The following is a 57,671-nucleotide window of genomic DNA, read 5'->3' on the forward strand; positions in this document are numbered from 1 at the left end:
AATTTCATAACAATTGTCGAGAAATTCTTCAACAAGAAGCATGATAACACCCTCTTTTTAAGAACCTTTTCAGAAATCAGTAGTACATGAAAAGGTATGTCCAAATGCCGCTGTTCTGAAATCTTATTTTCTTTCTCGCCTTACCAAAGAGCTTTTCAAAATCTTTGTCGGCATGGAGTAGATAAAAATTTCCATTTGGGAACTTCTCTCTCAATATCTTCACACCTTCTATTACATTCTTGTCATCCAAACGTTCACCGTACGGAAGGTTCGAAATTATCCAAGCCTTTCCATTGAAAGTAGCCAAATCTCTAAAATCAGTACAAGAAAATTTAATCGGTAGCTTTGTTTGAAAGATTTGAGAAGCTCGCTTCATGTTTTCCTGTGCCACTTTTATAGCTTGGCAATCGATGTCGCTCCCGTGGATAAAAGCTTGTGTGAGCTTCTTGGAAAGTTGCTTGAGCTCTCCAAGTGATCGTTTTTTTACTTTTTCCCAGTGCTCTTTTAGGATTTTCCATTCCTCGGAAATATATCTTCTGCTTATGTTTGGCAAGTTGAGTGTAGCAGCTTCTATTGGAATTGTACCACTGCCACAGAAGGTATCAAAAAGAGGAGCACTGCTTTCAAAATCCCAGCGTGAAAGAACAACAATTGCCGCAGCTATTGTCTCTCTTAGTGGTGCTTTACTTGTCTTCAGTCGATAGCCACGTTTCGATAGAGCATCTCCCGAAGTATCAAGAAGCAAGAATGCTTCGTCATCTTTCAAAACAAGTACAAAGCTGTAAACAGGACCACTTTCGTTAGTTCCTCCCAAATTCTCTACGATGGCTTTTTTCAAAACCGAAGCAACCGCTCCGGTAGCACTGAGTTTTGAATTCGTTATCTTCAACTTATCTACTACAATTTTTGCGTTCTTTTCCACCAGCTCACTTAAATTCGAACTTTTAACGTTATCGAAAAGTTCATCGAAGGTCTCAGCTTTGAATCTCTTAATCAGCAATGATATTCTATCGGCCGTCTTCATGTACAAGTTTAAGAAAGGTATATCTTCCACCCTTGCTTTAAAAAATATCCTCCCGGAGGAGGAATAATAGACCTTATATCCGAACTTCTTAAGCTCTAACGCCACCGCACCTTCCAACCCCGAAGAACAGAACGCAACGAAATCAAAAAGTCCATTATTGCTAACATTGTTCAATTCATTCAGCAACACGAGTTCCCCCACTTTGTAAAGTTTTAAACCAAGTTACTAAAATCAAGCATTTCCAATTACTGCTCACTTTGTTTTTTGCGGTTCTTGTAAGTACCTTCCTTTTTGTTTGAAAATATAAGATTCTCATCAAGAACGACTACACCGGTCCCTTCAAAAATGACTCCTTCATCGACATTTGCGGAAAAAAGCATACGATTCACGGTGTTGTTGTATACAATATGACCAAAGACGTTTATCTTTGAAACCTGGGCACCTATCCACATCTGGGATTTTCTGTAAAAAAACTTAGACGGATAACTTGTCCGCTCGAAACATATGAACAGGTGTGGAGGATGCTTGACGTAGTTTTCGATTATGCCTATTTCGTTACCTATGAGAATGCGAAAAACCAAGTTATCGAATTTCACATTGACCTTTTTCTCGATGGTATGTTTAAGTAATGCGTATTGATAGATGTAGACCTTATTCCCGTCGAAATAAAAGGTATACGGAACGTTGAATTTGTATCCGTTGATGCTGGTGGTTATGAATATATCCACATCGTACTCACTTGTCACCAGAGCGTTCCCTGAAACGATAGTCAACTTCCACCATCTCTCCACAGTTGAAATTATCCATTCGCCATCTCGCGTCTGAGCACTTCATACACGATAATACCTGCACTGACGGATACGTTCAGCGAATCAATAGCTGTTTTCATTGGAATTGAGACCAACTCGTCGCATGATTGTTTTACAAGCTGCCGAATCCCACTACCTTCGTTGCCAAGAACGATGGCAAGAGGTCTTTTTAAGTCCGCTTCCCAGATAGGTTTGCCTCTCATATCCGCTCCGAAAACCCAGACACCGTTTTCTTTGAGCTTTTCAATATACCTCGACAGATTCACGGTTATGGCTATCGGTATTCTAAAGACCGTTCCTGCAGATGCTTTAACTGCTCCGGGTGTAACATGGGCACTGTTATCCTTTGTCAGCACGACCATATCAACGCCTGCCGCAACACAAGTTCTTACAATAGCGCCGAGATTTTGCGGGTCTTGAATTTGGTCAAGAAGAACAAGAAACGGATTATCTGGTAAATCGTTCTCGTCTGCATATTCAAATTCGCCGATATCTATAACAACGCCTTGGTTTTTCTCCTCGCCGCACAATTTTTTCAAAACATTTTTAGGCGCTATAGAGTATGGTATCTTCCTTTTCTTGACTTCCTCTACAAGGCCTTCTAATTCCTTATCACCACTATCGGAAAAGTACACCATCTTTATCGGTTGTTTGCTTTGGAAGAGTTCTTTTAAAACATTCCTGCCGTACACGATCATTTTTCTTTCACTTCCTCGTGTACCTCTGGATGTTTGTACTCTGTCGCTTTTACTTTATTCCAATATTCATCCATCTCAGAAACGGTCATATTCTCTAACTTCTTCCCATCTTTTTCTATTTCCTTTTCCATTTTTTCGAACCTTGTGATGAATTTTTCTGTAGCTTTTCTAATTGCGCTCTCTGGGTCTACGTTTAAAAACCTTGCCAGATTTACTATCGCAAAGAGTAAATCACCCATCTCTTCTTCTATCTCTTCTTCATTCTTCGCTTTTTTCAGTTCTCTTATCTCCTCTTCCACCTTGTTCCAAACATCTTCGATTTCAGTCCAGTCAAATCCAACGTCAGCGGCGTTTTCTTGGACCCTTCTGGCTAACGAAAGTCCTGGCAGTGCGTGGTTCACATCACCTATGCTTGAGCGTTTCTTCTGACCTTTTTCTTTAGCCTTTATCTCTTCCCAACGCGCATAAGAATAACCCTGTGCATCACCAAACACATGTGGATGACGCCTGATAAGTTTGTCAGAAAGTGTCCTTATGACATCTTCTATAGTAAACGCTCCACGTTCCGCAGCAATTTGCGAATGAAAAACCACTTGCAAGAGCACATCTCCGAGTTCTTCTTTCAGTTCTTCATCATCTTGATTGTCAATTGCATTAAGTACTTCGTATGCTTCTTCTATCAGGTACGGTTTCAAGCTTTCGTGTGTCTGTGCTTTATCCCACTCGCAACCGTTTTCACCACGTAACTGAGCCATGATTTCAACTAATTTTTCAAATTCTTTTCCAACCATCTTCTTACTTCCTCCATCTCGACCTTAAGTGACCTGGTCATTAAAGATTTTATAGAATCAATCGGTGACTTTTTGTTGTAGACGACCTCGTAGACCTCTTTGATGATAGGTAAATCGTACCTATCGCCGTAATTCTCGACAACGGCTTTACACGTAAACGCACCCTCAACGATCTCCTTGCTGGCTTCAAGTAAATAGATAGGGTCAAAACCTTTTGCGATCATTTCGCCGTAACGCCTGTTCCGGCTGTGCTTACTTCCACATGTAACCACCAAATCCCCTATTCCGGCGAGTCCCATAAACGTTAGTGGATTGGCTCCAAATTCTATAGAGAACTTCGCAATTTCGTACAATCCACGCGTAACCAACGCAGCCTTTGCGTTGTCCCACCCACCAAGTCCGTCGACAATTCCAGCAGCTATCGCAATAACATTTTTGAGGGCACCAGCCAGTTCGATACCAACAACATCGTCGTGAACGTAGACCCTGAAATATTCGTTCGAGAACTCCTTTTGAAATTCTGGTGCCATCGCTCCTGCTACAACAACGGCTGTTGGCAACTTCAGAGCAACCTCTTCAGCATGAGAAGGTCCTGATAGAACTGCGTACTCGCTCCCTAGAATCTCTTGAACGATCTCGGATACTCTCTTACCGGTACTTATCTCAATTCCCTTGGACAGATTGAGCACTACGTGGACATCATAATCGATTTTTTGCAAAACACCCCTGATGTACTGAACAGGAACAGCAAGAACCAAGACGTCGAAATTTCTTCCTACCGATATATCAGATGTCACCGAAACATCCAAATTCACATCCGGAAGATGGGGCATCTTTTTCCTTGTGTTCAACAACTGCGCGTGTTCTTCGCTATGCGCCCACAGTAGAACCTCGTGCCCATTTTCCTTGAGCATTTGTGCAATTGTACAACCCCAGCTCCCTGCCCCGAGGACAAAGTATCTCATATTGAAAACACCTCTATTTTCTTTGTCATTCTTGTGCTAAGAACTCAGCCAAAACTTGGACAGACCATTTTACCGCAGGTGTCCTGTAAGGATTTGAAGCACTATCCAGTTTTATTATCCATTCTCTGCTTCCGGGCTCTTCCGGGTAAGCAACCAAATAGTAATGCTGTTGAAATTCACCATCTGTTGAAATTACTTTTATAACGTAGGCATCGTTATGAGTCGATTTGTAAACACCTTTCACAACTATTACTTTTTTACCTTCCTTGAAAATCTTGTTGTTTAGTAGTGATATTTTTTCCTCGATAACAACGCTTCTCGCATGAGGCATTTCGTGCCTACCTCCTATTAATCTTTCGACTTCTAAATGTTTAACCTTCCTTATCAAAAGCGAATATATGTTTCTACCGTACTTAATCCACTTCTGCTCGTAGCGTGTTTTGATCTCCCTGTCAGGGTTTTCCAAAAACTCAACGACTTCAAACCCCATCTCTTTAGCTGTTTCCATCGTTTGTTTTGCGTACCACTCAACGTCCGTCGCCAGTTCAAACGTCCCATCGTCTACGAGAACATTTGATAATGTTTCAAAAAACTCTGGTACGATAACACGTCGTCTTTCATGCGATTTCTTATCCCATGGAATGGGGAAGTTCATGACAACTTTTTCAACACTCTTAGGTCCAAAGAACTCTCTGAGTCCGAATCTCGCATCGGTTATTACCAATCTCACGTTATCAAGGTTTTCTATCCTTTTATGGGCCTTTTTCATAGAGGTAATTGATACTTCAAAACCTACGAAATTCTTCTCTGGATGTTTAACTGCATATGACTGCAAATATTCCCCACTTCCAAAGCCAATTTCGACGATAACACCGTTGTTGTTACCGAAGATGTTAGACCAATCTATCGGTAGGTAATCAAAAAGCGAAGGTTTCACTTCTCTGGAAAAGAGAACACTGTTTGTCTTCTCCATTTCTTGCATACACTCACACCTCATCCGTCTGTTTGCATATTTTTAATCATTTAAAATAAGTACTAAGTTCCCTAACGTACTGTCCAGCCGGGTAGAGCTTTTTGTATACTTCGTATTTTTTCACTGCCTCGTCCCTTTTTCCAAGCCCAAGATAGCTGAGAATTCCGTAGTAGTAAACATCTTCTTTGAAATAAACGTCAATATCCTCGATACGTGGTTCTATGTACGAGAAAATGGCCACAGCATTTTCGTACTGTCCGTCGACGTAGAACTTCAAACCAACGAGGAACAGTTCCCTCAAGTCTTTTGTTTGATTGAGAATTTGCTCAACAACCTCGCTTCGCTGATTTGTACTTACAACCTTTTGTTCGACAACTTGCTGAGTCTGAATCGCGGAATTGGTCGATGTATAAGTGGGGATAAAAGCGGAGGAAGAACTTTGTTCCAAACTATTCGAGCTATTTTTCGATTTTTCGACCTTCGACAAATCTTCTGTTTTCTTATCCACAGATGATGAGTCATCTGGAATTTTTTGAGTGTTCAAATTTAGAGAATTCAACATCTCCAATATCTTAGACACGCTTGATTTCAAAGTTTCTATATCATTTCGCAAGTCAGCGACCTGCTTTGAAACGCTTTCGGTATAGCCTTTTACAGTAGTTGTTTCCTTGCTTAAATTCGAAACCTTGTCTTCTATATTACCAAGGCTAATTCGCTGGGAATCAGCCTTGTTTGAAAGCCCGCGTATCAAAGTCAGAACTTCTTCGAGCTTTTGTTCTAAAGCTAAGATTCTTTCAGCGGAAGTTGAGCCAACTTCTTGCTGTATTATCGTCGATTCAACAGGTTGCGACTTAAGCGATGAAACTTCCGCATACATGATTCCTACAGACTGAGTTAGAATGTCAAGTCGTTTCCGAATTTCCTCAAGCTCAAGTGAGAGCTTAGAATCTATTTGTGAAGACTTTGCTGAATTTGATGACGATTGGCTTAGCTGAGAAATCTGAGATGAGATTTCATTTAATTTTGTTGCAATATTTTTCATATTCTCGCTGATATTAGCTTTTGCTATCTCAACTACGTTGTTTTCTATTCGGTTCAAACGGGCCTTGACGTTATCAAGCTCCGAGTAAATCTTTTCAAAATCATCCGAAGAAGAGCCCGCAGCAACGGATGAAGACGTCTTTACGCTTTCCAATCTGCTTTCAAGGGAAACTATTTTCTCTTTTAGCTGCTTTACCTGAGAACTGAGTTCTTTTAATGTGGCATCGTCGTACTTAACAACCGTCGTCTGAACGCCAGAAGTAGTAGTTGGATTTGCTCTGGTATTAACATCTTTTGCGAGTTTGCTCAGCTCGTTCTCAACAATTGATAACTTTTCGTTTATTAAAGACAGTTGGTCTGAGAGGGGTTTTGCCAACACGTCATTTGATGTTTGAACGGGGTTTTCAAGCTTTTTGTCTATGTAATCAAGACTGGTCTTTACAAGTTCCAATGTCTTGGACAGTTCCTCGTACTTCTTCGACATGTCAGTCGTATACCCTTCTACTTTCCCTTGGAGACTTGCGATACTTCTTTCCAGTTTATCAAATTCAAGACTTCCAGATTTCGTAAAGTTTGTCACAGAAATGACTAGGTTTACCAAAACAACGACAAAAATGGCCAATGTAACTGCTGGTAGGAGAAAACCGCTCATAGATTTTTGCTTTTTGACCTGTGTAAGGACAGGATGAGTTTTGTCGAGCTGGCGAAGAATTTCCGATAGCAGTTCTATCTTCTTCTTATCTGAGCGTTTAAGCGCTGTTAGAAGTTCCATCGCGATGATTTCTACTATTTGAGGAAACTCCTTCTTTATCCTCTGAACCTCGGCTATTACTATTGGATAATTCTCTTCGTTGAATTCCTTAAGAATCTTTTCAAGTGCCTCAGACACAGTGCTTGCATCTTTTTCTATGGTTTCAACAACATGTATGTAAAGCTCTTGCTTTTCCCTGGGCATAAAATTGAAAATCTCGACAGCCCTGGTGTAATTTCCTGCCTTCACTTCCAGTTCGAATAGTAAGTGACTGTACTTTTTGCCGAGAGCTTCCAATATATTTCTGGCAAGCGATAGCTCGTTGTTTGATATTAAGAACCTTATAAATCTCTCAACAGCATCTGAACTCTTATCAAAATTGAATTCTGAACCTATAAAATCCACACCTTATCACCCCGGTTTCAAAAAGTATAGAAGACTCTATCTTCTTTCTTTAAGTGCTTTAAAGGCTTCTGAGATATAATTTAGCACATCAAACGCGCTGTTCATACCTTCTACTGGTAACAGTTCTCCTGCTAAGCCAAAAAGATACACACCTGTCTTGACTGCCTCAGTGGGTTCAAGGTGCTGGGAAAGAAGTCCGGCAATTACACCAGAAAGGATATCACCGCTTCCAGCCTTCGAAAGTGTTGTGTTCCCAGTAATGTTAAAGTATATCTTCTTTTCGTCTGCGATTATGGAAGTTGCATCTTTCAGAACCGTTATAACCCCGTATTTCCTTGAGAACTCGAACAACAATTCGTAATTTTGCTTAACCTCTTCGATAGGCCTTTTGACTAACCTGGAGAACTCCCCTGGGTGCGGAGTCAAAATAACCGTCTTCATAGGGTTTTTCTCTTTTAGAACTTCGACATTCTGGGCCAAAACGTTGAGACCGTCCGCGTCTATTATAACGTCATTAGGTGATTGTAAAACTTTTTTAATTATCCTGAGTTTTTCTTCTGCATTCTCCGTATCCCAACCAGGACCAAGAACAAAAACCACATCTTTGCTAATGTTTGAAATAAATTCTTCAATTCTTTCCACATTAAAACCGTCACCGACGTCAAAACATATCAAAGACGGGTCGTGACTCAGTGCACATTGACAAACTTTGGAAATGGAAATCAACTTCACCATACTTGCTCCACTTTTCAACGCCGAAAGAGCACTCAAAATTGGTGCACCTATGTATTTACTTGAACCACCCAATACTAATACCTGCAAATAAGTTCCTTTGTTTGACCAGCGCGGTCTGTTTGGTAGGTACAATGCTTCGGCTGTTATAAGTTCTTTATTGGTATCATAAGTTAGCATCTCTAAACTGGGAATACCTATCTTCGCTATTTTGAGCTTTCCACACAATTCACGGCCCGGGAACAAGAAGTGCCCTACTTTTGGGAAGCCAAAAGTTACCGTTAAGTCTGCCTGAACTGCGCATCCCATGATTTTTCCGTTGTCTGCAGAGACACCGGATGGTATGTCCACAGAAACAATCCGTTTGGAGTATAGGTTCATAACTTCAATCAATCTGACCAAATTATCGTCGGTAATCTCTCTACTCAAACCCGTTCCAAACAACGCATCAACAACGATATCCGCTTCGGAAATGATCCTTGAGGCTTTCTCTAATCCGAGGTCTTGGTAGATGTAGACAATTCCTCCGTGCTTTAAATACCTTTCGTAATTTTTCTTCGCCACCTCTGAATTGGGCTGTGCTACGGCGATAACCCTTACCGCTTCCGTATAATTAAGAAGGTCCCTTGCAACAACATATCCATCTCCACCGTTGTTACCAGAACCGCAAACAACAACAAAACTCTTGTTCGACAATTCGCCGTACTCATTCCAAATCGCTTGGACTACGGAAATCCCAGCCCGTTCCATAAGTATTTCTTCGTTAATATCAAAATCATTTATAGTTCTTTTTTCTAGTTCTCTCATCTCTTGGCTCGTTATTACAGTCATACTCTCATCTCCTGTAAAGGAAGCGATAAATCCTGTAAAAGGTCAACACCTTTCTGACATAACGTCCGCCAGCATCTGTCTTAATGTCATCTGAAGCGTATGGGCCTGTATTGTAATGAACTAAAGCCGTTCTGAGGTCACCATCTTTTTCCATCAGGTAGTTCAAATACTTACATCCGAGCGCTATGTTTCCTTCTACTGTTGTATAGTCAAAGTTTGTTTTGAATTTTCTGTTTATCCATTCTGCTGTCTCTGGCATAAGTTGCATAAGTCCATAAGCTCCGACATTCGATTTTGCACTTGTTCTAAAACTACTTTCCGCACGTATCACACTTATCACTAAAAGTGGATCCAAATCTCCAGCGTACTGGACAACAATATCGTAGTACTTCAGTGGGAAAAGGTCCACTAAAATCAGCAATGAGAAGATGATAGCTAAGAAAACTACAGTCAAAAGTACACGCACGGCTAAGTCTCCTCCTAAGAACATAAGAATCGCTATATTTATTCAAAACACAAAATTTATTCAAAACACAAAAAATCCCAGGTTGTTCTGGGAACAAAAGAACATATCTGAAATTATTATAGCACAAAGCTCAATTTAAACAACATTGTTAAACAGGGAGTTCAAACGTATAAGAATACTCTTAAGAAGAGAAGCAAGTAACCAAAAAATATTATAAATGGCCCGAACGGTATCAGGCGGTCTTTCCGTAAGAGTGAATAAACTATACCTCCTAAAGAAGAGCCAAGCAAAAGAAAAGGCATGAAAGTTATGCCAACCGCGAAGGCATAAACGGGGAGCAAGAACAAATCCCCCTCACCTATACCATCTTTGTACCTGAGTTTCAGCACAAATAGTATTCCAAGTGAAATCAGTGCACCAAGAGCATCCAAAAGTATAAGAGCCTTGAAATGAAAGAGGTTTATTAAAAATGAAGAAATCAGTACAGTTATCCACGTGTAATCAGGTAAGAGCATGAGCTTGAAATCTGTGAACAGAGCTGGAACCGAAGCTACGAAAATTGCATCCATTGCTAAAGCTATATCCGTAGGAAAGAGTAAGTGGTTAACAAGGAAAGAGAGTCCAAAGGACAATTCAACAAGCGGATACCTTAAAGAAATCTTCCCACCGCAATGTCTACATTTGCCGCGAAGGAGAATAAAACTGATTATTGGGATATTATCATACCAAGCAATACGTCTTCGACAGTGCGGGCAAACTGAAAAACGGGGCTCTGTTAACTTGAGCCCCGCGATTGGTCTGTATATTAGCACGTTTGCAAAACTACCAAAAATTGTTCCTAAAGCAAACCAAAACAACAAACTTACTTTATTCCACATAATTCCTTCTCAGACTGCGTGAGGAGTTCATCAAAGAATTCGCGCTTTCCGTAAAGGTACCAGAAATTATCCTCTCTCAATTCCTCTACAATTTTCCTTGCCTTCTCGTACTGGTTTGTCTTAGCGTATGCAACAGCCAGAACAAGGTTCAAATGCCTTGCCTCCGGATTGGTTCTCACAACGTTCTCGATAACTTGGATCACTTTATCGTAATTGCCTTTTTTCAGATGTACCTTAGCCCATATATCTATACCGTTGGGATCGTTCCTTGGGTCGATTTCCATAATCAAACTTTCGTATTCTTTCGCCTTTTCTTCGTTTCCAAGCTTTCTGTAAAGCTCGGCCAGTTCAAAGAGCGCGATTATACTGTTCTCTGAAGATTCCCTGAATTTCTCCAGTACCTCTATTGCCTTCTCTACCTTTCCCATCTTTGAATAGGCGTCTGCAAGCATGAAGTAGGTAAACGTATTTGTTGGAGAAAGTCTTAATTCTTTTTCCCAGTACTCAACCGCCTTTTCGTAATCTCCTATATTGTAATACGCTTCACCAATCATAGAGTAAGACTGAACAAGCCACGGGTCAAGTTCAATAGACCTTGTAAGATATTTAATAGCCCCTTCGACATCGTTTTCTTCAAGTAACAGCGAACCGTAGAATTCGTACGCAGGGGCGTAATTCTTGTCGAGCTTCATTGCAAACTTTAAGATATCTTTAGCAACCTCTATCTGGTTCTTATCGGCGTATTCTACTGCCAATTCGTACAATCCATCAGCAGTTGCATGGAGAAATTTCTCCGGCGTCATTCCGTACTGTTCTAAAAATTCCACAACCTCGCTCCATACTATCGGTTCGTATATAATTTCATTAAGAGAAACTACCTTCTCTTCCAACAGTTCGAGTTTCTTAATCTCGTCGCAAAGTTCTTTACGATCTTCAAAATCCTTTCTCATGTTGTACCAATCACCAGAATAGAAAAGGTCGCGTAAAATAACGAGCATTGGCGTTTCATCTGTGATATCCACAGTCAGTGGATTTTCTCTGCCTAAGATAAGTCTGATAACCATTAACAACACCTCCTGGTTTGTAACGTTGCATTTACATTTTACCATATTTCTTCACAAAAGTAAATACTGCGCTTTCTTTCCAAATTAAGCAAAACAAGAAACTCTACAGAGAAAAACTCGTTTAAATCCCTCAGACTAGCATCTCCTTTCGGTATTCTCTTTCACTACGGAGTTATTCCTTTTAAGGAAAATTTAAGCTTAGGTATGCTATAATTCTATTGGTCTTAGCTGAAGAAAGATTTATAAACAAAAAATCGAAAGAGGAGGTGTTCGATATGAAGGCTATTCAAAACACAAAGAAGTTTTTTGTTGGTCTTTTGGTAATTTTCGCTGCTGTTTCTTTTGCCATTGTAAACGCGGATTACCAGAGCCCCATAGTCAACGTTGTAAAAGTAGCAGCTCCGGCGGTAGTGAAGATAGATGTGGTCGTTCAGACAGAAGTTTACATTGATCCATTTATCAGAGAGTTCTACAGGCAGTTTTTTGGGGATATTCCTAGACAGTTCGAGGAGTCGAACAGCGTTGGTTCTGGATTCATCATCAGTAAAGAGGGATACATCGTTACGAACTACCATGTTGTCAAAGGTGCTAAAAAGATCACCGTTACCATGCTAAACGGCGATATATACGATGCACAGTATATCGGAGGAGATGAGGAACTCGATATAGCAGTTATAAAGATTAAACCAACAAAGGATTTGCCTGTTCTTGAAATGGGCGACTCGGACAAACTCCAGATAGGTGAATGGGCGATAGCGATTGGAAATCCCCTTGGCTTCCAACACACAGTAACCGTTGGCGTTATTTCGGCTACAGGCAGAAAGATACCAAAGCCGGACGGTTCTGGTTACTACACAAACCTTATTCAAACCGATGCTGCAATCAACCCAGGTAACAGCGGTGGTCCACTGCTAAACATCTACGGTCAGGTCATTGGAATTAATACTGCGATTATAAATCCAACACAAGCGATGAATATCGGTTTTGCAATACCAATTAACGTAGCCAAGAGGTTCATAAACCAGATTATTGCAACAGGAAAGGTCGAAAAGGCGTACCTTGGAGTTTACGTCCAAACCGTTACAGAAGAGCTTGCTAAGAGTTTAGGTCTTAAAGTCACAAAAGGTGTGTATGTGTTTCAGGTCGAGAAGGACTCACCAGCTGCAAAGGCAGGTATCAAAGAGGGAGATGTTATTGTAAAATTCAACGGTCAGGTAGTTGAAAGTGCCGAGGAACTAACTTCACTTGTCCGAAATTACACTCCTGGGACGAAAGTTAAAGTGACACTCAACAGGGCAGGTAAAGAGATGACAGTAGAAGTGGCTCTCGGAACACTACCAAGCCAGAACGGTTCTGCGACATCCACTTCAAAAGAATTCTACGGACTTAAAGTTGCAAACTTAACAGCGGATGACAGGTCCACATACAGAATACCAGCAGGTTTGGAAGGTGTAATCGTCAAAGAATCCAAAAATTCTTACATTAGAGTAGGTGCTGTGATCTACCGAATCTCTGTGAATGGATACTCCTACAACATAAGAAATGTGAACGACTGGAACAAGGTTGTAGACAACATCAAGAAAGGCGACTACATTGGGATTTTCTACTACTACAACGGTGTTAACTCCGTCTTCTCATTCAGGTACAATTAATTAGAAAGACATCAGTTAATTGAAAAATTTTCAACCCCCGCTGTTCAAAAGCGGGGGTTTTCGGTATAATTGAGGGATGAAGTTTAACAAAAGGAGGAATCTCATAAGTGAAATGTAAAAAGTGTTCTAATCAAGCTGTGATTCACCTAAGAGCACACAACATAGCACTTTGCAAAGAACATTTCATAGAATTCTTCGAAAGCAGAGTTCAGAAAGGCATCACGCATTTTAAAATGTTCACAAAGAAGGACAAGATACTGGTAGCCGTCTCGAGTGGAAAAGATAGTGCAGCTGTGCTGTACGCTCTAAAAAGACTTGGTTACGATGTTGAAGGTCTGTTCTTAAAAATGGGACGACATACTAACGCCGCTGAACGCGTTGTAAAACAACTGGAGGAAGCCACAGGTGCAAAAGTAAACGTACACGATGTTACACAATACTTCGGTGGACTCGGAACAGGTGAGATTGCAAAGATTGTGAAAAGACCTGTTTGCAGTATCTGTGGTATCGTACGGCGACACTGGATGAACAGGTACGCAGTAGAGAATGGCTTCACAGTTCTGGTGACAGGACATAACATGGACGACGAGGCAACGTTCTTATTTGGGAACATAATGAACTGGCAAACAGAATACATGGTACGACAATGGCCAGTGCTTGAAAAAACGCACGAAAAATTCGTGAGGAAAGCCAAACCTTTGATTTACGTTTCGGAAAAGGAAACTTATGCGTACGTCTTTTTAAATAGCATTCCATTCATGGAACAAAAGTGTCCATTCTCAAAAGGTGCCACCAGTTCTATGTATAAAAAACACCTGAACCTATTAGAATACGAGCAACCGGGTGTAAAACACCGGTTTCTATTCGGATACTTTGAAAAGTTCAAAGACCAACTGTCCAAGAACCACGAGGTAGAATTAAGAGCTTGTTCTAAGTGCGGTTATCCAACAACTGAAGAAAAGTGCCAGTATTGTAAACTCGAAGAAAGAATCAACTTGTACCTTGTATCTCAACAAGATAACGCACTGGAAGATAAAATCCCAGAGCGCAACCACTAAAAACTTTAAGGTGGTGGAATATCTGAAATACAAGTCCAACCTCTTCAAAATCAAAGAGAACGAATTCTCATTGCTCGATTACTTACTAATCATTGTTGTTATAATACTTATGATTCTTGGTCTTCTCACATTAAGAAGCGTGGTCAAAGACACTTCACAGCAGTCGCGATTTATCAAACAACTTGTATGGGACATCGTTGGTATCGCCGCAATGATTTACATAATATTTGAAAAAGAGGCAAGAATAAAAGCATATGCAAAATATCTTTACGCCATCTCTGTGGTATTATTGGTACTGGTGCTTATCTTTGGAAAAACGGTGTATGGTGCACGTCGTTGGATAGACATAGGCGCATTCGATCTACAACCCTCTGAGATATTCAAATTTGCTGTGGTTTTGATGATGGCAACTATATTTTCACAGTATCACAAAACAAAGGCGCTTATTTTATCCGTTATGACTTTACTTCCAGCTGGACTCATATTCTTGGAGCCAGACTTGGGCATGACCTTACTGATGGCGTTTATATGGTTTTCAATGCTCCTTGCAAGTGACGTGGAAAAGAAATACATACTCGTCATCATCGTTCTTGGTTTGGTTTCAATACCTTTTGCTTTTTTCTTCCTGCTGGAAGACTATCAACGCGTTCGCATACTTGCGCTCTTTAATCCTGAGGAACACTTCCAAGAAGGCGCATATAATGTTATTATGTCAAGGTCTGTGATAGCTAACGGTGGTGTTTACGGGACTGGTTACGGACTTGGAACAGGCACGAACATGCATATTGTCCCAATGCAGCACACCGATTTCATCTTTTCCGCTTTCGCAGAACAGTTCGGTCTAATTGGCAGTCTTATCTTAGTGGGGTTGTATGGTATAATACTCTTAGCAGGTTTGCTTCAAATAGGACGGTATAAGGACGACTTCTGGGAATTTGTTGTAATTGGAGTAAGTTCTATCTTTGCCTTTCACGTATTTGAAAACGTGGGGATGAATCTGGGGATACTACCTGTTACCGGAATTCCTCTGCCGTTTATAAGCTATGGAGGAACTTCAACAGTTGTCTTCTCCGCGCTTATAGGACTGCTGATCAAGGCACGAGCCGTGTCAAAAAAAGCACGACAAGTTATGTGAAGTTTATAAAGAAACCTTTTTTCCTTTGGGAGTGATAAGAGGTGCCTGTGACTAAAAAGAAAAGAGCAAGAGATTTTTCTTCTTTTTTCGGCATGTTGTTCTTCTTAATTGTTGTTGTTTCGGTGATTCTCTCGGTTGGAAACTTCATACGCTACACACAGATCCTAAAAAAATACGATGAGCTAAAAAGTTACGTGGATGCAAAGGTTACTGAAATGAAATCGGAAAATGAAAGAATCAAAGAACTCCTTGCACCAAATTCTTTAGTTGATAAATATATCGCTGCGGCAAACTACTTGCGAGAGTTCGGTTACGATTTCGAAAAGGTACTCGTATCGATAAACGACGATCCCACAACTGGTTATTTCATGGTTTTTGTAACAGGCAACGAAAGTAGCTGGTTTTCAATAAAGGATAGCCAAAAAACGTACTTCAGTGGTGAGCTAAAACCTGGACTTTCAAATTACAGGTTCTTCTACTTCAAAGAACCGAGGATAAAAACGAATTACGATATAATCGTTCCTCCAAATGCTACGATAACAGTAGGAAAGGCAGGTAAGGTTTACCTACTCGTCTTCGGTGTTGGATTGAGATTCCATCCAACAAAGGTTGTTCAATTAACTGAAACTACGTATGTCAACTTCGCAGAAAAATTCTCGTTGTACATTCCAGGAAGTCAGAATTAAAAGAGCAAAGCTTAGCTTTTAGCTTTTAAAATCAGGTGAATGTGCTTACCAAACTCCATTTAACCAAAAAAATAAAAACCGGGCACTTCTTGTGCCCGGTTCTTTTCTGGTAGCGGGGGTGGGATTTGAACCCACGACCTTTGGGTTATGAGCCCAACGAGCTGCCAGACTGCTCTACCCCGCGACGTCTATCTATATTAGCCTTCATTTGATTACTCCCACCTGGTGCCGGGGATCGGAGTCGAACCGACACGGGAGTCTAACTCCCAGCGGATTTTAAGTCCGCTGCGTCTGCCAATTCCGCCACCCCGGCTCCGTGGGATATTATACCACCACGGTTAATAATCTGTCAAGGTGTGAAGATTTGTTGTTGAATTTTCAAGCTTCGGCTATGAGTTTCAATATAGTATCTTTTATAACAGACAGTTTCTTTTTTGCCTCTTCTTTCACTTTGTCGACTGTATAAATGTAGACCTTTAACTTCGGTTCCGTACCAGACGGTCTTATCGCATACCATGAACCGTCGCTCAGGAAGAATCTAAGGACGTTTGAAGATGGGATGTGCTTTTCAACTTCTCCTATTTCTTTTCCGTGAGCATCGTATATTTTTCTTTCTAAGTAATCTATGTATTTGACTAAGTCCAACGTCCCGATTTCCTTTGGATATTTCTTTCTAAAGACCTCCATAATACGCTTAATCTTTTCCATTCCCTTGAGTCCTTCGTAGATCAGAGAAAAGTTGTCCTCAAGATAGTAACCATATGTTTTATAAAGTGATTCAAGCACATCTAAAAGCGTCTTACCTTGTTTTTTGTAGTACGCTGCCATTTCCGAGATAATCATCGACATCATCACACCATCTTTGTCCCTGACGAAATCGCCTGTCACGTACCCTATGCTCTCTTCGTATCCAAATTGGAACGAATACTTTCCCTCGAGTTCATTCTCAAGACCGCATATATTCTTGAATCCTGTCAGTGTTTCGAATGTCTCAACACCGTAAGTTTTGGCGATAAGTTTTCCGAGGTCTCCCGTAACTATTGACTTGATAATGATGCCGTTTTTCGGAAGTATTCCTTTCCTTTTTCTCTGAGAGAGCAAGTATTCTATTAGCAATGCACCGGTCTGGTTACCGTTCAACGCTACGTATTCACCATTGCACTTGACCATGACTGCGTTTCTATCCGCATCCGGATCCGTTGCAAGAACGATATCTGCATCACGCTTTTTGGCATACTCGAGCGCAAGGTTGAACGCTTTCAAGTCCTCCGGATTTGGGTACTCAACAGTTGGAAATTCTCCATCTGGTTGTTCTTGTTCAGGAACTATGAAATAGTTCGTAAAGCCTCGCTTTTCAAGCACATGTCTTACAAATCGTCCACCTGTTCCGTGGAGCGGTGTGTAAATGATGGAGATGTTCTTATCTATGTCATCGCAAAGTGCCAACGAGAGCATCTTTTCAAAGTAAGCGTTGTCAACTTCTGAACCGACTATCCTTATTAATCCCTTCGCTAAAGCTTCATCAAAATCCATTTTCTTTATCATCCCGAAATCTGTTATCTTCCTTATGTTTTCCTCAATGGGTTTTGCTATATCATCGGTAATCTGCGAGCCTTTTTCCCAGTAGACCTTGTATCCGTTGTACTCGGGTGGATTATGGCTTGCGGTAATAACGATACCAGAAGCCGTTCCAAGGTATCGGACGGCAAAGGAAAGCACAGGAGTTGGCCTGATATCATCAAATAGATACACCTGTATACCATTTGCAGCGAGCACCTGGGCTGTAATCCTTGCGAATTCTTTCGACATACGTCTTACATCGTAAGCGATCACTACACCACGCTTTGCGTAATCTTCTCCACGGTTGTTGATATAGTCTGCAAGCCCTTGGGTTGCCTGCGAAACGGTGTAGATATTCATACGGTTCGTTCCGGCACCTATCTTTCCTCTTAATCCAGCAGTTCCGAACTCTAAGTCAAACAAGAATCTTTCTTTTATCTCTTCTTCGTTTCCCTCTAAAGCTCTTAACTCTTCCTTTGTCTTTTCATCGACGTACGGGCTTTCAAGCCACTTTCTGTACTCAGCCATATAGTCTCTCATGTCCACGCCTCCTTCTGGTTCTTTTCTCAAGAATATTGTTGGCTTTCTAAATGTTATTTCGCCTCGAACACAACATTGACTGTAACCATTATTTCCTTCTCTTTTGTCGATGTATCATACGTACCGTAATCACTCACTTCGACACTGTTTGGTGCGAGCACTTGGACAACTCCACTCTTTGCACTAATCACCTTTCCTACGTGCAGCCCTCCACTTTTGGCAATCTCTTCTGCACGCCTTCTTGCATCTCGAACGGCACTTGAAAGCAGTTGAACCCGCTTTTCTGCCAACTTTGAATAATAGTACTCCACCGGGTTTGCCTGGAATGCCACTCCCAAATCCAAGATCTCCTGTGTTATGTTCTTAACCTTTTGTGCTATGCCATCAACGTCGTTAGTTTGAACGTTGATGAACTGCGTCAAAACGTACTGTCTTTCAACAACTTGCGTTGGTTCAACGTACATCTCCGATACGCTTATCGCCGACAAGGTGATTTCATCTTTATTTATACCATTCTTCTCAAAGATATCCAACACCTTTTTCTCATGCTCTTTCATCAGTCTAAAGCCATAGTTTAACTTGGATTCTGGTACTTTAACTGAGTAACTCGATCCCCACTTTGCGACATCTGAGACAACCAGTTCCCTTGCACTTCCAGTTACTGAAAGTGTCTTTTGCGGTAATTTTGAAATATAGAAGAAATATCCAAAGATAGACATGCCGATTACGAATGCTACTCCTAAGATTACGGAAGCTACTAAAAACGAGGATTTTCTGTCAACGTGTTCCTCTGAACGTACCATAAGTACCACCTCCGAGACTAAGGATATTATAGCACAAACAAGAGAACATAAAGAAAGAGAAAGCGGGCGTTCTGCCCGCTTCCATTTTGATTTTCTTCATTTTTTACTGGCTTTAGGACTTTCTCACTCCTGAGCTTCTACTCCTACGTCTTTCAACCATTCTTTGATATCCATTCCAGACCATGCCATAACACGCATCTCTGTTATTGCATTCTCTACGATGTCTTTGTAAAGCATCTGGGAGATAACATCATCAGAAGCCTTCAGCTTAGGCAAAAAGTCTTTCAAATCTTCTTCCGGGTACCCGTTGAGCTTGATCTTCTTGTTGAGAATATCGAGTTCGTAAGTCAACGTAAAATTCTTCACTACTTTCTTTTCCATTTGAATCACCTCCGAGCAAACCAACTTCGGTCCTCGGACGTATTATAACACAAGAGTCTAAATTATGCAAATAACTTTAATACTCTTAATTTTTCTTTTTATTTTGTCATTTCCCTTTTTCTTTCTTCCATTATCTTTTTCAGTTGCTGTGATAGAGCCGTTCGTGTTTTTGTATCGAGATGGTCGATAAATAAGACACCATCAAGGTGGTCATATTCGTGCTGGAATATGCGTGCAGGGTAACCTTCAAGAAGTTCTTCGTGGTATGTCCCATGTTCGTCTTGATATCTCACGCGCACCCATTTGAATCTCCAGACATCGGCGAAAACACCTGGAATACTCAAACAGCCTTCTTCTCCAAGTTCCTTCTCATCGGAATGCTCTATTATTTCAGGATTAACAACCATTTTAAAACCGCTACCATCGTCCATCCCAAAGAAACGCAAAGATAACCCAACCTGAGGTGCAGCGAGTCCTACTCCATCTTCTGCGTACATCGTCATTTTAAATTCCTCTAAAATCGCACGGACCTGTGCAAAATCATTTACCGGTTGTGCCTTTTTTCTAAGTATCGGATCTCCCAAAATCCTGACCTTCACCATAGATTCCCTCCAATTCTTCAAGCAGTTTTTCATTCGTCATGAATATAGTTATAGGTGTTACTGATATATAACCTTCAGCGAGCGCCTTGTAATCAGCCCTCGGATCCGGGTCATCTTCTATTATATCACCGAGCATCCAGTAGTACTCTCTACCGTATGGGTCTAAGCGCTTTTCAAAGTAATCCTCATACCTGCGTTTGCTCTGCCTTGTGAGCTTCCAACCTTTTACTTGCTTGTAAGGTATCGATGGAACGTTGATGTTTAAAGCCGTGAATCTGGGGATGAGTTTTAAGTCGAACTCTCTAAGGAATTTCACAAGAAATTTTGCACCAGTGTCGTACAGCGGGTCTTTAAAGTCAGCTACCGATATGGCGATAGAAGGTATACCAGCGATAGCGCCTTCAAGAGCACCGCTCACCGTTCCTGAGTATACAACATCGGTTCCAAGGTTTTCACCACGGTTTATTCCACTAATTACGACATCTGGAACTATCCCTTTGTCTTTGTATATAACATCCAGACCTATCTTGACACAATCGGCTGGCGTTCCGCTGACTGCATACATTTCGAATGGCTCGTTTATATCCAATTTCCTCGCCCAGAGTGGAAATCTCAACGTTATACCGTGTCCAACTGCGCTCTGTTCAGATTCTGGAGCGCTTACTATCACGTAGTGTTCTTTGCTTAGATACCTAGCTGCGCACAGTATACCAGGAGCGGTGACACCATCGTCGTTGACAAGGAGTATATTCACGTTTCATTCCCCCTTAGCAAGAAACCTTCAAACTTCTTGACCTCTCTCAATACCTTTCTTTTCCTCCAACGCTTGTGCTACCAGTTCCTTTAATTTTATCAAACCTTCATCGAATTTGTAAGTCCCCATTATTTCTCCTTTATAGAAAACAACAACACCATCCTTTACACCTGCGATTCCGACATCCGCATCTTTGCCTTCTCCTATACCATTTACCACACAACCTAATACGGAGATTGTGATATCTTCTTGTACATGTGCAACTAGTTTTTCCACTTCTAAAGCCACAGACTCTACATCAAAGACCGTCCTCGCACAAGTGGGACATGCAACTACGTTTGGTCCCCTTCTTAAGTGTAGTGCTGTTAGAAGTTTCTTTGCAGCAATTACTTCGTTCACCGGGTCTCCGGCAATTGAAATTCTTAATGTATCTACTATACCATCAAGTATCAGTACTCCAAGTGCTACCGACGATTTTATCAAGGAATTGTAAATAGTACCTGCTTCTGTCACACCTACGTGGAGCGGGTAATCGACAAGTTTAGCAATATGCCTGTTCGCCTCTATCGTTTCAACAACATCGGAACTTTTAACGGAAATAACTATATCGTAGAACCCGTGCTTTTCCAATATTCTCACTTCTCTTAGTGCACTTTCCGCCAACGCTTGGGACTTTGGTAAGTGTTCCAAGTCCTTAGGTAGCGAGCCACTGTTGGCACCAACTCTCAGGGGAATACCGCGCTCCTTTGCAGCCTTCACTACCTCAACAACTTTCGACTCATCCCCTATGTTTCCAGGATTGATCCTAATTTTATCGATACCTTGATTTATAGCCTCAAGAGCGATTCTATAATCGAAGTGGATGTCTCCCACTAACGGGACATCCGCGTTCTCTTGCCTTAATCTTTCCTTGATGATGCCAACTTTCCGAGCACTATCTATATCAGGCAAAGACACTCTAACAACTTCGCAGCCTGCTTCAACCAAAGCCTTGATTTGTTTAACAGTTTTTTCGATATCTTTCGTGTCGGTATTTGTCATCGATTGTATTACTATCGGTGCGTTCCCTCCAATAACGATATTCCCCACCTTGACTGGTCTTGAATTTCTTCTGTTCAGCAACTGTACCACACCTTTCAGTGTTACCTATCTTGTGAAGAGCCTACTGATGTCCACGAACGTCATGAAGAAAAGGAAACCCAAAAGTAGGAAAAATCCCACAGTGTGTATCAGGTTTTCAACGTTCCTGTTTATCTTCCTTCTGGAAATCATCTCGGCAAGTGCAAATATGATCCTGCCGCCGTCCAACGCCGGTAGTGGGAAGAGGTTGAATATACCTAAGTTTATCGTTATTATTGCAACAACCGTAAGAATCGTTTCCAAACCGAACTGCACCGCTTGTCCGATAACTTGTACTACACCCACTGGTCCTGAAACTTCCTGAAGATTCCTTCCCAAGAACACTCCCGGTAACGTTTTCCAAATGTAAAGTGCGAGCCTGTTGCTACGCGCTACTGAAACGGAAATTGCTTCCAGTCCACGCGGTTTGAGTTTGGGAGCTTTTACTTCGAGCACTCCGGGAACGGAAAGTACGCTTAAGAGCTTTTCTTTCGAAACGATTACTTCTTTTTGCGTACCGTTTGATTCATAAAGAACCTTTGTCATCTCAGGGAGTGGTCTTAGCACTTGAGTCACTTTGTCGCCACTGAATTGTATGTAAAGTTCATCCGGTTTCAAGCCAAGAGCCGTTACCACGTCCATTAAGTCGTTGGTTGATTGGACTTCCATATCCTCCACTTTGAGCAGTTTATCCCCTTTCTTAAAAAGTTCGTTGTCTTTCGCAAAGACATTCGAAAACTGACCGTAGTAGATACCTATTGCGTATCTTTCCGGTAAAACGGAGACGTTGTCCAGTAAACCTTTCAGCTCACCAACTTCGGATTTTATCGTGACGTATTCTTTTTGATATTTCGCCATGTACCTTTCAAACGGAATGTTATTAACACTCTCGACTTTCCCGCCTATGTCTCCTTTGACGTCCTTTAGATACACGAAGTATTCCTTTTGAGTAAGTGCTGGTGTGACTTTTACCGTTATTCGTTCAGCGTTTCTGAGCACTTCCAAGGTGAGCGGTTTACCTTTTCGGATTATACTCGTCATATCTGTCGTATCGAAGACATGCTTCCCGTTCAGTTTCAAAACTATATCGTCCGGTTGAAGTCCCGCTTGCTGGGCAGGTGAACCTGGAATAACTTTATCAATGATGATAGGTGTGTACCCCCAACCGGAAATTATCAGTACAAATAAAAGATAACCTGCCAAAATCGAAAATACAGGGCCTGCAAGTACGATGAGAAAACGCTTCCAGGCGGCAACTCCGTAAAGTGAATCTGGGTCTTCCTGTTCTTCCGGATCCTCACCTTTCAATCTGACGTACCCACCAAGAGGAAATACATTAATTCTAAAATCTGTTTTTTTGCCCTTTCTCCTGTAAATCGCAGGGCCAAACCCAATTGCGAACTCGTGGACTTTTACACCGAATAAAACGGCAAACAGATAGTGACCAAATTCGTGAACAACTACGATAAAGATGAACACCAAAATAAATGCCATTATGTTGATAATTACGCTCATTTCTTGACCTCCTTCTCTACATATTTCAGCGCATAGCTTCTTGCCAAATTGTCAATCTCGTAGACATCTTCGATTGACTGTACGCTTATGTTTTGCTTTAAGATATATTCAATAGTCATTCTAACTACTTTTTCAATATCTGTGAACATTATTTCCCTGTTAAGAAATGCGTTAACCGCCACCTCATCAGCTGCGTTCAGTGCGATTCTCCATGCCAGATCGTCATTATCTTTTGTCAGTTCCAAACCGTAGAAAAAGAGTGGATAACGTTCACGTTCAACGTCAAACAACGTAAGGTCGAACTCCTCAACGTCTGCCACGTACGAGTGGTACTTCCTTTCGGGATAGGTAAGTGCATACGCAATTGGTATCCTCATGTCCGGTTTCCCAGCGTGGATTTTTATAACCCCATCTTTCAAAAAGACAATCCCGTGAATGAAACTCAAGCGGTTGATTTTTACATCGATTCTACCGTATTCTAAGTTGAACAACTCGTGTGCTTCGATCACCTCAAAAAGTTTATTTACCATAGTTGCCGAGTCAACTGTAATTCGACCACCCATACTCCACGTCGGATGTTTAAGGATGTCGGAAGGTTTTAGCTCGGATATTCTTTCCAGAGGGACGTCGCGAACTGCACCTCCGGAGGCTGTTATGAGAATTTTTTCGATATGTGGTTCGTAGAGTTGGAAAATCGCGGAGTGTTCACTATCAACAGGGATGAGCTCCACGTTATTTTCTCGAGCCAAGTCTTTCACGAATGGACCTGCGCAGACCAACGCTTCTTTCGTTGCAAGTGCTATTCTTTTTGCGTACCTTAGCGCAGAAAATGTGGTCTTAACCCCTTCAAATCCCGGAATCGCGCAGACCACGATATCGGGAGATGTCTTTTCCAACAATTCATCAACACTTTGACACCGCTTACCAAAGCCGATATCTTTTTTGGAAAAGTAGTATTCCACACCTAAATCTCGCATGATTCTCGACGCTATTTCGATGTTTGAACCAAAAGAAATACCGACAACCTCAAAACCTCCGAGCTGCTTTACTACATCGACCGTTTGAGTTCCTATCGAACCCGTGGCGCCAAATATGACAACCTTTTTCACAGCGGCTTTTTCTTCCAACGCACGAACACCACCTTACCATTTTTCACTTCTACTTTCACCATGTCGCTTAGAGCCACGTTGCTAACACCAATCGGAGTAGTTATATCCATGCTTCCACTGAACGGATACTTGAAACCTTCTATTGAAAACTCCGCATGGCAAAGCGGTACGAATGACCATAGCTCTCCGGCGATAGCTTTTAGCGTTTGTGTACCTTTCTTGCCAGCTTTAATAACACCAACTTCGCACTTGTCGGATATCGCTACCACGTTGTCGTACTTGCTCATAAGGCCTATCATCGCAAGCAACATATCGATTCTTTCACCCTGCCAATTCAATATCTCAACTTCCGTTGCTCCGTGCTTAAAAACGTAGTTGAGCGCAAGTTCAAGGTCGGTCTCGTCCTTTTCTGCAGGATACGTGTAGATCTTGACGCCATTTAACTCAAAATATTCGAGCGTATCATCTGTAACGGAATCCATATCACCGATAAGCACGTGTGGTATTATTTTTCTTCTTCTCAATTCTTCCGCCCCACCATCGACGGCAACGATAAGTTCACCGGTTATGTACATCGTACCATTAGAGTTCCCGTTAAGAATTATAGAGGCTTTCACTTGAATCCCCCCTAAGAGATATTATCATGGTTTTCATATAAGTATAAGGCCTCGCTCCACATACACCTTGGCAAGCAAGAGCATCTGTCCCCAACCGTACGCACAGCCGTACCTTATGTGGAGCTCGTTTTCATCTTTTACAAACGTCCTATCCTTAACGGTTACAATTGTCTCATCTTCGCTTGTTGGTTGAAAAGATAGCTCAACGAACGAGCGATAACCGTCCTCGTATTCGTACCACCAGAAGGAAAAGATACGTTTGTGAACGACACTGACGATTCTGCCCGTGTCCGTAACCACTTGTCCGTCGGTAAGCCTGAACCAGCGGAAGTATATCTCTCCGCTATCCTCATCTATCTTCATACCATCTGTAAACCAAGGATCCCAGCCATTCGGGTTATAGAATGTCTTCCAGACAACGTCGATAGGGGCTTTGAACCTTTCATGAAACTCCATTTCATCATTTGAAATTGGCATATTAGAATTGCACCTCGACTTTCGTTTATTTGAAAGCTCAACAATCTATCTTTTTCCAGATAGCCTTAACCTTCGCTATATCCTCTGCGTGTTCCGGATTGTCGCCGGGGGTTTCTAAAATCAGCGGTAGTGAATTGAAAACTGGCTCTGATAAAAACACTTCGAGCTTTTCGCCGATTTTGCCGTTTCCTATATTCTCATGCCTGTCCTTTTGCGAACCGAGTTCGTTCTTCGTGTCGTTGAGGTGGACGAATTTCAGTCTTTTTATTCCCACTTCGCGTTCAATTTCCTCCAGTAAGTTCCTGATGCCTTCCTTTGTTGTTACATCGTAGCCTGCGTCGTAACCGTGGCAAGTATCAAAGGTCAATCCAATTCTGTCTTCATATTTGCAAAGGCTTATTATCTCTCGCATCTGTGCGTAGTTGTAACCTATGTTCCCGCCCTTTTTAACAACGTTCTCGAGTAGTATCTGGACGTTCTTTTCCTTTTCCATAACTATGTTCAAAGCGCGCGCAACCTTTTCAATGCCCTCTTTCTCACCCAATCCCAGATGACTTCCCGGATGTATGTTCAAATACTTTATTCCAAGTCTTGCGCATATCTTCGCCTCTATGATAAGTAACTCAACCGACTTTTCCCAAATGTCTTCCTTTGGACTCGCTATGTTTACAAGATAGCCTGCGTGACACATAAAATTCTCCGGGTTGAGCTTGTACTTCTTAACATCACGCAAAAAATGAACCACATCGTCATCAGACGGTAGTTTTGCCTTCCACTGACGCGGATTGTGAGGAAAGATTTGGAATGCGTTTCCACCTATCTCCACGGTCTCTCTTGGTACCCTTGCAAATCCACCACCAATGGGCATGTGTGCACCAAGTATCAGTTCTTTTCTACCATCTTTACCATCCATACTCTCACCTTCTAAATCATCTGTGTCGTTTACCGATCTTTCCAGTTTTCTCTAAGCATTCCTAAGATAATTATATCCCAGTACCGTCCATCGTGGTATTTTGCTTCCTTGAGTATTCCCTCCCTGTGAAAGCCTAAGCCTTCGAGTAACTTTAGCGAACGTTCATTGTACTCATACACTTCTGCGGTGATTCTGTGAAGATTGAGCTCCCTAAAGGCAAAATCAAAGGCCTTTTTCAGCATGAGCTTTCCCAATCCCCTACCACGCCACACCGGTGACACATAGTAAGTTATATAAGCGTTCCTATTCAGAACCCTCAAATCGAATTCAACAAATCCTATCTTTTCTATCCTACCATCTTCCTCAACAGAAAACACCAGTACAACAGGTTTTGCTTTCGTGATTTTTCTTTCAGAAAAGTACATTACATCTTCTTCAGGTAATTCTAACAAGATATCTTCGCTCACGCGAAAGGTCAACTTGTGATCTTCTTGTTTAAACTTGCCCATACGACATTCTCACCTCCTACATAAAAATATGGTATAAATAATTTAGCTTAAAAAAATTGAGGGCAGGACAACTTATGTCACCTTGGCTTTTAAGCCATTTAAGGAGTCTGTTGCCTGCCTTTAACCATGATTAGTTGGTTGGGCTTTCAGCCCTCGTCAGCATGGAGGATTGGTTCAGCAGGCTCCCTGCCCTCATCATTCGAAAGGAGGATTTTTCATGGATAACTTCCCTGTTTTCGTCGGCATCGATGTTTCCAAGGATAAGTTCAACGTCTGCGCTATCTCTAATCCCAGTTCCATCATCTTCGAATCTTCTTTCGATATGTCCCAGCAAGGCTTTTCCTCCTTCGCAAACAAACTCTCTGCCTTCCCAAAACAATCCATCATCATCGCTATGGAATCTACTGGCTGTTATCATCTCAACCTTCTGGCTTTCCTTTCTTCCAACGACTTTGCTTGCGCTGTTTTTAATCCTCTAACTGTTAAAAACTTTGCTTCTCTTCGAAAGACCAAAACCGACAAAATCGATGCTCGCATTATCGCTACTGCTTTGTTTTACCTACAACATCAAATTCCTTCTTCTGCTTTTGTCAACTCTGAGCTTCGTGATATTGTCAGAGCACGCGAAAACATTATCCACCGCATCGCAAAAGTTAAAGACAATATCGAAAAACTGCTCAACGTTCTTTTCCCTGAACTCGAAAGAGTTACCAATATCTACAGTGACACTATCCTCAATCTTCTTTCTCATTTCCCTTCTGCCAAGGCTATTCAAAAGGCTCGTAATCTGGATGTGTTCTTTTCCAAAGACCGTGGCAGAAGTACAAAACTTAATGCTCAAAAACTTAAAGAACTCGCTAATAACTCGATTGCTCAATATTGGCCGATGAAAGAAAAGATTCTTGTGCAAAATATCAAAGAACTACAATTTTTACAGCAACAGCTTGAAGAATACGACAAGATGATGAAAGAATATTGCGAATGTAGTGCGATAAACCTTGATATCGAGATACTCACGTCAATACCAGGTATTGGTGAAAACAGCGCGATGCATTTCTTGGCAGAAGTTGGAGATATCTCAAGATTTAGTACATACAAAAAACTCATTGCGTATTGTGGACTCGATCCAAGCATTGCCCAATCAGGCAAAAGCAAAGTAGAAGGACACATATCGAAAAGGGGCAATGCCCACCTAAGACGAATACTATGGCTAATGGCAGTGAGTGTAGTGATTCACAACGAATATTTCCGAACATACTATGAACGAAAAAGGCAGCAAGGTATACCGTACAAAAAAGCGATAATGTCAGTAGTACACAAGTTATTGCGAACGTTGTACGCAATGTTGAGAAAGAAAGAGAAGTTCAATATTGATTATGCTATCTCACACTCAAAACAAAAATTTAATTTTGCATAGTCGCCTCCTACATAAAAATATGGTATAAATAATTTAGCTTAAAAAAATTGAGGGCAGGACAACTTATGTCACCTTGGCTTTTAAGCCATTTAAGGAGTCTGTTGCCTGCCTTTAACCATGATTAGTTGGTTGGGCTTTCAGCCCTCGTCAGCATGGAGGATTGGTTCAGCAGGCTCCCTGCCCTCATCATTCGAAAGGAGGATTTTTCATGGATAACTTCCCTGTTTTCGTCGGCATCGATGTTTCCAAGGATAAGTTCAACGTCTGCGCTATCTCTAATCCCAGTTCCATCATCTTCGAATCTTCTTTCGATATGTCCCAGCAAGGCTTTTCCTCCTTCGCAAACAAACTCTCTGCCTTCCCAAAACAATCCATCATCATCGCTATGGAATCTACTGGCTGTTATCATCTCAACCTTCTGGCTTTCCTTTCTTCCAACGACTTTGCTTGCGCTGTTTTTAATCCTCTAACTGTTAAAAACTTTGCTTCTCTTCGAAAGACCAAAACCGACAAAATCGATGCTCGCATTATCGCTACTGCTTTGTTTTACCTACAACATCAAATTCCTTCTTCTGCTTTTGTCAACTCTGAGCTTCGTGATATTGTCAGAGCACGCGAAAACATTATCCACCGCATCGCAAAAGTTAAAGACAATATCGAAAAACTGCTCAACGTTCTTTTCCCTGAACTCGAAAGAGTTACCAATATCTACAGTGACACTATCCTCAATCTTCTTTCTCATTTCCCTTCTGCCAAGGCTATTCAAAAGGCTCGTAATCTGGATGTGTTCTTTTCCAAAGACCGTGGCAGAAGTACAAAACTTAATGCTCAAAAACTTAAAGAACTCGCTAATAACTCGATTGCTCAATATTGGCCGATGAAAGAAAAGATTCTTGTGCAAAATATCAAAGAACTACAATTTTTACAGCAACAGCTTGAAGAATACGACAAGATGATGAAAGAATATTGCGAATGTAGTGCGATAAACCTTGATATCGAGATACTCACGTCAATACCAGGTATTGGTGAAAACAGCGCGATGCATTTCTTGGCAGAAGTTGGAGATATCTCAAGATTTAGTACATACAAAAAACTCATTGCGTATTGTGGACTCGATCCAAGCATTGCCCAATCAGGCAAAAGCAAAGTAGAAGGACACATATCGAAAAGGGGCAATGCCCACCTAAGACGAATACTATGGCTAATGGCAGTGAGTGTAGTGATTCACAACGAATATTTCCGAACATACTATGAACGAAAAAGGCAGCAAGGTATACCGTACAAAAAAGCGATAATGTCAGTAGTACACAAGTTATTGCGAACGTTGTACGCAATGTTGAGAAAGAAAGAGAAGTTCAATATTGATTATGCTATCTCACACTCAAAACAAAAATTTAATTTTGCATACGACATTGTTACCTTCTTAGCAAAGAATTTTTTAACTGTCCGTGGCTTCTAACTCCCTTATCTTTCTTTCAAGTTCTTCGGAAGTTTCAATTATCGTCAGCAATTCTTCTTCCAATTGTTCCTTTTCACTCATCAGTTCCATCAGTTTAACGTAGTCTTGTTCTATGTGCATCCGTCTTTCCAAATCGTTTAGCAGATCTGTTATCTGCATTTCTCTTGCCTTCAAGTCTTCGACTTGTTTCTTCCAGCTTTTCAGCTGATTTCTCAGCTTCTTTTTCTCCTCAAAATCCACATTCTTCTCCTTCTCAACCTTCTTTTTTTCTTTGGCAAAAAATACCGGCTCGTTCGATTCAACTAGTTCACCGTTTTTGATGGTGAAGAACCTATTGCAGACATTTCTAATCAGCTCGAGGTCGTGAGAGACCAGCAGAACTGACCCTTTATATTCCTTAAGTGCCGATTCAAGGGCTTCTACCGTTTCCAAATCCATGTGGTTCGTCGGCTCGTCCAGAATAAGAACGTTTGGTTTTCTCAGCAAGACTTTCGCCAGTGCAAGTATCTGCCTTTCACCACCACTCAAATCGCTAACCGTTTTGAAGACATCTTCGCCACGAAATCCAAATCTGCCGGCGTATGCCCTGATGACGTAGTCCGGTCTGTCAGGCATTTCCTCAAACAACTCGTCGAATACAGTATTTTCCAAATCAAGTTGGTCTACGAACTGTTCAAGGTAAACGGCTTTTACATTGTATCCAGAAATTACTTGTCCGGTGTAATTAATCTGCCCAGTTATAATCTTCAGTAGCGTTGTTTTACCAGAGCCATTTGGTCCAACAATCGCTAATTTGTCTCCTTGATACACGGTGAACGAAACATTCCTCAGTAAATTATTCCAAGAGACGTTTTTGACCTCAAGAACAACGTATCCAGTGTTGTCAGGTTCCGGAATGCTTATATTTTTCTCCTCTTCCTCAATGTAAAGGTTTGGCATATTTTCAAGCTCTTCGAGCATCTTTTCAAGCATTTTTTCTTTACTTTTTGCTTGCTTTGTGAACTTTTCCCTGCCCCACTTCTTGTACCTGTCTATTATCGTTCTCAACCGCTCAATTTCACGCTGGATATTCGCGAGTTGTCTTCTTTGAGTTTCCATGATCCTTTGCCTCTCCAAATGGTAACTATCGAAGCCCATGTCGAAAACCCAGATGCGCTCGTTGTTTATCTCCCAAAACTTCTCGCATGTATTTCTGAGAAAATCCCTATCGTGCGAGATGATTATATACCCTCCGCGGAACGTTCTCAGCAATTCTTTCAGAAACTCTATGCTCTCGATATCAAGAAAGTTTGTAGGCTCATCCAACAGCAGAAAATCAGGGTCTTCAACAAAAAGCCTGCCCAACTGCAATTTCGTTCTTTCCCCACCGCTGAATGTTGAAATATCCCTCTCCCAATCCTCTTCCGGAAAACCTAATCCCTTCAGTATACTCCGCACTTGCTTTTGTTTCTCTGGTGTATCGGCAACTTTCATATAGTACTCGTAAGGCGTCTTTGCTTCAAAAGTTCTGTATTGGTCCATGTAAAGCACTTTACCTTGGACCGTTATTTCTCCCTGATAGTCTTTGAAAATTCCCGCAATCGCCTTCAACAACGTACTCTTTCCACTGCCGTTTTTCCCCATCAGACCTATCCTGTCTCTCGAGAGTACGGTAGCATTGAAACTCGAAAAGAGCGTTTTTTCTGGAAAGGATATCGAAAGGTTCTTAATTGTTATCATTTCTCAGAACTCCTCTCTTTCCTAAGTCCGTTCACAAACAGATCCGGCTGGGTTAATAGTAACTTCACAGAATTTGGTAATAGCACCATTAACATTGTCATCGCTCCGAAAGTTAACGCGAAGGCGATGTACCAGTATTGTCGTAACGTCTCTTCGGTAACAACAAAACCTAAAGCCATAGTGAACAGCACCACTAAACCGCCAATCAATATGTGGTACCCAAAGGCGAAAATGGCGTTATCTGAGAAAAGTTTTGGAATATAAAGTACGTATTTTGCAATGAACCTACGCATTAAACCATCCTCGTATAATAAGTTCGGTAAAAATTAAAATTGGTCTTTGAAAATTGAATGCATATTTTTTAACACCTCTGGTAAAATAGTTTCAGGTTGCCCCTCCTTGAGACTTTGTTCTCTTAAATAAGATTGCCTAACTAGAGTACAGCTTTTTACTTGCCGGAAAATGTTTTGCCTCGTTTTCTTATGTACCGCGAGGTTGTAAGGCTGTACTCAATCCGGAGGTGATTCCTTTGGCTATTTTAGCTATTGATGTCTCAAAGAACTATCTTTCTTTCTTTTCTGATTTCATCGGTAGTGGGACTGTTGAGAACTCTCCTCAAGGTATTGTTGAACTTTTTAACAAAGCTTTTGCTTCTTCTTCCGATTTTTCTCTTGTCCTTGAATCAACTGGTGTTTTTTCTTTTAATGTCGCTAACTTCTTCTTTCAAAACAACGTACCTGTCTTTTGGGTTAAAACTGATAACATTAAGCTCTATCGCAAAATTCTCAATCGTCCTAAAACTGACAAAATCGATGCTGAACTTATTTTCTCTATCGCTTCTAAATTTCCTGAGTCTTTAGTCCCTTTTGTCAATAACTCATATATCATCTCTGAGCTTCGTAATCTCACCAGACTTTATTTAAAGTTCAACGAAGATATCGCTCGATTGAAACTTAGGCGTTTCTCTTTATTTCCCTAAACTTGACTTTAAACTAAATAAGACTTTCGAATGCCTGCTTAAAGATTATACAATCGAAGAAATCGCAAACATGCCAATTGAAGAGTTATTTGAATATATTGCGAAAATTTCCAGACACAATGTCTCTTCACAAGTCTTAGCAGAAAAACTCCAAACTCTTGCTAAAGATGCCTTGAGGTTGTCTGTTAATCCTTCAAACACTCTGAGAATATCTATTGTTTCCACTATCGATTTGATACAGCACTATGAAAAACAAATCGAACTAGTAAAGAAAGAAATAAGTAAATTACTTAAAGTAATTTCGAACACACTAACAACAGTCAAAGGGATAGGAGAAATAACTGCAGCTGGAATTATAGCCGAAATAGGAGACATCAATCGTTTCGAAAAAGCCTCAGCGTTAGCATCATACGCAGGGCTTGTATGGACAATCAATCAAAGTGGAAATTACAAATCAGAAAACAACCAACTAACGAAAAAAGGGAACAAGTATCTAAGAACATACCTAGTAATGGCAGCGAACGGAGTAAAGACATACGATCCTGTATACAAAGAATATTATCGCAAAAAGTACGCAGAAGCAACAACACACAAACACATGAGAGCGCTAATATTAACTGCAAGGAAATTAGTAAATTTAGTGTATTATTTACTAAAGAACAACGTACCGTATGTACCGATGAAATAGGTAAAAAGAACGAAATCAAGTATGTGAAGAATGAAAGTGAAATATTAAGTTATTGAAAGTCAAAGTGTTGACTAGGTTTTTTATTTTTCTATTTTTTCTCCTCTTGACTTATTACCGGAAATCTTATTTGTCGAGTTGATAGCAAATTGTTCAATATCTTTACCTATCCAAAGAAAGAACATCGCCGTTCCAAGCTCACCAGCAAGTGTTAGTATGGGGTTGATTCCGTAATGATCCATATTCCACGAAGTACCATCAACAAACAGAGCAACTAACGTCCAAACAATCAATCCGGTAAAGCCAATTACTCCCAAGTACCTCTCAAAATCCTTCTTCTTTTCTTTCACCAACTTTCCAAGCCAGAACATGTAAAGCCCGGAAAATGCTACGTCGACCTTGAAAGGAAGCGCACCTGGTTGAATAAATCTTAGAAAGATCCCGAGAGCCAGCGTGTATGGAAGTATATGAAATTTACTAAACAGCAAAAAGAAAAACTCTGCTACAAAAAGAAAAATCAAATACCACAGTGGTACGATTGTAAGCGGAATTTGATCAAGCAGATCCGTCCTAACCAAAAGAAAGTTCTTCAGATAGGTTAGGTTGTCAGCCTTTCTAAAACCTTCCGGAACGGTAAGTATCCATACTATGTAACCGATCAACCCTATGTAGTAATAAGATATGACCATTGTGATGCGCTTTTTGAAAAATTCCCTGAAGCTCAAAGCCTTCATCAAATAACCAGACAAGAACGGGAAGACGACGATCACATACGAGATAAACGCGAACATCTTCTCAGGAACCTGCGAGTGTGCTAAGACAACCATTATCAGCGCTGTGCCTCTGGTATAGTCGATCCAAAGCTCACGTTTCTTACTCTCCCCCATCCTTGCATTTAACCCTGCCTTTCCATCATCTCAGGTTCTCTCTCACTTAAATTCAATACACCTAGTATTATTGAAACGACCATAAGCAAACCTCCAATGAGTTGTAGTGCGGTCAGATGCTCTTTTAGAATTAGAACAGATAGAATCATCGCAAAGAGAGGCTCGCCAACAAATATGAGAGCCGAAATATTGCTACCTACAACTTTCTGATACTTCGCTTGGATAATTATCGCAACGATTGTGGCTGTTACTGCTGTAAAGGTCGCAACAAAGAGCGCATTTAAAGAGAACGACCACTTGTCGCTACCACTCTGGTAAAACAAGTTAAATATCGTGTTTAAGAGCGCCACTGTGAAGAACTGTGGAGTTAGCAAAGCGTATTCACTGACCTGCTTTGAGTACTTTGTTATCAAAACAACATGTAGTGCGTACATGACACCGCAAATTGTTGTAAGAAAATCTCCGAAGTTATATCCACTGATTCCACCACTAAGCATGTACATTCCAATCAGAGCTCCAGTAAAGCCGACAACTTGAAGTTTTCTCACTTTCTCATGTTCAACGAGGTAAGAAAAAAACGGTACGATGACTATATACAGCGAAGTGATAAACCCGCTCTTCGTGGAGGTAGTTATCGTCAATCCCCAGGTTTGTGTAGCGTATGCGATAGCCATGACTAACCCCAGTATACTTCCGCGCTTCCAGTCGGATTTTCTAAAAAGAAGCGCCGATAAAAAAGTTGCGATCCAAAACCGGATCGCATTGTACAGAAATGGGGAAACTTCTTTATTGAGCACGAGCTTTTGGATGGGAAAGGTCAGTCCCCACAAAAACGTAAGAGTTAATAGCCAAAAAACAGCTATGAACTTATCTTTCAAAGTGTATTCTTTTACAACTCTATTCCTCATATCAGCCTCCAGATCTTATCCTTTTGAAATTTTTCCCACAGGTGCAAGATAAACGACCATTTCATCTTGTCCATCTACACCAAGAAACCTGTCCATGAGCTCTTGAGAATACGCAGCTATCGCGCACGTTCCAGCTTCTATCGCTTCACACGCAAGGTAGAGATTTTGACAAACGTGCCCCGCATCCAAAAGTATCACTTTATGCGATGCAGGACCGTACCGCCATTCCGTTCTGTAAGGTACAGCCGTCCAGATGAACACAACGGACGATTGACCGACGAATTCTTGTTCTAACGTCGCGTGGATAATCTCTTCCCTCAGATATCTATCCTTCCGATGTAAAATCAAAGAATGTTCGAGAGGTAAATATCTGTACACTGCTTCTTCCAGTCCTTCGACGTTTATAACGTAAAGATACGTTTCAAAGGGATGCCTCGCTCCAGCTGAAGGAACCGTTCTAAATGTAGCTTTTGGAGTTACATTCCTTATACCCTGCGTAGTCCAAAGCAGGAACGAAAGTTCTTCTAATCTTAAAGGTTTACCGTCGTATTTCCTGTGACTTTTTCGATTCTCGATAGCCTCAAACAAGCTTTTCTTCTTGAAATCTGCAATGTCTTTAAAATCCGGCAGCTTTATCAAAAATGCGTCTTTCTGGTACGGCTTTTCAAAAGGGGGCATTTCAATCCCTTTTCTTTGGTCGCTTACGTACCTCTCTAAAATTTCCCAATTTGATTTTAAAAAATCTCGTCCTGCAGAGATCATCTTTCCAAAGTCGTTATCTTTCGGATTAAAACTCACAAGCTTCCCCCCTTTCTCCCCATTTACGTTAATCTATGCATCTGGTCAGATTATCAAAACCTTGGATTGATCCCACATTCGTTTTTGATCCTCGCTTTTATATCCTCAAGTGCAAGGTCCACCTCTTCATCGCTTAGCGTTCTTTCTGGATGTCTAAATTTCGCATAGATTGTTACACTGTAGAATTCATCGCCAACTTTTCTGTAAATATCGTCAATTCCCACTTCTTCAACGAGAGGATTCTCTTTGTAGATTTTCAACACACTCTCGATTTCGTGTCCAATCGGGATAAGGTAAGAAACATCCCTTCGCACGTACGGGAATTGAGGTAATGGCTGGTAGACACGCTTTTCTTGGGCTGAGTAGATAGCCTCAAGGTAAATCTCTCCGGCGTAAATCTCGTCTTTGACGTCGTAAAGTTTATCGGAAAGCTCCGGGTCCAGAAGGCCTACGAAGCCTATCATCTGACCTTTGTGATAAATTCCCGCAGTTACAGTCGAGACAAAACCTTTCTTTTCAATTCTTTTGAACTCGACTACCAAACCAAAGTGCTCAAAAAGTTCTTCTAACACGCCTTTCATCGTATAGAACGAAACTGTCCGTTTGTCGGTGTAGTCCTTAACCGATTCTCTTCCCGTTGCGACAAAGCCAAGTGCCTCTTGCTCATGTGGTTTTCCATAAGCAACCGAAAAGACCTTACCAACTTCAAAGAGCCTGACGTCTTTGATTTGGCGCTTGTAGTTGTAGGAAAGTGAATCAAGTAATCCATAAAGGAGCGAAGGCCTCATCGTGTCGAAATCGGAAATGATCGGATTACTTACAGGAACACCTTTACCATTTATGTCAAACTGCTCTATAATCTTGCTAGCAGCAAACGAAAGCGTGTTGGATTCATTGAAACCCATTGACGTCATGAGTGTCTTAATTTCGAATCTTCGTTTTTGCTTCTCGCTCCTGCCATGTTCTATTGCAAGCATCCTTGGCGGCTCGGCATGGAGATGTTCGTATCCATGAATTCTGCCGACTTCCTCCATTATGTCTTCTGGGAGTGAGATATCAAAGTACCTAAACGATGGGACATAAACTTCGTAGCCGTCTTTTGTCTCCTCTACCTCGAATCCCAGCGGCTCTATGTATTCTCCGATGTGTTTAATCTCTATGCCGAGCACTTTCCTTGAATAATGCTTGGGCACAAATATCTTCTTCTGTTCTATCTTCCGTGGGTAGTTGTCTACTATCTCTTTAGAAGGTACGCCTTCGGCAAGTTCTTCAATTAATTGCGAGAGCCTTTCAATAACGTAGAGTGCATCATCGAAATCAACACCCCTTTCGAACCTGTACGAAGAATCGGAAGACACGCCAAGTCTTCTGGATGCTTTCCTTATTCTGACGGGATCAAACATAGCAACTTCCAATAGTACATCCGTTGTGCCTTCTGATATTCCGGATTCTTCTCCACCCATGATTCCACCGAGTGCAAGTAGTTTCTCCCCGTCGGTTATGAGCACCTCTCCTCCAGAAAATTCATAGGTCTTCCCGTCTAACAGTAACATCTTTTCTCCCGGTCTTGCGTCCCTAACAACGATTCTTCCGCTTAGCTTCGCAAGGTCAAATGCGTGAACCGGATGCCCAGTTTCAAGCATCACATAGTTCGTTATATCAACAATGTTGTTTATTGGTCTGATTCCTGATGCAATCAATCTCTTTTGCATCCACACCGGGCTTGGACCAACTTTGACGTTTCTGATTACCCTTGCCGTGTACCTCCAGCATCCTTCGGTCTCTATGTAAACATCAACTCTATCGTTTCCTTGTGCACTTTTAACAGCCGGTATGGGAAAGTGCGGTCTACGTTTCAATCCCGCAGAGAGTTCCCTTGTAACTCCGAAGTACGAGAGCACATCCGGACGATTTGGAGTGATTTCCATCTCAAAGTACCAGTCGTTTAAACCGAGCAACTTGATAACATCTGCCCCGAGCGGTAATTGCTCATCAGTCATATAAACATGTTCGCTTTTTTGTTCGAGTCCCAATTCCTCCAAGGAACACATCATACCCTGTGAAGGGACACCGCGCATGACCTTTTCTTCGATTTCCAAACCGCTTACAAGCCTTGCCCCTTGCAGCGCGACATACACGTACTTAGCAGGTTGCACGGAAAGATCTGCCGTCAGTATAGTTCTATATTCATTACCAATATTCACCTTACAAACGACCAACTTATCAGCCTGTGGATGCTTCTCGACACTTTCGATACGCCCAACAACGATTGGACCACGAAGTGGAAAGACAGGACCTTCCTCACCAACATCAAAGCCCAGCTTTGGCAAATAATCGGAAACTTCTTCTTTGCTAACATCGATGTACTGATTAAGCCATTCCAAAGAAACTCTCACAAAGAGCACCTCCTACATAAAAATATGGTATAAATAATTTAGCTTAAAAAAATTGAGGGCAGGACAACTTATGTCACCTTGGCTTTTAAGCCATTTTGGGAGTCTGTTGCCTGCCTTTAACCATGATTAGTTGGTTGGGCTTTCAGCCCTCGTCAGCATGGAGGATTGGTTCAGCAGGCTCCCTGCCCTCATCATTCGAAAGGAGGTTCTTGTATGAATAACTTCTCCATATTCGTCGGCATCGATGTTTCCAAGGATAAGTTCAACGTCTGCGCTATCTCTAATCCCAGTTCCATCATCTTCGAATCTTCTTTCGATATGTCCCAGCAAGGCTTTTCCTCCTTCGCAAACAAACTCTCTGCCTTCCCAAAACAATCCATCATCATCGCTATGGAATCTACTGGCTGTTATCATCTCAACCTTCTGGCTTTCCTTTCTTCCAACGACTTTGCTTGCGCTGTTTTTAATCCTCTAACTGTTAAAAACTTTGCTTCTCTTCGAAAGACCAAAACCGACAAAATCGATGCTCGCATTATCGCTACTGCTTTGTTTTACCTACAACATCAAATTCCTTCTTCTGCTTTTGTCAACTCTGAGCTTCGTGATATTGTCAGAGCACGCGAAAACATTATCCACCGCATCGCAAAAGTTAAAGACAATATCGAAAAACTGCTCAACGTTCTTTTCCCTGAACTCGAAAGAGTTACCAATATCTACAGTGACACTATCCTCAATCTTCTTTCTCATTTCCCTTCTGCCAAGGCTATTCAAAAGGCTCGTAATCTGGATGTGTTCTTTTCCAAAGACCGTGGCAGAAGTACAAAACTTAATGCTCAAAAACTTAAAGAACTCGCTAATAACTCGATTGCTCAATATTGGCCGATGAAAGAAAAGATTCTTGTGCAAAATATCAAAGAACTACAATTTTTACAGCAACAGCTTGAAGAATACGACAAGATGATGAAAGAATATTGCGAATGTAGTGCGATAAACCTTGATATCGAGATACTCACGTCAATACCAGGTATTGGTGAAAACAGCGCGATGCATTTCTTGGCAGAAGTTGGAGATATCTCAAGATTTAGTACATACAAAAAACTCATTGCGTATTGTGGACTCGATCCAAGCATTGCCCAATCAGGCAAAAGCAAAGTAGAAGGACACATATCGAAAAGGGGCAATGCCCACCTAAGACGAATACTATGGCTAATGGCAGTGAGTGTAGTGATTCACAACGAATATTTCCGAACATACTATGAACGAAAAAGGCAGCAAGGTATACCGTACAAAAAAGCGATAATGTCAGTAGTACACAAGTTATTGCGAACGTTGTACGCAATGTTGAGAAAGAAAGAGAAGTTCAATATTGATTATGCTATCTCACACTCAAAACAAAAATTTAATTTTGCATAGTTGACTCCCAATTACTTCATTGATTGGTTTTAAAATATCAACATTTTCCAAATCACGGTAATCACAATCGCAGATAAAGGGCTTATCCACCAAGTGTAGAGATTTGTTCGCTCACGTTTCCAAAATTTGTAGAGAAAACCGAGTGCCAGTGAAAGTATAGCCAACCAATAGCTTTTGCCAAGGAAAAATACGTAAAAAGCCAATCGTTCGGAAATCCCGTCCAAATCGTTGTAATTCTCATCCCCGGGATAAAAATTCTTGAAGACATAAGTCACTGCCATTGTTACGACAGCCATCCCGAGCAAATACAACGCAAATTCCTTTGATATGTACGAATAGACAAACAAATCCGCTACCAGAAAATTCAGAATCAGTGCGACAACTAATTCTGAAAGTTCAAGGATGTGTAATTTCATCCTGTCAGATTGAATCTTTGTTCTTATAATATCACCTGCAACGTGAATGGCTATCATTGTGAGTAAAACGACGATACCCCTTGTGCTCTTGAGTAGTGTGTCGAATGTGAACGCAAGGAACGCAAAAATCGACCAAATGATGTGTTCGATGAGTTTGTAACCTTTGTAATGTCTGATCTTTGCGTTATCCGTAAATCCATGGTCTGCTACAAAGTGGGCTAAAAACAAATGCACCATCAAACTGACCTCCTTCGAAGACTACTTGGAATTCTAACCTATTTTGAAAATCAAGAGTCCCTCACTTGTCATAAGGTAAAGCTTGTCTTCCCATACTGTAGCATCGTAAACTATCCCAGCTACATCTTCAACAATCCTGTGAATGCGTCTTGCTGAAATATCTATAAGCGTGATGAAACTATCGCCTACAGCAACGACGAAATTACCAGACCTGTAAAGTCCAAGATTGCCTATCCATCCTTCGCCGGTGTAGGCATAATTGCCTAGTTTGTCGAAAATGAGTAAACCGTATGCGCGCGTTGTCGCTAAGATATAATCATCGGCTACTATTGCGTATGTAAGGTCGTAGCTGTTCCTCAACCCCAACGGTGCGGTGTATTTCACTCCGTATAGGTATCTATAGACCTCCATATTAGTCATAAAGAGTATCTCATTTCCATCGTATATAACCTTTCCATAAACACCACGTAGCGTGGTTAAAACATTCCCAGTGTTATCAACGAAATCTACTTTATCATTGCTTCTGGGCTTTGCGAAAATAGCGTAGTCTTTCGTAGCAATGAAGTCATCAGCAGGTGTCTGTTCGAAAGCCACCGTATCTGCCAATTTTCGGTAGTACACCTTTGTTTGTGTTCCATAGCTAACCCCATCGATCGTCTCTTTCAACCCCATTATGTACTCTTCCCATACTCTTGTTCCAGCTATGTAAAGTCCTTTCTCGTCAGCTGTATATACTATTCCGCCATAAACGGCAACTTGAGTACCTGGGTAATTGTAGCTCCTCAAGAACTTTACATAAGGATTGTCTCCTATCTTCCATTCATCAACGTAGAATTGTTCAGCAGAGCCGGAAGTTATGAATCGCTCGAAAACTTTCTCTTTTTCACTTCTCACACGTTCCGCAAATGTATCGTCCTTGTAAGCCGGAATTTGTGGAATTTCGAAAGCGAAAAATCTCTTGATCTCCTCAATGAACCCTTCAGATGAATAAAAGTCATTCCAACTGCCGTTGAATATCTTCAAAGTCATATAAGGAAGTCTTGCAGAATTCTTTGTAACGACCCCATCGCCTAAATTCATCGTGAGCTCAGGATAAAGTTTTTCAAGTAAACTCCCACCAACATCTATCGATAAGGGAGGTGTATTTCCCATATATGCTATCGTAGGGATATCAGTCCTATATGGGAAGTACTGCAAGCGTTTCAAAAATTCAGAATTTGGCAAGACATCGGAATAATAAATATTAACAGCTTCGATGTATGACTTCAGATAACCTTGTAACGTTGCTACAACGCTCTCAGGCAGGTTGTACAGTAACGCTGCGGCAGATGGTTTCGATGCGTACACAGTCGTAGCCAGGCGTGGGTCTACTACATTTGTCCCGTAAAATGGTGTTGACACATACGCTACCTTTCTTATATTCTTTATCTCTGGATGTGTTGCCAAGCAATAGTACAAGATAAGTCCTCCAACTTCATGAGCTAAGACATCGAATTGAACATCTGGATACCTTTTCAGTTCCTGCGCCAGTCGTTCCGCTTCAAAAAGGATGGGACTTGGGATTGGATTAGATTCTCGGAACGCCTTAAACGCTCGCGTGTAGTTGTACGATTTCGTATCGTTAAGTGGATACCTGTAGACGTAAATCGACCTTTCTGGGAAAACACCCTGCCATGTTGAAAGCGGTGTAACCTTTGCTGATTCGTAATAGCCCGCAAAATTCGCATCACTACCGGGAATGATAAGAATAGGAGGATAAGCGGAAACTACACGATACACTTCTTGAATACCAGTTTTTAAGACCTTTCCCGGAACAGAAACAACACCTAGCCAGCGAGGAACTACGAAAAAACTCGCCTCAACAAAATATCCTCTGCTATCCTTATCTATAAAACTCCCTGAGATAATGTTGTAAACTTTCCCGTCACTGCTCAAACCGGCAAAAGCGAGCGCATTCGAATCGTTGCTTCCAATAAGCCTGGAGGGGAAATAATACCTCACCTTTATTGGTAGTGTCGCCATGTCGTACCGTCCATCGCTAGGTATCAACTCGTAAATAGGACTCACAAAATTACCAGAGCTAAGCACACCTTGGACTGAGTCCTGCGAAACTACTCGCACCTTGAACGATTTCTCATAGGGAAATGCACCTGTTGGTATTGAAATGATAAGATTCTCAACAGTTTGTGTCCCTTCTGATAAAATCGCCTCAGGTAATTTTGGCCGAAATAACAACGCTATCAAAATACCAAGTAACACTATTGCACCAACAACAGAAAAGAACAAGACCTTCCTGTGCCAAAGAGAGGTCAAGAAAAATTTTAGCTTTTCTAATAATACTCCCAAGCCTTTCTGTGTTTTGGCTTGCTCTTTTGATTCAGGCTTCTTTTGTTCTTTACTCTTACCAAACTTGAGAACTGCTGCCAGTTTTGAAAAGTCGAGCTTCGGCAGTTTTGGCATCCGGATCCCCCGCTGTTTTTTGAAGATTCACTTATTGGTCATCGAAATCATCAGGATTATTGTCGTTATCTTGCTCGTCATTATCTTGACTATCTTCGTCACTTCCAAAATCTGTGAAATTCTCAGGGTTGTCATTCAGAAGTTTCTTGAATTCGCTAATGTCCAGGTTCTCAATAAATTTCTTGAACTCTTCTTCATTTTCGTTTTCGTTCAGGTCCTCAAAAGTGATAGCCTCTGTCGCGATGATTTCGTTTGTTACGTAAAGTGGAGCTCCGGTTTTCAGTGAAAGGATTATACAGTCAGATGGCCTGGCGTCGATTTCTATAAACGGATTCATTCCTTCTGCAGCTTCTTGTTCGGAAACGACAAGGTCCCTTAGTACTATTTTGGCGTAAAAGACGTTGTCTTTGATGGAGTGTATCACGAATCGTTCGATTCTTAGACTCAATTCACTTACCAAAGTAACTATCAAATCGTGTGTCAGTGGCCTATCAAAAGGCACCTTTTCGATAGCTATGGCCATTACACTCGCTTCGCATGCACCTATCCAAATAGGGAGAATTTTCTTTGTATTTTCAATTCCTAACAGAACAACGGGCGTGTTTGAAACTTTATCCAGTACTAAAGCTTTAACAAACGCTCTCTTCATTTTCAATCACCTCTTTTAACCTTTTCGTACCTTGCCTTATAACGCTCTCCACATATTGTCTTAGTTCTTCTTCACTCTGAAAATTCTCTGGATGAACCAATTCGCCGAACATTATGCCCGTCTTATTGCCTCTAACTATCAGCTTATGCTTTGGAATCACGAGATGGTTTCCCCAGATAGCAACAGGTAATATAGGCACCTTGGCCTTGAACGCAATTTCGAGGCTTCGGGGTTTGAACGGTAACACTTCACCATCTGGCGACCTCGTCCCTTCTGGGAAAATCACAAAGTGGTATCCCTCTTTTAGTTTTCTCATGACCTCCCTGATAGCAGTCGCAGTTTGTCTCACGTTTCCCCTATCGATTAATTCGCTACCAAGGTATTTAAGATAAACGTTCACCATCGGAAACTTCTCGAGTTCTTTTTTGGCGATAAACGGTGTTGGACCCACGTAACCGATGATAAGTGGTATATCTAAAATACTCTGATGGTTACTAACCACGATGTAATTCGTATTGACATCCAGTTTCTTGCCACAAACATAGACCTTCACACCAAGTAGCTTAAAGGCCAACCTTCCAAATATCTCAACCTGCTTTAAAACAAATCTTTTTCCTCGTTCTTTGCCTAATATCAATCCAACAAGTAGGACGATAGCACCGTAGACAAATATGTAGAGAAACGCACCGACTATAAGCCAAACACTTCTTAGGATGTTGAAAAACTTCACGAAAATATTTTCGCTACTTTGCCCTATTTTGTCTTTATTTTCCATGCTCCTTCACACCCCACAACTTCGTGATCCTCACCAAAAAGATAAATAGTGATAGGACAAAGACAATCCAGCCAAAAACGGTGTTGTTTAAAGCAAATACGTACTTGTCAAAAAACGATGAAGCAATAGAAGCCAAAATGAACGAACATACCGCAGTTGACACAAGCCCCACAAATTTTGAGCTGTTCCTAACCGCATACAATCCTCCAATCAACCCTGTGAGTAGACCAATAACAACGTAAACGTACCATTCTAGCGTTAGATACGGAGTCAAAAATGATTTAATTAAGAAGCTACCTACGAGGAACGAAATAATAAAGCTTCCCAAAAAGATTATCGACTTATATAGCGAATAGAAAATTACAGCAAAGATGACGGAGATAATAATTGAATAAAGCAAAGCATTGCTCTGAAAAGAATTAGAAAGTTGCGGTAGAAATTTTTCCACAAAGTTAAATATCAAAGGGCTAACGTAACCATAACCAACGATTAGTCCCATAGCTAAAAGTGTGACCAATTCTACCAAATTTGGAAATATAAGCACAAAAACTGAAAGTGGAAGAAAGAGATACCAGCTTGAAGTAAAAAATTCGGCCAATTTTTTTATATTCTGGATGTCAAAATTCACACTAGTTCCACTCACAACTCCAATCCCCCTTCCACGTACTTTTCAACTTCCGCTTTCACTCTCTCATCCCTGAGCCTTTCCTTGGCCTTTTTCTTATTTCCCAACGCTACGTAACACAAGGCCAACTGGACATCCAAATCAAAGCTTTTCAAACCGAGTTTTTCTGCCTTCTCAAAGAACATAACTGCCTCGTTGTATCTATCAACTTCCATAAGCGCACAAGCAAGGTTGAAATAGGCTAATGGAAAATTAGGAGATAACTGAATCGCTTTCTTATACATCTCAATTGCCCTTCCCAACATACCTTGCCTTCTGAATACATTTCCCATGTTGTTGAAAACCTCTGGTATTTCATATCGCGCAAGTTCATTGTAAATCTCTAAGGCCTTTTCGTAATCACCATTTTCCGTGAGCTTTACAGCTTCTTTTAGCAAAATTTCTATATTGGCATGCTTATCGTCAGCTCTTTGCTTTTCCGCCATATCCACCACCAAAATGTTATTATTCTTTCTTTTTCCCAACAGAATCCAATACCATCTTCTGCGTATAGAACATCGTATCGTAATAAATCTGCTCCTTAAAAGCAACCTTTGCACTCAGCTTAATTATGCCTGGCGGAACAGGTTTGAGATACACCCATTTGGCAATCCACACGACCTTCTTGCTTAATAGATCGTCAGAATTTCGAACACTCCCGGTAAACTTCGTCAAAATCGGGCAATTACCAACAACCCTGACTCCCTGGAGCCTGTAAGACACAAGCTCCCCAGAGCACTTTTCAACTTTTACGTGTTGAACATCTTTCTGTTCAGCGTAGATGTCCGTAGGTACGTAGATATCGTGCTCGTACATTGAAAGAGCGTATTTTATGTAGTGTATCTCATCCCCAAATAAGTCCTCAACACTGATGTAAGCGTACGCGCTATTTTCATCGAATGAAACGTCTTGAATATTTACTAATATAGGTTTATCATCCTTAAACGTGTACTGCTCAACAGTGTTTCCTTTCCACTTGATTGCAAAGAGTGTGGGATAAGAGTACTCGATGAAATCCACATCCTTTAAGGGATAATCTTTCCCACCAGCTACGAGCTTATCTTTTCCAAGGTATATCAAATCACCGTAGGGAGTTACTTCGAAAGACCAGACCTTTTCAGCAAGGCTCACTTCGCCAACCTTTTCCAGAGTGTCTAACTTAAAAATCTCTATTTTCTGCTTTAGCGCATCTAAAATGTAAATTCTATCGATTGTCATTTCAGCATCAAGGCAGAACGTCCTTTGCGGCAGCTTGAAATTACTACGCTCTTTCGTTCTCGTATTGAACTTCACTACTCTGTCGAAGTCCACAATGTAAATAGTTCCCGAGCGGTCTGCACCTGCGATGTACGGAACTTGGAGGTCGCTTAAAAGCTCTTGCTCTTTTTCATCGTAAAGTGATTTATTCCCGAGTAAGTATAAGTTGCCATCTCTGTTGTAGAAGACCTGCTTTACATCCTTTGAGATTTTCCTGATCTTCAGCATCTTGTTATTTTTGAAATACACAAGCCTCTTATTCTTCTGATCCAAGAGCACCAAATTATCACCGTAGACAGTCAAACTCGTCGGTGTTTGGAAATATTCTATTCCCCTGACATTTCCTTTAATAGAATCCACATAACCCATCGTGAACGATTGCGAAGGCCCAAGATTCAGTTTTCTGAAATAATTAACTTTCCCCACAAGATTATCGATGTCGTCATTTCTAACAAGCAGTGTAAAATTTCTAAAATCTTCCAAAGCCTTATCTACCAGTCCGTTGGCAATAGCAAGCCTACCTCTCAAATACCAGAAATAGGGTAGCTCTTCAACGTATATCCTACCTGACATTGCCTTAACAGATAGATCGTACGCACTTTTGAAATCCCCAGCGTAAACTTTCTCCAAAGCCTGAGTGAAGTAAGTTCTGGCAGTTTCCTCATCTATTATGCCATACATTGACACGGAAATTAATATCAGCGAACACAACACGAAAACCCTGAATAATTCTTTTGCAAAGTGTACCTTCACTTTTACCTCTCCCCAATATCTCACTTTCCTTTGCGCTCGTATTTGTCCATCCATCCTAAGAAATAATCGACCACGTTTGTTTTTCTCTCATTACCGTTCAAAAGTCTCTTTATGTTCTCCTTATGCCTGTACACAGAAAAGAGCGCAAGAGCCAAGAATATCACCCAGTAATCTTTACCAAAGGCAAGTGCAAAAAAAGCACCAGCAAGCAGTCCGACGATTGAACCGACAGACACGTACTGCGTGGTTGCAACGATAGCGATCCACACTCCAAGCGCGAACAAACCTGCCTGAGGATATATCGCAAAGAAGGTCCCAAGTGTGGTAGCAACGCCTTTCCCACCTTTGAACTTAACAAACGGAGAATAGCAATGGCCTATCACAGACATAGCACCAGCCATCACCATCGGATGTTCACCAAATGGCTTGAATATTAAAACAGCAACAACTGCTTTAATAATATCTAAAAACATCGCAAGCGCACCGTATTTTGTTCCCATATTCCTTAGTACGTTAGTACCACCAACGTTTCCACTACCAACTTTCGTTATATCCACACCTTTCAACTTCGGGATAATGTAACTAAACGGTATCGCACCGAAGAAATATCCCACAACAGCCGCCCAAAACAGTTCCACATTACATCCCTCCACGAAGACAGAGTGTTTTAGTGCGCCTTATCGTACGTAATTCTCAAAGTTATCTTCACCTACAAGAGTTATAAGAATCTCTTTGTAGCTTGGATGTAGGTTTATCATGTTCGTTAAAGCCTGTTTGATGGTCTCTAATTCCTCTCCTTTGAAGTCACCACTATCGATTGCCTGTACCAGGTCGTTGATGATTTCTGGAATATCAAGATAAGAAAGCACCATAGCAACCTGAGCTCCGTACATGAATCGCTCTTCACCTTCCAGTAACATATAGCGTAAAAGCGGATAGAACTGCTCACCAGCACCAAGTTTTGCTAAAGCCTCGTATATAACCAGTTGGGCTTCCTCAAAATCGTATAGTTCCAATGACTTGGTGATATCTGCAATTAATCTTCTCAACCCCAAATCTCCAGCTAAATCGATTAAATAGAGTAAAGGTACGTCGTTTTTTACCCCGCTCCTTACCTTTTCCTTGATCGTCTTTTCCAATTTTGGAGCTATTTTCTCTCCTAATCTGTAAAGCACTTCAGTAACGATCTCTCTTACTTCGGGATCGTCATCTTCCTTTTCAAGCAGAGCTATCATCTCATCGTAAGCAGCTTCTCCCTTTTCTTCAATTATTCTTCTTATCAATTCCTCTCTTTGCCTTTCCAGTGCTTCGTTTTGTTCTCTGTTATAACCTCCATCGTTTGCATTACCGAAATCATCAAAAAAAATGCCGTTTCCAGCCACGGTTCTATACTCCTCCTTCTTAAACTCTTTCGCATAAACTTCCAAATATTCCACAATATTATATCACAACTTTCATCCGATGAATCATTGTAGGCAAACACACGACAAAAACAAACCCCAAGGCTGAGCCTTGGGGTCGTGCAGCTTTTTGCCTCACACTACTAAGCTATTATCTTCTCAAGTTGCTTGCCGTTTGAAGCATCTGGTCAGCCGTCATGATGGACCTTGAGTTGAACTCGTACGCCCTCATAGCGGTAATCATATCGACCATTTCTTTTACTACGTCTACATTTGACTTCTCAACGTAACCTTGCATAATTGTTCCAAAACCATCCTGACCAGCGGTTCCCTCAATTGGATCACCGCTCGCAGCGGTTGCTACGTAGAGATTGTCACCTATCGATTTTAAACCAGCGGGGTTAACGAAGCGTGTTAGCGTTATTGTTCCAAGTTGCTGGATCGTTCCATCCGCAAGTTCGACAGAGACTATGCCATCCGGTGAAACCGTTAGAGATACCGCGTTTTGTGGTACAACGATGGCAGGTGATAAAAGCAAACCATTGGCAGTCACTATCCTGCCTTGGTTGTCCAACTTGAATTGACCGTCTCTTGTGTACGCGATCCTACCATCTTGGAGCTGTATTTGGAAAAAGCCGTCACCACTGATAGCCAAATCTAAAGCGTTCCCTGTGTTTTCTATATTTCCTTGCGTAAAAATCCTTGTCGTTGCCGCAAGTCTGACGCCATGACCAATGTAAATACCCGTTGGCGTCGTGGAATTCTGAGCGGTTGCGGCACCTGCATTTTTCGAGTAGCTGTAAATTAAGTCCTGAAACTCAGCTTTGACCTTCTTATACCCAGCGGTATCAACATTCGCAATGTTGTTGGAAACCGTGTCCATCTTAAATTGCTGAGACCACATACCCGTTGCTGCAGTGTACAGACTGTTGATCATCTATACCCCTCCTCACCTTCTAATTACCTTAAAGCTCCTACGTTGTTTATAACCTTGTTCAGCAGTTCGTCGTGGACGACTATAGCTTTGGAAGATGCGTCGTAGTGTCTCTGAGCTTCTATCATCTTTACCATTTCACGAACAACGTTCACATTTGATTTTTCTACGTAGCCCTGTAAAATCCTAACGCCGGAGTTTGGATTATTTATATCCACAATTTGCGCTTGACCGGTGAAGAGGGCTTCACCTATTTTTCTCGGTTCGCGCAACACGTAGATTGGAATGCTTGAAACCAAATTTCTGTTTGCATCGTAAACATTTCCCGATTCGTCTATATATCCGTTTTCTGGCAATGTTATCTCTTGGCCATTAGAATCCAACAAATAATACCCTTGTGTATTCACCAAACGTCTATTGTTATCTGCGATGAACTCTCCGTTTCTTGTGTAAAAAACCTGATCTCCCTTTCTTACAGCAAAAAATCCATCGCCACTAATTGCCAAATGTGTAGGCACGTTGGTTTGCTCAAGTATACCCTGCGAGTAGTGTGTACGAATCTCATCAACGATGATCGCTTGCTCGACATCGCCTATCTTTGCAAACTCAACCTTCCTATTCTCAGGTTCTGGTTTGATGCGATATATTTCCCGAGTAAAGTAGGATTTGAAAGCCGGAGTATCAGCTTTATATCCATTTGTCTCTACATTAGCCAAATTGTTTGCAACGACATCCATCCTTGTTATGTCTGCAAGCATACCCATCGCTGCTGTGTACACACCACGGTACAAGAAAATCCCTCCAATGCGTTTATTTACTTCTCATAAGTTACTGCAACGTGTTTCAACAATTCCTCATCTTCCAACAATCGACCCGTTCCCTTCGCAACGCACAAAAGTGGTTCATCGGCAACCCTACACGGCACACCTATGTCTTCCTCTATGGCTTTATCTATGCCCCTCAAAAGTGCGCCACCGCCCGTTAGCATGATCCCGTGTTCCACGATATCTGCTGAGAGTTCCGGAGGAGTTTTTTCAAGAACCAGCTTTATCCTTGAGATGATATTATCAACTACAGGTCTAATCATCTTGTAGACATCCGTTGAATTTATCACTTCGGTCCTCGGAAGACCTGTTACCGCATCTCTACCTCTCACTTCCAATTCTAAGTCTTCTACATCAGGATGCACTTTTCCTATTTTTACTTTTATCTCCTCTGCAGTCGTGTCACCGATGAGCAAGCCGAAGTTCCTTCTCACACCTTTAACAATTGCATCATCGAGCGCGTTACCGGCGAGTTTGATGGAATCTCCAACAACAATCCCCCCCATGCTTATCACGGCGATATCAGTTGTTCCACCACCGATGTCGACAATCATGTTCCCCATCGGTTTCATCACATCAAGCCCAATACCTATAGCTGCTGCCGTTGGTTCAAGAACTATGTGCACCCTCTTTGCTCCGGCTTTCAGGGCCGCATCGTAGACCGCTCTTTGCTCAACACTCGTTGTCTTCGTTGGTATACCTATTACCATGTTGCATTTGATGAACAGTCCTTTGTTTAGCTTTTTCATAAAGTACTTGAGCACTTCTGCAATGATGGTGTAATCGGCAATAACACCGTCCCTCATAGGCTTAACGGCCATCACCTTTTCTTCAGGCGTCTTTCCAAACATCTCCTTAGCCTCTGAACCGATTGCGATGATCTTTCCCGTTTTCCTTTCGATCGCTACAACGGAAGGCTCGTTGAGCACAATACCCTTTCCCTGCTGATAAACGATGAAGTTCGCCGTTCCAAGGTCAATTCCTAAGTCGTTTTTTGCCATACTCTTCTCCCCTTTCGAAGATGTATAATCCTAATACCAACATTGTTACACCAAGGATATTGTAAATCGTCGGTTCTGACTTCATTAAAACGAACTCAGAAATAACGGTCACAATCGGAATAAAATATATGAAGTTCGTTGTCCGCCTATCGCCTATTATTTCAATAGATTTATTCCAGAGCAAGTAGCCAAGAGCAGAACAAACCACACCAAGGTAAATCAAACTCAAGGCACTTTTCACTTCGAATGTAACTTTCATATCTTGGAAAAACGCAAAGGGAATCAACGTTACAACTCCCCAAAATGTGATAGAAAAAGTCTGGTCAATTCCTGACACGTCTTTTATCCTAACTACATAGTGCGTGTAGAAGACCCAAGAAACCGCCGCTCCAAACGCCAAGATATCACCAATTGGATTAAGCTTCATCAACCGCCCATTTAGAATAACAAGCGCAACACCTAGAAACGCAAGGACCGAGCCAACGTAGTGGTACTTTGTAGTTTCAACCTTATGTATCAGATGAGTGAAAAGCACGTACAACAAAGGAACACTCGAAACAATAACCGCCGCGTTCGTTGGTGATGTGTACCTCAGCGCCGTGTTTTCGAACACGAAGTACATCGTAATCCCCCAAAAACCAGACCAGAATGCATTGATATCCCCTATTTTCCTTTTCTTAGTGAACGGTAAAAGCACAACCAACGCAATCAAAAACCTATAAAGCGCAGCCGGAAAAGGTTCAAAAACATTAACAACAAACTTTGTTGCTACAAACGATGCCCCCCAAAATATTGTAACAAGCACAACCGGAACGTACTGCAGTAGACTCACAAGAACATCCCTCCAAGAAAGTCATTAGCTGCGTTCTCATCTCAATATACTGTCCAGTATATCTATAACCTCATCGACGCTCCACGCTTGATAAACTTCAGATAGCTTTCGATTATCAAGATACTTTCCATCGATCAAGACCGTGGCGATTCTATCCGTCCATCCACCAGTTCCCCTTAGTAAGATTACCGGTTTCCCATTCGCATACGAAGCGAGAATCTCTAATGCCGTTCCAATTTCTCCGCCTATAGAAACGACAGCATCAACGCTTTTTACCAAAACAAAAGACCTCATCTGGAAATCCAAACCGGTCTTCACGACCAAGTCGTTAAATTCATTAGCATCTTCGCCTTCCCAAGGCAGTATTCCAACGCAAAAGCCTCCTACCGACTTAACCCCTTTCGATACCAATTCCATTACACCGTTTCTTCCACCGGTAAATACTGTGTACCTTTTACCTAGTTCTTGCCCCAGCTTCAAACACAGCTCAGCAATTTCTCGGATCGGAGTACTTTCAGTATTTCCCGAATAACCAATAACACCGATATTTTTCACACTTTCTTTTTTGCCCATTTTTAAACCTCCAACATGTTGAATTATTGGATGTACCACCTATTAAAAAAGTATACCATAACAACTAAGAGCGGCAAAATAGAAATCAAAAAAATTCTTTGAAAAGGTGGTATAATAAAGAAGAGAGTTCGAAAAACAAAAGGGAGTAAAGAAACTATATGATGAGCAAGGTTCCAGAGGACAAACCACCTGTTGACTTAGGGAAACGAATAGAAGAGGTTCTAAAAAGGCACGGTATAAGAGCAGAAAAAAGGCACGTAGATAGGTTCATAAAAAACATTTCGCCTATATCTCACGTACTTTCACCCCAGTTACTGGAAGCCCTTGTGCTGGAAAACCTTACAATCGGTGAATCGTATTTTTTCAGAGATATCCAAACATTCGATAAGCTCAGAAAAGTGTTAAAAGAAAAGCCCTCTTGGAACGTGCTTTCAATTGGCTGCTCAAGAGGTGAAGAGGTCTACTCAACGGCAATTGTGTGTAACGAAGTCGGAGTTGAGTGTAGAATCAAAGGTATCGATGTAAACTTTCAACGGATAACTCAGGCTCGGAAGGGTTGCTACCAATTCTGGAGTGTCAGATTCCTTTCAAAAGAAGATATAGAAAGGTATTTCAACATAGTCGATGGTCAGTACTGCATAAAAGACGTCTACAAAAAGAACGTTGAATTCATACAAGGCAACATCTTGGACACTGGCACGGAGATTTTTGGAACTAAAGAAAAATTTGATATAATTTTTATAAGACGCGTATTGCTCTACATAGACAACTTAGAGCCTGTTATCCACAAAATTTCAAGTTTGCTCAAAGACAACGGCTTTTTGATCCTCGGTGCTGGAGAGTACTTTCCGGAAGTTTTGGAGCATTTCACCCCCGCTTTTGCGGACGTGGGAACGTTCTACAGGAAAATAAAACTAAAACACGACGAAACTCACAAGCATAAGGGATTTTTATCAAAGACAAGATCTGAGAAAACTAAGATAAATTCTCAATTAGATACCAGAGCCGAACCCAGCGACAGTAGTAGAGAATATACACAACAAAAAGTTCAGCATCAACCGAAAGAACTTGAAATTGTCAACCTGTTAAAAAAGACTATCGACGGCATAGATTTGGAAGAGCGCATAAAGTTGATTGAGGAATACATCGCCAAGAAGGCTTACAACAGAGCATACGAACTCATCAAAGAATCCTGCACGAAGTATCCAACAAGTTACGTACTGTGGAAGTATAGAACCCTTGTCGAGCTTGAGAATTCAGACTTAGAATCCGCTAAGAATTCCTTGCAGCGCGCCATTTTCTTAAACAGTGCAGATGATGAAATATGGCAGCTGAAACACGCGTTGGATTTCCGAACGAAGTTCAAATAGTTTCAAAACATCCCTTTGAGGTGATACCATGGAATACGAATACTATTTGTGTGAAATATCGCATAAAAATGGAGCAGTTCGTATAGCAATCCAAGGCGATTTAGTCCTTGGAGTTAGTGATATTGCGTTCCCAGCACCCGAAGAAATCGGTGTCTTTGGATTTGCATTGCATGACGGATATCTCTATCCCGTAGTCACGCATAGTAACTTGCAGGAACCTGTCTTTAAATACTACCTAATTCTGAAAGAGTTTGCTTTTGGTGTTACGAGGATCGTTCAAAAAACCCAGGCTGTTCCAATCCCACTCTCGCCCGATATTCCAACCGATAAGAGTGAGGATTTCAAAAGACTTACAGAGTACACCGGCGTTATTGTTTTAGAAACAGATAACGGCAAGCAGGAGCTATTTTACGTCTACAATACTTTTTATATATCTCTTCCAAAAACCGCGCGTATCGTGAAACAAGAGATTGCAGAAACGAAAAGCGAAAGGCATTTTGGCGAGCTGAGAAAAAAGTACATCGTCATTGGAAACAAATTTGCATTGCCTTTGGAGAACGTCTTAACGATATTATCCGCTGATATAGTAACTCCGTTTAAGACTGAACAATGGGACGGTTTCATTGATTACGAAAGGACTATCCCTGTAAGAAACATGGATGAGGGGAGAGCTGGTAAATTCGTTGTAGTGACACAAAGTGTCGGATACAGAACTTCAAAGGTCGGCATCACGGAAGGGAAAGTCCTCACGAAAGAAACAGCGGATGAAAAATACCTCGAAACACCCGATGGAATTTTCAAAATAATCGAATAATAGCATCAACGAAGGGATGATTGTATGGATTTTCTTGAAATATTTCTCCAAGAGCTGAACGAAAAGGGTCAGGAAGCTATCAACTTGATAAAAGCTTACATTGAGAATAAGAATCCGCAGGTTATAACCGAAATTTACAGACTTTTCCATACTATAAAGGGCTCAGCGAGCCTCGTTGGTTTCAACGGTTTCAAAGAGCTTTTCCACAGAATCGAGGAGTACTTCAAACGCCAAATGAGTGGAGAAGATGTCCTGACAAATGAGTTTATGGTCAGGCTTCTTAGTATAGTTCCAGAAGTGCTCAAGAAAACTTCAGATCTCACAGACGAAGAATTACAAAACTACATTGACGTGCTCGAAGGAAAAAAGTCCGCAGCACAATCGACGACATTTGTTACCACAGCCGAGACGTTACCTGTAGAGATACTCCAAGAGCTACTTTCCAACACGTTGAGCGCTGAAAACAGCTTGATGCGCGAAGATCCAAAAAACGCACTCCGTGAGATTAGAGTGGTAAAACAGAGAATCATCTCCTTGCTCCAAAATGCATTTTACGTTAAATTGAAGCAGGTACTCTCCAACTTTGAGGTTTTAGTAATGCAGGAAGCGGTTGCCAACCAGAAGAATGTAAGACTCGAACTACAAATTGGGGAAGAAAGAATAGAGAAAAAAGATACAGAAATGCTTTTAAACATGCTTGTGCATTTGGTAAGGAACGCGGTCGCACACGGGATCGAGACTCCTGAGGAACGCCTGAAGAAAGGCAAACCAGAAGTTGGAAAAATCACTATCAGAAGTTACGTGCAAGGCAGTGAGCTTTTCTTGGAGATAGAAGACGACGGGAAAGGTTTGGATTTTGAAAAGATAAGGGAAAAAGCAAGACAAAAAGGGCTCGGCAACCTCAGACCTGAGGATGTCATATTCGTACCTGGGTTTTCGACAAAAGAAGAAGCAGATGGTACTTCAGGTAGGGGCATAGGGCTTGATGCGGTAAAGAACTTCGCCATGGCCCGCGGTGGCGATGTGGAAGTGGTAACAGCTCTGGGAAGAGGGACAAAATTCATCGTCCATTTCCCGATAAAGACATTCCTCGTGCGTGTTCTCGTCGTTGAAGCAGACGAACTACAGTTCTGTTTGGACGTACAGGACATCTTGGAACTCGTAAGCAAGCCTGAAATCACAAATAATCAAGTAAAATACAAAGACAAACTATACGACATTAGCTTTAGCTGTTCAAACCCAAGATTTGCCATCATCACCACTTCAGGAAAGGCAATTTTGGTGAACAATTTAGTTGGTATATTCGACGGACAAGTTTCGAACGAAAGCTACGAAATAATCAAAGGATTTGTCAAAAACATATTCGTCTATCCTCTTCCGATAATTTCACCGGAGAAATTCGAGCGTGCCCAGGCATTAAAAGAAAGTGCGCGAAAAGTACTTGTCATCGACGACTCCGTTGTGACACGAACGATACTTGGTAAGTTCCTCACTAACTTTGGATATTTGGTTATTGAAGCGCAAGATGGTCTTGAAGGTATTGAAAAATTCAAGAAAGAAAATCCCGATGTTGTAATATGCGATGTTGAAATGCCCGGTATAGATGGTTTTGAAACAACCAGAAAAATTCGAGAGCTTAACAAAGATGTTCCTGTTATTATTTTCAGTACACTTACGAATGAACAGCTTGCCAAAGGACTTGAAGTGGGGGCAAACGCGTACCTATCCAAAGACGAACCACCGGAAAGACTCGTTCGATTAATAGAGAAATTTCTTCAATAACGCAGCTATCTTCAGCACATATCGTTAGGGGGTAAAACATATGGGATGGAAAAAAGTAAGTACAGAAATACTCCCGATTGTTTTTGCAATTTTTGTTGTTGTGTCACTAATGGCCATGTATTTTGAGGTGAGCTTCACAACCAAAGCCGCCAACGAAGAATGGATTAAAAAGGTAAAAGCACTGGCAGATACCCAAATCGAAACCGTTGTCAAATCAACTAAATTAATCCAAGGATTTGTTGAAACTATTTTAGACGATGACAAAGCAATTACACTTTTTAAAAAGCGGGACAGAGAAGGTTTGTATAATTATCTTCTCCCTAAATACCTCAGCTTCAAAAACGTAGGAGTAGGCCAGCTACACTTCATAACTCCGGACTTAAAGTCGTTTTTGAGGTTCCACAAGCCTGAAGAATACGGCGACGACCTGTCGTTCAGAAAAATGCTTGTAAAGGTCATCGAAACAAAACAAAAATTAACAGGTGTAGAGCCCGGGATCATAGGTTTAGTCTTAAGGGCTATTTCTCCGATAATGGAAAATGGAGAATTCATAGGTATAGTCGAAGCTGGGATCATATACGATGAATCACTCTTGAAAGAATTGGAGAGCAAAGTTGGTGGTGTTAGTGAGTTGTACATCCTCTACGACCACCAAGGAAAGCTGGAAACACCCACGGTTCTTAAGAGCAATCCTAACGTCGATTTAGCCAAAGAAATAGATATCGATAAATTCCTAAAAGATGAGAATTATTACGAATTCAAAAACGGATATCTTTACATGTCAAGCCATTTTAAAAACATAGACAACGAAACAGTAGCAATTCTTCTGTCAAAAATTCCTCTGACAAACGTTTACGCACAGGAAAAAACATCCAAAATAATCACCATAGTGTTTTCAATTATAATCGCTACCGTCTTGCTTTCCATGTCGTTCTTCATGCATAGGAGTATAAAAAAGCAACTTGCTTTCAACAGGGCAAGCGAGAACCTTATTAGAAATATCTCAGAGAGCATCATACATACTTCCTCTTCGGCATCCGAGATAAAGTCAATGGCAGAAAACACAGAATTAGCAACGACTGAAGTTGACAAAGCCTTGCAAGAATTTTCCGCATATCTTGAAGAAAGCCGTGCAGAGACCGAGACGACGATAAATGGTCTAACGGAGTTCACCAACACCATTGAGCAGATCACCGAATACACTTCAAAACTTGCTACACTAACGGAAACACTCAGCCAACTTTCAGACAGGATAACAGATATATCCGACACAATCACCGTTTTGGCAATAAACGTTTCCATAGAGACGAGTAAACAGAATATTGATAAAGAAGGCTTACTAAGGATCGCCGAGATGATAATGGAACTTTCAAATTCTGCGCGTAACCTTGCAAAAGAAAGCAAACATTCC

Annotated in this window: 55 protein-coding genes, 2 tRNA genes and 1 pseudogene (2 of these 58 running past the window's edge); 12 read left to right on the plus strand and 46 right to left on the minus strand. The window is 41.3% G+C overall.

Features of this window, described 5'->3' with window-relative positions:
* The 12 genes from recG to NA23_RS06505 form a co-directional block, all read right to left on the minus strand.
* Positions 1–42 carry the start of an ATP-dependent DNA helicase RecG gene (gene recG / locus NA23_RS06445; RefSeq protein ID WP_033191927.1) on the minus strand. 2,295 nt of this gene lie to the left of the window's left edge, so only the first 42 of its 2,337 coding nucleotides appear in the window; it begins with the start codon at positions 40–42; its stop codon lies off the left edge, out of view.
* Positions 43–76: 34 nt separating this feature from the next.
* Positions 77–1,210 carry a THUMP domain-containing class I SAM-dependent RNA methyltransferase gene (locus tag NA23_RS06450; protein ID WP_236938332.1) on the minus strand — a complete coding sequence of 378 codons (1,134 nt, stop codon included), beginning with the start codon at positions 1,208–1,210 and terminating at the stop codon, positions 77–79.
* Between the two features lie 59 nt (positions 1,211–1,269).
* Positions 1,270–1,797, minus strand: a complete 528-nt coding sequence (locus tag NA23_RS06455; RefSeq protein WP_033191928.1) for a hypothetical protein — start codon at positions 1,795–1,797, stop codon at positions 1,270–1,272.
* Positions 1,798–1,823: 26 nt separating this feature from the next.
* The gene (rlmB, locus tag NA23_RS06460) at positions 1,824–2,531 is read right to left on the minus strand and encodes a 23S rRNA (guanosine(2251)-2'-O)-methyltransferase RlmB (RefSeq protein ID WP_033191929.1); all 708 of its coding nucleotides are present in this window, start codon (positions 2,529–2,531) and stop codon (positions 1,824–1,826) included.
* A complete protein-coding gene (gene mazG / locus NA23_RS06465; RefSeq protein ID WP_033191930.1) occupies positions 2,528–3,322 on the minus strand; it encodes a nucleoside triphosphate pyrophosphohydrolase in 795 nt (264 codons plus the stop codon). Before mazG ends, rlmB begins: the two co-directional genes overlap by 4 nt.
* Positions 3,295–4,287 (minus strand): NAD(P)H-dependent glycerol-3-phosphate dehydrogenase, encoded by a 993-nt coding sequence (locus tag NA23_RS06470; RefSeq protein ID WP_033191931.1) that lies wholly within the window; start codon positions 4,285–4,287, stop codon positions 3,295–3,297. Before NA23_RS06470 ends, mazG begins: the two co-directional genes overlap by 28 nt.
* 25 nt (positions 4,288–4,312) lie before the next feature.
* Entirely contained in the window at positions 4,313–5,269 is a 957-nt protein-coding gene (gene trmB / locus NA23_RS06475; RefSeq protein ID WP_052107185.1) for a tRNA (guanosine(46)-N7)-methyltransferase TrmB, read from the minus strand.
* 37 nt (positions 5,270–5,306) lie between these two features.
* Positions 5,307–7,457 carry a coiled-coil domain-containing protein gene (locus NA23_RS06480; RefSeq protein WP_033191932.1) on the minus strand — a complete coding sequence of 717 codons (2,151 nt, stop codon included), beginning with the start codon at positions 7,455–7,457 and terminating at the stop codon, positions 5,307–5,309.
* 36 nt (positions 7,458–7,493) lie between these two features.
* On the minus strand, positions 7,494–9,020 hold the full coding sequence (locus NA23_RS06485; protein ID WP_033191933.1) for a bifunctional ADP-dependent NAD(P)H-hydrate dehydratase/NAD(P)H-hydrate epimerase: 1,527 nt from the start codon (positions 9,018–9,020) through the stop codon (positions 7,494–7,496).
* A gap of 4 nt (positions 9,021–9,024) precedes the next feature.
* The gene (locus NA23_RS06490; RefSeq protein WP_033191934.1) at positions 9,025–9,486 is read right to left on the minus strand and encodes a lytic transglycosylase domain-containing protein; all 462 of its coding nucleotides are present in this window, start codon (positions 9,484–9,486) and stop codon (positions 9,025–9,027) included.
* A 161-nt stretch (positions 9,487–9,647) separates the two neighbouring features.
* The gene (locus NA23_RS06495) at positions 9,648–10,364 is read right to left on the minus strand and encodes a prepilin peptidase (protein WP_033191935.1); all 717 of its coding nucleotides are present in this window, start codon (positions 10,362–10,364) and stop codon (positions 9,648–9,650) included.
* On the minus strand, positions 10,349–11,428 hold the full coding sequence (locus tag NA23_RS06505) for a tetratricopeptide repeat protein (RefSeq protein ID WP_033191936.1): 1,080 nt from the start codon (positions 11,426–11,428) through the stop codon (positions 10,349–10,351). The genes NA23_RS06495 and NA23_RS06505 overlap by 16 nt, the downstream gene beginning before the upstream one ends.
* A 275-nt stretch (positions 11,429–11,703) precedes the next feature.
* On the opposite strand from NA23_RS06505, the gene NA23_RS06510 reads away from it, so the two are divergent.
* The 4 genes from NA23_RS06510 (at position 11,704) to NA23_RS06525 (ending at position 15,959) form a co-directional block, all read left to right on the plus strand.
* The gene (locus NA23_RS06510; protein WP_033191937.1) at positions 11,704–13,080 is read left to right on the plus strand and encodes a Do family serine endopeptidase; all 1,377 of its coding nucleotides are present in this window, start codon (positions 11,704–11,706) and stop codon (positions 13,078–13,080) included.
* 107 nt (positions 13,081–13,187) lie between these two features.
* Positions 13,188–14,138, plus strand: coding sequence for a TIGR00269 family protein (locus tag NA23_RS06515; RefSeq protein ID WP_052107186.1), 951 nt, complete (start codon positions 13,188–13,190; stop codon positions 14,136–14,138).
* Positions 14,139–14,151: 13 nt separating this feature from the next.
* Complete coding sequence (locus NA23_RS06520; RefSeq protein ID WP_236938333.1) at positions 14,152–15,273, plus strand: FtsW/RodA/SpoVE family cell cycle protein; 1,122 nt, start codon at positions 14,152–14,154, stop codon at positions 15,271–15,273.
* A 41-nt stretch (positions 15,274–15,314) separates the two neighbouring features.
* The gene (locus tag NA23_RS06525) at positions 15,315–15,959 is read left to right on the plus strand and encodes a hypothetical protein (RefSeq protein WP_052107187.1); all 645 of its coding nucleotides are present in this window, start codon (positions 15,315–15,317) and stop codon (positions 15,957–15,959) included.
* Positions 15,960–16,066: 107 nt separating this feature from the next.
* Here NA23_RS06525 and NA23_RS06530 read toward each other — a convergent pair.
* The 14 genes from NA23_RS06530 to NA23_RS06595 all read right to left on the minus strand — a co-directional run bounded on the left by NA23_RS06530 (position 16,067) and on the right by NA23_RS06595 (position 26,858).
* Positions 16,067–16,143, minus strand: a tRNA-Met gene (locus tag NA23_RS06530).
* A 39-nt stretch (positions 16,144–16,182) separates the two neighbouring features.
* Positions 16,183–16,272: transfer RNA gene (locus NA23_RS06535), tRNA-Leu, on the minus strand.
* A 65-nt stretch (positions 16,273–16,337) separates the two neighbouring features.
* Positions 16,338–18,059 (minus strand): phospho-sugar mutase, encoded by a 1,722-nt coding sequence (locus NA23_RS06540; protein WP_033191938.1) that lies wholly within the window; start codon positions 18,057–18,059, stop codon positions 16,338–16,340.
* A 53-nt stretch (positions 18,060–18,112) separates the two neighbouring features.
* A complete protein-coding gene (locus NA23_RS06545) occupies positions 18,113–18,862 on the minus strand; it encodes an SIMPL domain-containing protein (RefSeq protein WP_033191939.1) in 750 nt (249 codons plus the stop codon).
* A 123-nt stretch (positions 18,863–18,985) separates the two neighbouring features.
* Complete coding sequence (locus NA23_RS06550; RefSeq protein WP_033191940.1) at positions 18,986–19,243, minus strand: hypothetical protein; 258 nt, start codon at positions 19,241–19,243, stop codon at positions 18,986–18,988.
* A gap of 98 nt (positions 19,244–19,341) precedes the next feature.
* Complete coding sequence (gene def, locus NA23_RS06555; RefSeq protein WP_033191941.1) at positions 19,342–19,845, minus strand: peptide deformylase; 504 nt, start codon at positions 19,843–19,845, stop codon at positions 19,342–19,344.
* On the minus strand, positions 19,808–20,599 hold the full coding sequence (gene surE / locus NA23_RS06560) for a 5'/3'-nucleotidase SurE (protein ID WP_033191942.1): 792 nt from the start codon (positions 20,597–20,599) through the stop codon (positions 19,808–19,810). The genes def and surE overlap by 38 nt, the downstream gene beginning before the upstream one ends.
* Before the next feature lie 27 nt (positions 20,600–20,626).
* Positions 20,627–21,730, minus strand: coding sequence for a flavodoxin-dependent (E)-4-hydroxy-3-methylbut-2-enyl-diphosphate synthase (ispG, locus tag NA23_RS06565; protein ID WP_145974455.1), 1,104 nt, complete (start codon positions 21,728–21,730; stop codon positions 20,627–20,629).
* A gap of 15 nt (positions 21,731–21,745) precedes the next feature.
* Positions 21,746–23,233 carry a site-2 protease family protein gene (locus NA23_RS06570; protein ID WP_052107188.1) on the minus strand — a complete coding sequence of 496 codons (1,488 nt, stop codon included), beginning with the start codon at positions 23,231–23,233 and terminating at the stop codon, positions 21,746–21,748.
* Entirely contained in the window at positions 23,230–24,360 is a 1,131-nt protein-coding gene (gene dxr, locus NA23_RS06575; protein ID WP_033191943.1) for a 1-deoxy-D-xylulose-5-phosphate reductoisomerase, read from the minus strand. The genes NA23_RS06570 and dxr overlap by 4 nt, the downstream gene beginning before the upstream one ends.
* Positions 24,339–24,959, minus strand: a complete 621-nt coding sequence (locus NA23_RS06580) for a thiamine diphosphokinase (protein WP_033191944.1) — start codon at positions 24,957–24,959, stop codon at positions 24,339–24,341. The genes dxr and NA23_RS06580 overlap by 22 nt, the downstream gene beginning before the upstream one ends.
* A gap of 33 nt (positions 24,960–24,992) precedes the next feature.
* A complete protein-coding gene (locus tag NA23_RS06585; protein ID WP_052107189.1) occupies positions 24,993–25,436 on the minus strand; it encodes an SRPBCC family protein in 444 nt (147 codons plus the stop codon).
* A 37-nt stretch (positions 25,437–25,473) separates the two neighbouring features.
* Complete coding sequence (locus NA23_RS06590) at positions 25,474–26,349, minus strand: deoxyribonuclease IV (RefSeq protein WP_033191945.1); 876 nt, start codon at positions 26,347–26,349, stop codon at positions 25,474–25,476.
* 29 nt (positions 26,350–26,378) lie between these two features.
* Positions 26,379–26,858, minus strand: a complete 480-nt coding sequence (locus NA23_RS06595) for a GNAT family N-acetyltransferase (RefSeq protein ID WP_033191946.1) — start codon at positions 26,856–26,858, stop codon at positions 26,379–26,381.
* Between the two features lie 217 nt (positions 26,859–27,075).
* Here NA23_RS06595 and NA23_RS06600 point away from each other — a divergent pair, with 217 nt between their 5' ends.
* The gene (locus NA23_RS06600) at positions 27,076–28,275 is read left to right on the plus strand and encodes an IS110 family RNA-guided transposase (RefSeq protein WP_236938321.1); all 1,200 of its coding nucleotides are present in this window, start codon (positions 27,076–27,078) and stop codon (positions 28,273–28,275) included.
* 208 nt (positions 28,276–28,483) lie between these two features.
* Entirely contained in the window at positions 28,484–29,734 is a 1,251-nt protein-coding gene (locus NA23_RS06605) for an IS110 family RNA-guided transposase (RefSeq protein ID WP_249476991.1), read from the plus strand.
* On the opposite strand, the gene abc-f is transcribed toward NA23_RS06605, so the two are convergent.
* Both abc-f and NA23_RS06615 read right to left on the minus strand, forming a co-directional pair.
* The gene (abc-f, locus tag NA23_RS06610) at positions 29,714–31,453 is read right to left on the minus strand and encodes a ribosomal protection-like ABC-F family protein (RefSeq protein ID WP_033191947.1); all 1,740 of its coding nucleotides are present in this window, start codon (positions 31,451–31,453) and stop codon (positions 29,714–29,716) included. The genes NA23_RS06605 and abc-f overlap by 21 nt on opposite strands.
* Positions 31,450–31,746: a hypothetical protein gene (locus tag NA23_RS06615; protein ID WP_033191948.1), complete on the minus strand. Its 297-nt coding sequence runs from the start codon at positions 31,744–31,746 to the stop codon at positions 31,450–31,452. Before NA23_RS06615 ends, abc-f begins: the two co-directional genes overlap by 4 nt.
* Positions 31,747–31,982: 236 nt before the next feature.
* Between NA23_RS06615 and NA23_RS10705 the strand changes: the two are divergent.
* Positions 31,983–33,120 (plus strand): annotated as a pseudogene (locus NA23_RS10705) (IS110 family RNA-guided transposase).
* A gap of 80 nt (positions 33,121–33,200) precedes the next feature.
* Here the strand turns inward: NA23_RS10705 and NA23_RS06630 are convergent.
* From NA23_RS06630 to pheT, 4 genes are read right to left on the minus strand one after another with little or no spacing between them, the layout of a single operon-like run.
* On the minus strand, positions 33,201–34,004 hold the full coding sequence (locus tag NA23_RS06630; protein WP_145974456.1) for an acyltransferase family protein: 804 nt from the start codon (positions 34,002–34,004) through the stop codon (positions 33,201–33,203).
* A gap of 8 nt (positions 34,005–34,012) precedes the next feature.
* Entirely contained in the window at positions 34,013–34,912 is a 900-nt protein-coding gene (locus NA23_RS06635) for a DMT family transporter (protein WP_052107190.1), read from the minus strand.
* A 15-nt stretch (positions 34,913–34,927) separates the two neighbouring features.
* Positions 34,928–35,710 carry a SagB/ThcOx family dehydrogenase gene (locus tag NA23_RS06640; protein ID WP_236938338.1) on the minus strand — a complete coding sequence of 261 codons (783 nt, stop codon included), beginning with the start codon at positions 35,708–35,710 and terminating at the stop codon, positions 34,928–34,930.
* 53 nt (positions 35,711–35,763) lie between these two features.
* Positions 35,764–38,106: a phenylalanine--tRNA ligase subunit beta gene (pheT, locus tag NA23_RS06645; RefSeq protein WP_033191950.1), complete on the minus strand. Its 2,343-nt coding sequence runs from the start codon at positions 38,104–38,106 to the stop codon at positions 35,764–35,766.
* Positions 38,107–38,319: 213 nt separating this feature from the next.
* On the opposite strand from pheT, the gene NA23_RS06650 reads away from it, so the two are divergent.
* Positions 38,320–39,519 (plus strand): IS110 family RNA-guided transposase, encoded by a 1,200-nt coding sequence (locus tag NA23_RS06650; protein ID WP_128998116.1) that lies wholly within the window; start codon positions 38,320–38,322, stop codon positions 39,517–39,519.
* 29 nt (positions 39,520–39,548) lie between these two features.
* Here the strand turns inward: NA23_RS06650 and NA23_RS06655 are convergent, their stop codons facing one another.
* The 14 genes from NA23_RS06655 to NA23_RS06720 form a co-directional block, all read right to left on the minus strand.
* Positions 39,549–40,172, minus strand: a complete 624-nt coding sequence (locus NA23_RS06655) for a hypothetical protein (RefSeq protein ID WP_033191951.1) — start codon at positions 40,170–40,172, stop codon at positions 39,549–39,551.
* A gap of 33 nt (positions 40,173–40,205) precedes the next feature.
* Positions 40,206–42,632, minus strand: a complete 2,427-nt coding sequence (locus NA23_RS06660; RefSeq protein ID WP_033191952.1) for a hypothetical protein — start codon at positions 42,630–42,632, stop codon at positions 40,206–40,208.
* A gap of 31 nt (positions 42,633–42,663) precedes the next feature.
* Positions 42,664–43,281, minus strand: coding sequence for a bifunctional nuclease family protein (locus NA23_RS06665; protein ID WP_033191953.1), 618 nt, complete (start codon positions 43,279–43,281; stop codon positions 42,664–42,666).
* Complete coding sequence (locus tag NA23_RS06670) at positions 43,262–44,056, minus strand: lysophospholipid acyltransferase family protein (RefSeq protein WP_084384065.1); 795 nt, start codon at positions 44,054–44,056, stop codon at positions 43,262–43,264. The genes NA23_RS06665 and NA23_RS06670 overlap by 20 nt, the downstream gene beginning before the upstream one ends.
* Positions 44,046–44,582, minus strand: coding sequence for a hypothetical protein (locus NA23_RS06675; RefSeq protein WP_249476993.1), 537 nt, complete (start codon positions 44,580–44,582; stop codon positions 44,046–44,048). The genes NA23_RS06670 and NA23_RS06675 overlap by 11 nt, the downstream gene beginning before the upstream one ends.
* Positions 44,583–44,695: 113 nt before the next feature.
* The gene (locus NA23_RS06680; RefSeq protein WP_084384123.1) at positions 44,696–45,166 is read right to left on the minus strand and encodes a tetratricopeptide repeat protein; all 471 of its coding nucleotides are present in this window, start codon (positions 45,164–45,166) and stop codon (positions 44,696–44,698) included.
* Between the two features lie 19 nt (positions 45,167–45,185).
* The gene (locus NA23_RS06685; protein ID WP_033191955.1) at positions 45,186–46,730 is read right to left on the minus strand and encodes a hypothetical protein; all 1,545 of its coding nucleotides are present in this window, start codon (positions 46,728–46,730) and stop codon (positions 45,186–45,188) included.
* Positions 46,731–46,750: 20 nt separating this feature from the next.
* Entirely contained in the window at positions 46,751–47,368 is a 618-nt protein-coding gene (gene plsY, locus NA23_RS06690; RefSeq protein ID WP_033191956.1) for a glycerol-3-phosphate 1-O-acyltransferase PlsY, read from the minus strand.
* A gap of 39 nt (positions 47,369–47,407) precedes the next feature.
* Complete coding sequence (locus tag NA23_RS06695) at positions 47,408–48,112, minus strand: hypothetical protein (RefSeq protein ID WP_052107191.1); 705 nt, start codon at positions 48,110–48,112, stop codon at positions 47,408–47,410.
* 169 nt (positions 48,113–48,281) lie between these two features.
* A complete protein-coding gene (gene flgG, locus NA23_RS06700) occupies positions 48,282–49,067 on the minus strand; it encodes a flagellar basal-body rod protein FlgG (RefSeq protein ID WP_033191957.1) in 786 nt (261 codons plus the stop codon).
* Positions 49,068–49,090: 23 nt separating this feature from the next.
* On the minus strand, positions 49,091–49,855 hold the full coding sequence (locus NA23_RS06705) for a flagellar hook-basal body protein (RefSeq protein WP_033191958.1): 765 nt from the start codon (positions 49,853–49,855) through the stop codon (positions 49,091–49,093).
* 23 nt (positions 49,856–49,878) lie between these two features.
* Positions 49,879–50,889 carry a rod shape-determining protein gene (gene mreB / locus NA23_RS06710; protein ID WP_033191959.1) on the minus strand — a complete coding sequence of 337 codons (1,011 nt, stop codon included), beginning with the start codon at positions 50,887–50,889 and terminating at the stop codon, positions 49,879–49,881.
* Positions 50,864–51,721 carry a DMT family transporter gene (locus tag NA23_RS06715; protein ID WP_084384066.1) on the minus strand — a complete coding sequence of 286 codons (858 nt, stop codon included), beginning with the start codon at positions 51,719–51,721 and terminating at the stop codon, positions 50,864–50,866. The genes mreB and NA23_RS06715 overlap by 26 nt, the downstream gene beginning before the upstream one ends.
* 36 nt (positions 51,722–51,757) lie before the next feature.
* Complete coding sequence (locus NA23_RS06720; RefSeq protein ID WP_033192666.1) at positions 51,758–52,276, minus strand: TIGR00725 family protein; 519 nt, start codon at positions 52,274–52,276, stop codon at positions 51,758–51,760.
* 179 nt (positions 52,277–52,455) lie between these two features.
* On the opposite strand from NA23_RS06720, the gene NA23_RS06725 reads away from it, so the two are divergent.
* The 4 genes in view from NA23_RS06725 to NA23_RS06740 are tightly spaced (at most 40 nt apart) and all read left to right on the plus strand, a layout consistent with a single transcriptional unit that may run on beyond the window.
* Positions 52,456–53,664, plus strand: a complete 1,209-nt coding sequence (locus NA23_RS06725) for a CheR family methyltransferase (protein ID WP_249477001.1) — start codon at positions 52,456–52,458, stop codon at positions 53,662–53,664.
* 28 nt (positions 53,665–53,692) lie between these two features.
* Positions 53,693–54,478, plus strand: a complete 786-nt coding sequence (locus NA23_RS06730) for a hypothetical protein (protein ID WP_033191960.1) — start codon at positions 53,693–53,695, stop codon at positions 54,476–54,478.
* A 24-nt stretch (positions 54,479–54,502) separates the two neighbouring features.
* Complete coding sequence (locus tag NA23_RS06735; RefSeq protein ID WP_033191961.1) at positions 54,503–56,260, plus strand: ATP-binding response regulator; 1,758 nt, start codon at positions 54,503–54,505, stop codon at positions 56,258–56,260.
* A 40-nt stretch (positions 56,261–56,300) separates the two neighbouring features.
* Positions 56,301–57,671: the 5' portion of a cache domain-containing protein gene (locus NA23_RS06740; RefSeq protein WP_084384067.1), read on the plus strand. It continues 303 nt past the right edge of the window; only the first 1,371 of its 1,674 coding nucleotides appear in the window; its start codon is at positions 56,301–56,303; its stop codon lies off the right edge, out of view.

The sequence above is a fragment of the Fervidobacterium islandicum genome (genome assembly GCF_000767275.3).
Lineage (GTDB): Bacteria > Thermotogota > Thermotogae > Thermotogales > Fervidobacteriaceae > Fervidobacterium > Fervidobacterium islandicum.

Bases quoted from the DNA above. Each gene is read 5' to 3' on its own strand.
- def (WP_033191941.1), bottom strand. From the start codon at position 19,845: ATGGTGAAGGTCAGGATTTTGGGAGATCCGATACTTAGAAAAAAGGCA.
- NA23_RS06615 (WP_033191948.1), bottom strand. From the start codon at position 31,746: ATGCGTAGGTTCATTGCAAAATACGTACTTTATATTCCAAAACTTTTC.
- NA23_RS06495 (WP_033191935.1), bottom strand. From the start codon at position 10,364: ATGTGGAATAAAGTAAGTTTGTTGTTTTGGTTTGCTTTAGGAACAATT.
- NA23_RS06660 (WP_033191952.1), bottom strand. From the start codon at position 42,632: ATGCCAAAACTGCCGAAGCTCGACTTTTCAAAACTGGCAGCAGTTCTC.
- NA23_RS06730 (WP_033191960.1), top strand. From the start codon at position 53,693: ATGGAATACGAATACTATTTGTGTGAAATATCGCATAAAAATGGAGCA.
- NA23_RS06585 (WP_052107189.1), bottom strand. From the start codon at position 25,436: ATGCCAATTTCAAATGATGAAATGGAGTTTCATGAAAGGTTCAAAGCC.
- NA23_RS06470 (WP_033191931.1), bottom strand. From the start codon at position 4,287: ATGAGATACTTTGTCCTCGGGGCAGGGAGCTGGGGTTGTACAATTGCA.
- NA23_RS06505 (WP_033191936.1), bottom strand. From the start codon at position 11,428: ATGGTTATCAGACTTATCTTAGGCAGAGAAAATCCACTGACTGTGGAT.
- NA23_RS06485 (WP_033191933.1), bottom strand. From the start codon at position 9,020: ATGACTGTAATAACGAGCCAAGAGATGAGAGAACTAGAAAAAAGAACT.
- NA23_RS06665 (WP_033191953.1), bottom strand. From the start codon at position 43,281: ATGAAGAGAGCGTTTGTTAAAGCTTTAGTACTGGATAAAGTTTCAAAC.
- NA23_RS06680 (WP_084384123.1), bottom strand. From the start codon at position 45,166: ATGGCGGAAAAGCAAAGAGCTGACGATAAGCATGCCAATATAGAAATT.
- NA23_RS06600 (WP_236938321.1), top strand. From the start codon at position 27,076: ATGGATAACTTCCCTGTTTTCGTCGGCATCGATGTTTCCAAGGATAAG.
- NA23_RS06590 (WP_033191945.1), bottom strand. From the start codon at position 26,349: ATGGATGGTAAAGATGGTAGAAAAGAACTGATACTTGGTGCACACATG.
- trmB (WP_052107185.1), bottom strand. From the start codon at position 5,269: ATGCAAGAAATGGAGAAGACAAACAGTGTTCTCTTTTCCAGAGAAGTG.
- NA23_RS06735 (WP_033191961.1), top strand. From the start codon at position 54,503: ATGGATTTTCTTGAAATATTTCTCCAAGAGCTGAACGAAAAGGGTCAG.
- NA23_RS06655 (WP_033191951.1), bottom strand. From the start codon at position 40,172: ATGGTGCATTTGTTTTTAGCCCACTTTGTAGCAGACCATGGATTTACG.
- NA23_RS06550 (WP_033191940.1), bottom strand. From the start codon at position 19,243: ATGGAAAAGAAAGTAGTGAAGAATTTTACGTTGACTTACGAACTCGAT.
- NA23_RS06605 (WP_249476991.1), top strand. From the start codon at position 28,484: ATGGATAACTTCCCTGTTTTCGTCGGCATCGATGTTTCCAAGGATAAG.
- abc-f (WP_033191947.1), bottom strand. From the start codon at position 31,453: ATGATAACAATTAAGAACCTTTCGATATCCTTTCCAGAAAAAACGCTC.
- NA23_RS06630 (WP_145974456.1), bottom strand. From the start codon at position 34,004: ATGGGGGAGAGTAAGAAACGTGAGCTTTGGATCGACTATACCAGAGGC.
- NA23_RS06725 (WP_249477001.1), top strand. From the start codon at position 52,456: ATGAGCAAGGTTCCAGAGGACAAACCACCTGTTGACTTAGGGAAACGA.
- NA23_RS06650 (WP_128998116.1), top strand. From the start codon at position 38,320: ATGAATAACTTCTCCATATTCGTCGGCATCGATGTTTCCAAGGATAAG.
- NA23_RS06670 (WP_084384065.1), bottom strand. From the start codon at position 44,056: ATGGAAAATAAAGACAAAATAGGGCAAAGTAGCGAAAATATTTTCGTG.
- NA23_RS06595 (WP_033191946.1), bottom strand. From the start codon at position 26,858: ATGGGCAAGTTTAAACAAGAAGATCACAAGTTGACCTTTCGCGTGAGC.
- NA23_RS06540 (WP_033191938.1), bottom strand. From the start codon at position 18,059: ATGAGAGACTATATGGCTGAGTACAGAAAGTGGCTTGAAAGCCCGTAC.
- mreB (WP_033191959.1), bottom strand. From the start codon at position 50,889: ATGGCAAAAAACGACTTAGGAATTGACCTTGGAACGGCGAACTTCATC.
- NA23_RS06545 (WP_033191939.1), bottom strand. From the start codon at position 18,862: ATGGTACGTTCAGAGGAACACGTTGACAGAAAATCCTCGTTTTTAGTA.
- NA23_RS06635 (WP_052107190.1), bottom strand. From the start codon at position 34,912: ATGAGGAATAGAGTTGTAAAAGAATACACTTTGAAAGATAAGTTCATA.
- mazG (WP_033191930.1), bottom strand. From the start codon at position 3,322: ATGGTTGGAAAAGAATTTGAAAAATTAGTTGAAATCATGGCTCAGTTA.
- NA23_RS06510 (WP_033191937.1), top strand. From the start codon at position 11,704: ATGAAGGCTATTCAAAACACAAAGAAGTTTTTTGTTGGTCTTTTGGTA.
- flgG (WP_033191957.1), bottom strand. From the start codon at position 49,067: ATGATCAACAGTCTGTACACTGCAGCAACGGGTATGTGGTCTCAGCAA.
- NA23_RS06570 (WP_052107188.1), bottom strand. From the start codon at position 23,233: ATGAGCGTAATTATCAACATAATGGCATTTATTTTGGTGTTCATCTTT.
- rlmB (WP_033191929.1), bottom strand. From the start codon at position 2,531: ATGATCGTGTACGGCAGGAATGTTTTAAAAGAACTCTTCCAAAGCAAA.